Below are 57,671 nucleotides of genomic sequence, written 5' to 3'. Positions count from 1 at the left end.
GCCTTCTCTGATGAAATTGATGATGAGATAAGTAATTCCAACACAAAATGTGAGTCTGAGGGCAAATAAAATATTCTCTGTAAAAAGGTTTCCAACAATTGCAGAGGTGTTAAATTTGGAAAAACTATACCGGTACCACAACCACTCTGCGGTTACTCCCACTAAAAACAAGGCAAAGAACACTAATGTGAGTATTCCCCATTTTTTAAGACTAGACTGAAGAATAGCATACATTCTTTCTTTGAAAGGTAAATGCTGTGTGCTTTGATTGAAGCCCTGTCTTGTCATTTCGCCCCATCCGTGGGATTTTTTGAAATAATCTATAAATCCGCTTACTCCTGCTTTTACCACGATAGGATGGAAATAAAAAGGTTCGGAAAAAGCCGTTACAATAAGGGTGAGGAAGTCTTTTCTTTTGGTATAAACCTGGTGGCTTACTAGATCCACTAATATTGAATAGATAGAATAAAGAAATCCCATTGAGATCACCAGGGCAAACAGAACCGTAAAGAATGGCCAGTTAATAATTCCCAACAGTAAAAAAATAATAAAGATGATATATCCTGAAAATTCGATTAGCGGACCCAGAAATTCAAAAAAGAACCAATAAGGAAGACTGACCATTCCTAATTTTCCATATTTCGGATTGAACATCATTTTTCTGTGCTTCCACAGGGTTTCCATCGTTCCGCGCATCCATCTGTTGCGCTGTTTTCTCAAAATATCTTTAGATTCAGGGACTTCTGTCCAGCATAAAGGATCCGGAATGGTAAGTACTTCATAAGGTTCATTCTTTTCTTCCATGTACTTTCTCATTCTTACCACCAGCTCCATGTCCTCTCCCACCGTATTTTTATCATAACCGCCGCAGGCGAGTACAATATTTCTGTCAAAAACTCCGAAAGCACCGGAGATTAGGATCAGTCCTGATGCCCTGGACCACGCCATACGTCCGAGTACAAAAGCTCTGATGTATTCTAATGCCTGGGTTCTGCCCAAAAGAGTTTTCGGCATATTGACACTTACTATTTTACCATTTTCTATCACGCAGTTATTGGCCAGACGAATAACTCCACCGCAGGCGATAAACTTTTTATCGGTCTGCTCCAGCATTGGTTTTGCGAGTTTCAGAATCGCATCCTGCTCCAGAATGCAATCTACGTCAATGCAAACCAGGTATTCACCGGAAGAAATATTCACTCCCACATTCAGAGCATCTGCTTTTCCTCCGTTTTCTTTATCAACAACGATCAGCTTTTTAAAGGCAGGGTTTTTACTTTTATAAACTCCTCTTACGGTATTGGTTTCTATTTTTCCCTGAATGAAGTAAGCTATGGATTCCAATTCATAAGCCTCGATAAGCTTTTGGATGGAGTCGTCCTTACTTCCGTCATTTACAATAATAATTTCCAGGTTATGGTAATAAAGGGATAGCAGAGAGCGAACATTTTCTACAATGGTCATTCCCTCATTATAAGCCGGAGCGATAACGCTGAATACCGGAGCATTGGGGTTTGCCGCAATAAGGCTGTAATCTGTAAATGTATTTTCTTTTTTATAACGGAGTACAGCTCCAAGTGCATAAATTCCTATCCAGCCATAGATAAGGGTTATTGCTGTTCCGTAAATCAGAAACAACCAGATAACAACTTCATAGATGATGTGTGAGAATTCTAACATACTTTTTCCTGTACTGCGTATTTAATGATTTGAATTAATTCTTCTGATGAGGTCTCTTTTTCAGATATTTCTATCAGGTAGTCCTGCTTTTCCATTGAGCATAAGGCTTCTGCTGCATAAACCTTTATTCCTGAATCAGTGTCTTTTAACAATTGATCTTTCAGAAAATCTACAGAGCATTGGTCTTTTGACTTCCTCATTACTTTCAGGATCTCTTTCTGTACTTCAAAAGGTTGATGAGGATACATTTCCATTAGATAAGCAACAGTTGAAGGATTTTCAAGGGATAATAATGTCTGTACTGCCTGTATCCGCACTTCAACAGAGGGATGATCCAGTAAGTCAGCGACTGTAGGATAAAGAGATAATACCTGGAATTTTCTTAATAGTTTAAGGGTGAAAATGACCACTGAATCGTTTGAACTTTCAACCCAGCTTTTAATACTATCGTTGGAGTTCTCAGGAATACTGGTGACTGAAATAAGCAGACGAAGCTGCTGCCATTCTGATATTTTTGTTGAAAAGCTGGTAAGGAAATGAAGTCCTTCAAATCCTTTAAAATGAACCATGGCATATTGTGCTTCCTGATAAACCTGTGCTGAAGGATGTGTTAAAAATGTAGAAATCTTTGGCAGTGCTTCTTCCACATTCATCGCTGTAAGCTCCTGTATACCTCCTGCAATTAAATGTATCTTTTTCTGATTCAATTTTTTTAAAGCTTCCTTCTGAAGGCCATATTCCTGGAAAAGCTCTTTAAGTTTATGCTGTGCTGCACCGGAAAATTTCTTCTCGGATTCTGCCAGTTTCTGAAGGAATAAATTTCTGAATAAAGGATTTGCGGATGCTGATGAAAAGTTGCTGTCTGCATAGGTTTCTTCACCATATACAATCACTTCTGAGATTCTTTTATTGATCATTTCCGACCATTTGAAAATATGGACAGATTCTCTATACTGATAAAAGCTGTAAATGAGTACGGCTATGATCAGTAAGAGTACTAAGGACAACATTCCCAGAAATACGAGAAAAAGAAAATGCACGGAAGTGGTGAGAAACATGAATGTAATTTATTTTGAAAATCTTTTAATTCTTAATATCAATTCATTGGGACTGAATGGTTTTACTATAAAATCGGCAGCTCCGAGGTCAAAAGCATTGAGTACCACTTCCTCCTGCCCCATACTGGAAAGCATGATCACGGGGATCTGCTTGTCCATCGTTTTGATGGCTGAAAGTATTTCAATTCCGGAGGCAAACGGCATCATAATATCTGTGATAGCCAGATCTACCTCTTTGGTTTTAAGGGTTTCGATAGCATCTTTACCATTGCGGGTGAGGATCACTTCATGCCCTTCTTTTAATAATTTGTGCTCTATCGTTTTTAGAATCAGTTCATCGTCTTCCGCGATTAGAATCAACATAGTTTTATTTTTTTATTGTATTAAATGTTTAATTAATTGTAGTCCTGTAGTTATTTCCTGGATAATTTCCTGTTCCATGGAAGCAAAATCCATATCTGGATCTGTTTTTCTTTCCCAATTTGCAGTATATTCTGTAAGCTTTAGCAGTCCGGCAGTTCCGGCAGTTCCTTTGAGTTTGTGAAGGATCAATTTCAGATTGGTACTGTCTTTTTCAGCTGTGCTTTTTTTAATATCTTCTTCAGCCTGAGTAAGCTGCTGTATTACGAGGTCCAAAAATACTTTTCTGAAATCTTCATCATCATCACCTATTTGTTCATTCAAAAGATTGATATCCAGATGTTTTGAATGATCCAGAGCATCCTCAGAAACCATGTGATCTTTATTCATCAAGTATTTCTTCAGCATTTCCAGGAGATCGGCCTGTCTTAAAGGTTTAGGCAGAAAATCATTCATTCCGGAATTTATACATTTTTCCTTTTCACCCAACACATTTCCGGCTGTTACTCCAATAATAGGAACACTGGCATAGCCAGGCAGTAAACGGATTTGTTTTGTTGCCTCAATACCGTCCATTACCGGCATCTGAACATCCATTAAAATGATATTGAATGTTTTTTCTTTGCAGTGTTCCCAAGCCTGAAGACCATCTGTTGCTTCTGTGAGTTCTGCATCTGGAATCAATGAACGCATCATTTTGTGGTTCAGGACCATATTTACGGGGTTGTCATCTACCAGCAAAACCTGAGGTGCCTGCATCAGTGGTGAAGCTTCTGTTTCTGGCGGTGGAATTTGGCTGATTTCCTTTTCTGTGTACTTTACAGCCTGTTTCAATGTTTTATACAGCTCTTCAGATTTGATAGGCTTCAGCAGGAAGTAAGAATTGTTTTCCTGACGGAAAGAATTGATGACATCATGCTCTTCAGAAGAAGTGTGAAGGATAATCAGAGGTGAAAGTTCGTTTTGTTTGTTAAACAGTTCCTTGATTTTTTCTATCGTTTCCAGCCCCGAAATAATTGGCATGTGATAATCCATAAGAATGACATCGAAACGTTCCCCTGCAAGAAGTATCTGAAGGGCTTCCATACCATTGGCTGCCAGCTTTGAATCTATATTTTTATAGGCAAGCATATGCTGAAGAATCACTCTGTTGGCTTCATTATCATCAACAATAAGAACTCTGTTTATTTTCAGATCTTCATCTTCAGGGCGTTCTGTCATTTCACAAGGGATCTGAATGTCAAAATAGAAAACAGAACCTTTATCAACCTCACTCACCAGAGACAGACTGCTTCCCATATATTTCAGAATATTGTTCGAGATAGTAAGGCCAAGTCCTGTTCCGCCATAACGTTTGCTGATAGAGCCGTTTTCTTGTGTGAAGGCATCAAAAATAAAGTGTTGTTTCTCCTTGGGAATACCAATTCCCGTATCCCGGACTGAAAATCTTAATGTGATATCTTTATTGTCAGTTTTCAGCTTTTCCACTTTAAGTTCTATTTCTCCCTGTGCGGTAAATTTGACAGCATTTCCGAGGAGGTTGATCAGAATCTGTTTCAATCTGGATTCATCCACCCAGATGGTTTCAGGAAGTCCCTGCTCTATATTTAACAGTAATTCTATATTCTTTTTCTGCGACTGGTAAAGGATCACATTGATCACCTGGCTTACAATATCATATACATTGGATTTTTCAATGGAAAGATCCATTTTTCCGGATTCTATTTTAGAAAAATCAAGAATGTCATTGATGATGTTTAACAGATTTTCTCCGGATTCATTAATATAATTGAGGTATTGAGTCTGTATCTCATTCAACGGCGTTTTTAACAGAAGATCAGAGAAACCAATAACACCATTCAGCGGAGTCCTGATCTCATGGCTCATATTGGCTAAAAATTCAGATTTTGCTTTATTGGCAATATCGGCCATTTTCTTGGCATTTTTAAGCTCTTTATTGATTCTTACCGATGCTGTAATATTTTGTGCAGAAACAATAATTCCGCCTATTGTACGAGTAGAAAGATACCATGGAGTAACTTCAATATTATAATGCTGAATTATTTCTTTATCGGGAACTTCTATTGCCATATCTTCATTTTTATAGGCAATTCCTGCCAGGGCATCCTGGTAGATCTTTATCCTTTCATCCGGTACATTAGGAGAAATCTTGAACATATTTTCTCCGAGAAGCCTGATGTCATTCATTTGGAATTCATTTTTCCAGCTGCTGCTTACAGAAAGGTAATTAAGATCTTTGTCAAACATAGCCACAGTTGCAGGAACATATGTAACGAATGACTGCAGCATCGCCTCTTTTTTGGCCAGCTCAAGGTAGATTTTTTTGAAATTATCAATATCCTGAATGATTCCGTAGACTCTGATACAGACCCCTTCTTCAAATTCCGGTATTCCTTTTACCCTTACCCAGATCGTCACACCGTCATTCCGGACAAGCTGTAATTCTTCATCGTAAGGAACTCCTTCTTTTACAGCTCTTTCGAATAATAATTTCAGTTTTTCGCGGCTGTTTTCACTATAGAAGCCCAGCGCATTTTCCAGATCAGGCTGGAATATTTTGTCTATTTTATGTATTTCTCTGGTTGACTGTGACCAAAATACGGTATTCTTTTTAAGATTCACTTCCCATCCTCCCACCTGGGCTACAGCACTTGTCTGTTCCAGCATTTTTTTGGTATGAACAAGATCTTTTTCCAACGTCATTCTTTCGGTAACATTCAGCGCGGTACTTACTACATAAGGTTTTCCTTCTTTGTTGATTTCTACCAGATTATGGTACATCCAGATCACTTCTTCACCTCCTTTTGTTTTCAAAATCATGGTTCCGAAATCTTCCTGGTTTTTGTTGATTCTTTCCAGGTACTGCTCCAACAGAGGCCAGTTTTTTTCAGGAACAAGATCTCTCAGATTCAGTCCTTCCACTTCTTCTGCAGAATACTGCAGGGTTTCTCTGCCTTTTTCGTTTACAGCAGTAATATTCCCTTCCATATCATGCATACTCATCAGTCCTATTGCATTTTCGAAGAAGCTTCTGAAACGGCGTTCAGAACTTTCAAGTTTCAGTTTCTCTTCGATGCGCTGAGTAATATTGATTCCAAAACAGAAAATTTCAGAATGATCCTGATTCAGTTTCAGGTACCACTCTATAATAGTCTGTGTATCACCAATGTTTGTAGAAGTGGTAAATGTTACTTCTTCCTCTGTAGTGGGCAGATTTTTGGTAAGTAATTGCAGCTGGGAGTTATGACTGCCCAGAACACTAAGAAAATCCCGGTCAATGACCTGAGACTTCTCCAATTGAAATACACTTTCAAAAGTCGGATTGACATCTTTTAGAGAGAAATCTTTATCCAAAACACAGATCAGGTTATTGGAAATACTGAAGGTTTGTTGAAAATATTCAGCCTGAATGTTTTTTCTTTTCCCCATCAGAACTTTTGTAATCGCCTCACCTATTTTTTTCAGGGTTGAAATCTGATTGTCTGTAATGGTTTTTGGTTTATAATCGATGACACAGATGGTTCCTAATACGAATCCTTCATCATCAACCAAAGGAACTCCTGCATAAAACCGAATTCCTCCCGCTAGAATTATTGCGTTGTCAGAAGACCTTTCATCTAATAAAGTGTCATTAATAATTACAACATCCCCGCTTGCAATAGAATACTGGCATACCGTATTTTTCCGGTCTACAAAATCCAGGGCAAGCCCCACACAGCTTTGGATGGTTTGAGTTTCACTTTCCATCATTGCAATAAGCGCTGCAGGACAGTCGGTCACAAGGCATGCCGTTTCTGCAAAAATGTCTAACTGGGGATCTTTTTCCAGGTTTAAAAGATCATAAAACTCCAGTTTCTTCATTCGGGCTTCTTCATTCGCAGGAATTGGATACTTCTTCATATATTATTTCAACAATTAGAGATTTTTCTTTTTTGATTATTAAAAAATGATAATCAGATCCTTAAAGTTTATATTTTAAACATTTTTAAGTGCTTTAAATTATTATTTTAATAAGTAAACCAAAGTACGAAATAATTTTATATTCCATTATAGTAAATTTTATAATAAAGGTATATACCTGTTTATTTCAAATTAATTGAAGTGAATTCTGGATTTTTAAAGAAATAATAGGCATTATGGAAATAAAAAGTACCACATCTGATGATATGGTACTTATAGTTGAAACCGTTAGTAAATTAAACTAATTAATTATTATTGGTTTCTTTTAAATTGAACTGTATTTAATTGTATTTTAATGTTTTATGGAACAACTGTTATATTGTCCTTTGAAACGGCAAATGCTACAGCAGCATCTACATGAATTTGAATGGTATCAAATACCGGAACAGCAACATCTTCCTGCTTGATCAGAAGCGGAATTTCTGTGCAGCCTAGAATAATTCCCTCTGCTCCACGGTCTATAAGCTCCTGGATAATCTTCAGATATTTTTTTTTGGTTTCAGGATTAATAATTCCTCTGCTTAATTCATTTCTTAAAATATCCTCGATATAATCTCTGTCTTCACTTTTTTCAGGAATCAGGGGCTCCAGACCGCCTTCTATCAGTTTATCCCTATAAAAATCCAGCTCCATCGTATAGCTTGTTCCTATCAAACCGATTCTTTTTAATCCTTTTCGTTTAACGGCATTGGCTGTAGCAGTTGTAATATGAATGAGCGGTAATTCTATTTGTTCTTCAATCCTGTCGGCAACAATATGAGCAGTGTTGGCACAAAGTACAATAGCTTCCGCACCTGATTTTTTTAAATTTTCGGCAGCATTGTAGAGAAGTTCAAAAGTTGCATCCCAGTCATACTCTGCATTAAATTGCTGAAAATGGTTGAAGTTGACAGAATAAATAATACATTCCGCAAAATTCAATCCACCCAGTTGCTGATTTATTCCTTCATTTAAAAGACGGTAATAGTCTAAAGTAGAAGCCCAGCTGATGCCTCCTACCAATCCTAATTTTTTCATATTCTTCTTATTTTTTTGTTCAGTAAAAGTAGATATCTTTGCTGTGTTGTAACAGATACAAAAAATGAATATATTAGTATAACAGATGAAAGATTTTCAATATATTGCACTTGCGGATAAGTTTGAGCTTTCCATCAATAACGGAACATATCCTGTGGGAGCTAAACTTCCATCATTACGCAGTATCCGGCAGCAGTTTAAAATAAGTGTTGGTACTATTCTGAAAGCTTTCACTCTATTGGAAGATAAGGGGTTGGTAGCAGGAAAAGAAAGGTCAGGATTTGTTGTGCTCCGTACCTCAGTTTCTTCTGTAAGTCTGCCAAAACAGGCCGAAAACAATACTCTTGCTCAAAAAATAGCAATCGGAAAAGTGTTACAGGAAGTCTCATTTCCGGATTCTGAAAACAAATCTTATGTTTCATTTTTCAACGCTGTCTTACATCCGGATCTTCTGCCTTTTAATGCTTTACGGAGAAGCTTACAGCAGGCTTCCAGAGATTTAACAGGTCAGCATTTACAGTATGAGCCTGCTGCAGGAAATAGTCAGTTGAGAACCGAAATTGCCCGCAGGTCTTTCCTTTGGCAGGGTAATATTACAGCTGATGATGTGATTATCACGAATGGTACATTGGAAGCAGTAAGTCTTTGCCTGCGTGCTGCAGCAAAAACGGGTGATACGGTACTTGTGCAGTCTCCAATCTACCATGGTATATTGCAGACAATAGAAAGCCTTGATCTCAAAGTCATTGAATTCTCCGGCTGCCCTTTAACCGGAATCAATATTCAGGAATTGGCAGAAATCTGCAGCAGACAAAAGATTTCTGCCTGCCTGTTAATTTCAAATTTTAACAATCCGAATGGTATTACTTTAAATAATGAAAAGAAATCAGCAATAGCCGCTTTTGCTGAAAGAATGCAGGTTCCGGTTATAGAAGATGATATTTATGGAGATTTACATTTCCAGACACAGCGCCCAAACACTATAAAAAGCTATGACAATAATGGCTGGGTTATGCTTTGCTCCTCTTTTTCTAAATCGGCTGCACCTGGTTACAGAATCGGCTGGTGTGCTGCAGGACGGTTTTCAGAACAGGTTGCCAGATTAAAAGCTGTGACTAATGTTGCTACGGCAAGCATTGTACAATCCTCCTTGTTGCAGTTACTGAAAACAGGAGCCTATGACCGTCACCTGCGCAAACTTAGACCTGAACTGCACAGACTGATGCTATTGACTATTCAGGCGATAGAAAAATATTTCCCATCTGATATCCGGATGAGCCGGCCTGAAGGAGGTTTGGTAGTATGGATAGAGCTACCTGCCCATATTGATGCATTTGAGCTTCAGAAAAAAGCTATTGACCAGTTTGTAAATTTTGCTCCGGGACCGCTGTTTTCCAATAATGGAAATTACCGAAACTATATCCGGATCAGCTGCAATAACGTTTGGAATGATAAAGTAGAAAAAGCTTTGAAAAGATTAGGCGATATTATAAAGAGTATGTAAATAAATCAGAACTTATAAGATATGATGATAAATAAAAAAACAAGGCGGACACAATCAATCCGCCTCGTATCTCCCAAATAATTAAATATGAAAAAATATGAATGTCTATATCAAACAGGCTTTCAGCATCAGATCATGGAGGTCTGTATTTTTAATAAAAGGCTGTAAAAGTTCATTTCCGGGACCAAAAGCCGCTACTTCCACATAATCTCCGGAATGGTCCATGCTGATCCAGCCTACAGAATTTCTGCTTTTCTGAATTTCTGAGTAGAGTTTAAAGGGCAGTTTTTTATAATTATAAAGTCCTTCTTCCTCTTTTTCAAGTCCGTTGTAAAAGCTTAGCAGATGTTTGGCTTCATCATCATTCAGCACAATTTTGTTGCTCTCATAAACCCAGTTTTTAATATCTTTTACCGAATAGTCTTTCTGAATTTTGTTCAGAATATATTCATTGGTGTATTGATAGTCTGAAATGCTGTTAAAATTCTTGGTAGCATCAGTTCCGTAAATCGTTCCGGGATTGGCATTTCCATGGTCTGTAGTGATGATGACTAAGGTATTTCCATCTTTTTCGGCAAAATCTATTACTGTTTTTACAGCTTCATCAAATGCAAGCTGATCATGAATGAGTGCTGCAACATCGTTAGCATGGGCAGCCCAGTCTACTTTTCCGGCTTCTATCTGAAGAACAAAACCGCTGGGATGATCTTTCAGCTGATCAATGGCGGTCTTTGCCATTTCTGCAAGAGTCGGTGTATTTTTGAATTCCTGAACATGGGTTCTGTCAATGCTGTAAGGCAGGGCTCCTGTACTGAATATTCCTAATAATTTTTCTCCTTTTTTGATTTCTTTAAGGTCGGTTTGTTTTTTTAAAATTCTGTATCCTTTTTTGCTGTACACAGAATAGATATCTTTCTTGTCTTCTCTTTTGGCAGGATTAAAAAATTCGTCTCCACCTCCTAACAGCACATCCAGTTCCAGCTCGGCATACATTTCAGCGATTTGGGGTTCTGCATTTCTTTTTGAAGAATTTACACAGAATCCTGCAGGAGTGGCATGTGTAATGGTAACGGTTGTCACACAGCCTGCTTTTTTTCCTGCTTTTTTATATTGCTGCCATATGGGAAGATGTTTTTCACCGTTGGGTCCCATATTCAGGACTCCATTCTTGACTCTTATTCCTCCTCCGAAAGCGGAACTTGCTGCAGCGGAATCCGTTACAATAGAACTTGCAGAGGCAGTGTCCATCAAGGCTCGTGTCACTTTTTTCTCATGATACAGATTGAGCCAGTTACTCCCTTTTCCCAAAATATTCCGGGAATACAGATCTGCCATTGAAAGTGTTCCAAGACTCATCCCGTCACTTACCATAAAGATGATGTTCTTTGCTTTTCCTGTCCGCGGATTTTCTATAGCCCTCCCGAAGCTCCAGAGGTCAGTCGGTGATAAAGTAAATAACCCTGAAAGTAATGCTGAACCTTTTAGAAATTTTCTTCTGTCCATATTGTTTTGAAATAAGGTGGTAAGTTATTGTATTTAGTTTTTTATCGAAACAAAGTTGCATTAATTAAAGGTTAAATTTAAATATCCATTGGAAAAGGATCTTCAAAAGGTTGTTTCTGATCAAACAATTCTTTTTCCTGCTCATTAATAAGACAATGCTGCAGGTCTGACACCATTTGATCTTTATCCAGGTTCTGCCCGATAAATACAAGCTCATTGATTCTGTCGCCCCAGTTTTTATCCCATCTGCTTTCTATAAATTCCTGATTTTCTGCAAATGAAGAATACAGTGCGCGTTGGTTCGTAGGCATGCTGCCCCACCATACTCCAGCTTTTTCCAGACGGAAAGATCCTCCGGCCTGGGAAAAATTCAAAGCATCATCTGGCCTTGAGGCCAGCCAGAACAATCCTTTTGCCCTTATTGTTCCTTCAGGGTAATGATGATTCAAATAGTTCCAGAGCCTTACAGGATGAAACGGTTTTCTATCTCTGAAAACCAGAGAGCTGATTCCATATTCCTCAGTTTCAGGAGTATGATGCTCAGATTGTAATTCTTTTTGCCAGCCAGCTGAAGATTGTGCTTTATCAAAATCAAAAAGTTGAGTATTTAAAATCTGCTGAGGTTCAATTTTACCAAATTCGGAATGTAGAATGACAGCATCAGGATTTAATTTTTTAATGGCAGCTTTTAAAAATCCAAGTGTTTCGGAGTTGATAAGATCTGTTTTGTTTAAAATAATCACATTGGCAAACTCAATCTGGTCCGTAAGAAGATTGACAATGGTTCTATAATCTCCTTCCATATCGGTAAGGTCGCGATCCATCAACAGTTCATTGGAACCGAAATCTTTCATAAAATTGAAACAATCCACTACAGTTACCATCGTATCTACATAGCTGAAGCGGGAAAGGTCTATTCCACTCTCATCATCTATATAGGTAAAGGTTTGGGCAACCGGAATGGGCTCACTGATTCCCGTGCTCTCTATCAATAGGTAATCAAAACGATTTTCGTGAGCAAGACGTTCTACTTCTACCATCAGATCTTCGCGGAGTGTACAGCAGATACATCCGTTGCTCATTTCTACCAGCTTTTCTTCCGTTCTTGAAAGAGTATTTTGATTTTCAATAAGACGGGCATCAATATTCACTTCGCTCATATCATTCACAATGACTGCTACTTTCAAGCCTTGTCTATTATGCAGAATATGATTGAGTAATGTGGTTTTTCCAGCTCCCAAAAAACCACTGAGTACCGTTACAGGAAGTTTCTTCGTCATATATTTAATGTTTATGATTTTTAAAATTGATGATATGTCCAGTAATTAAACCCGCAGTTCCAAGATAGATCAGAGGAATATGAATTTCAAAGATCAGATCTGTGAGTACAGAAATAAAGATGAGAGAAACGGATATCCAGAATAAAAGTTTCAGCCAGCGGTTGGTTATCTTTTTGGTTACTCTGAACACGATAATGATACCAATACAAAGGAACCCCAAATCAATATAGGGATTATGCGATATTCCCAAAGGGACAATCAGTAATAATGGGAAGACAATACAATGAATCAGGCATAAAACAGCAGCGGAGAGTCCTACAGCATCAAGAATTTTTGACTTCATAATAGTATGGATTGATTTTCTTATTGTAACTTTGTTGCAAAAGTATAAATAAAAATCCAAATAAAGCAACTTTGTTGCATTAAAACATGAAACAAGTTAGAAACACGCATGCTAAAACTGAAATTTTAAGTCTTATCAATGCCTCAGATATAGCCCTTACCCATTCTGATATACAGAAAAAATTGGGTGATCTATGCAATAGAGTAACGATTTACAGGGTATTGGAAAGGCTTGAAAATGAAGGGGCTATTCACAAGATCGTTAATATTGACGGTGTGGTGAATTTTGCAAAGTGCAGCGGGAAATGTACTCACGAAAAACATTTTCATAATCATGTTCATTTCAACTGCAAAGAATGTCATTCTGTGACGTGTATTGAAAACGCGATTCCGGAATTCAGTTTACCGGAACATTTTATTGCACAGGAGTACAATTTTATCATCAGCGGGATATGTCCGAAATGTGCTGATGCTTAGGGTGATACATAATAAACAGGCAAATCTGCTAATTTGCAAATCTGCCTGTTTTTATCACAATGAAATTTCGACTATAAAGAAGAGATATAGACTTCTATTTTGGTACCATCATAATTGAATGTGCCGTCAGAATTTCTTTTACCTAATACCCATTTCATATCTACAGGTACAGACCATGCAGAACCTAATGAAAATCCGTTAACAGATCTTATTTCATTTCCTTTTCCTGTTGTAACCGCTGAATGAAAGAAGGTTTTATCAATAAGTCTGTAGAAACCAATAGCTTTTCCTGCAGGAATTGGTGAATATCCGTCCCACTTTTCTCCTGAAGGATAGTTAAATACAGTTAACCATTTTTGTCCGGCCGATTCTGCCAGCTGAGCAGGACTTATAGAGGCACCACGCATATATAAAGCATAGGCTACTACATCATGACATACTCCATTGTTGTATTTCGAAATATTCTCTGCTCCTGAGAGAATAGCATGAGCAACGGGTGCTCTTTCTGATAGGGATAGCTGAGCCTTCCTGGCTCCTTCCGGTGTAATAAATGACATATAATATTTTGTTTGGTAGCGTAAAGATACAGCTTTAAATTTAATCACTGTTGTTGGAGAATAGGACTAGATTTTTAGCACATTATTAGTCTTTTATAAATTCCAGTAAGCGTTGTCTTGTAATTACCTGGTTTGCTCTATAAAAATCATCATCATCCAGTCGGGCCAGTGATGCGGTGGATTGTTTAGAAAGCCATAAAACAAATAGTTCTCTGTTTTTAAAAACCATTGGAAATGAAAAATCAATCCCATCATAAAGCTCTCCATATAGAAATTGATTTTTTTCGTCCATTTTCATGGCCATTCCGCAAAAATCACGGTGCCGATATCCAAGAAAATAACCTTTCTGAAGTTTGTCTGCAACGAGTTCAGCCATCTTGAAACCAAATATAGAGGTGTCTGCAGCTAAGTAAATTGGATCATTGATCATGAGATGTAAATCTTAGAATTATATAATTTTAATGTAAATAATAATCAAATATATTCTAGCAATAGTACATACATTCATAGCTGAAAAGTTTTCCATCTTTAAAAGTAAAAATAAAGAGTCCTGCATCTCCATTCTGTATGTAATATTCGTGGGGAGAAGAAATCCAGCGTGCAGACAGCATATCCCCAAAACGGGTTACAAAATTTCTTTCATCATAATTGGAATCCATACGCTCATTTCCTAAGACTAAAGCTTCACCATTACTGAAAGACATTTTATAGATACTTCCAGAAACTTTTCCTTTATATTCTTCAAAAGCAATAATAATATTAGGTGTTCTATAAAAATATTGAGGTTCCCAGCCGCATTCCGGCATATTGGGGATCTCTTTAACCTTCTGCATCTCCAGTTGTCTAATCTGTGCATCTGTGATTTTTCCGTCAAAAAGAGAGGTTTCCTTCCATAGGAAATGCATATTTAATGCTTTCAATTTCTTTTCATAAGCCTGTGTACCTGGCTTTTTTGCAAATTGATCTGCCAGAAGAAGTTCAAAATCGATATCTATCTTTGGGTTTTCTATACCGGTATTGGATTCTTTCCAGTATTGTAAGGCTTGTTTAAGGTTTTTATCCCCAATCCATGCCATTTCACGTAATCTTCCAACCTGAGCCAGCTCTTTTTCCTTGTCTTTACCCTTCGCTGCCAGATAGTCTTTCAATACTTTTTCATAGGTAAGTTCAGTACCCAGATATTTCATTTGGATATATGCGGGATTTTCGTGGAAATGATCACCAATATAGATCCAGCCATCCTCATATAGGGGAACATAATCAATACAAACCATTTCATTTAAAGCAGCTCTTCGGATTGCTGCACTTTCTGTTGTAGGAGCTTTCCTTACACGCAATTCTGATACCTGTACATAATAATGTGGGCACTGATATCCTTGTGTTCCTCTATAAAAATACTGAGCGGGTTCACCCGCAGATTTCTTTCCACGCATGTTTTTTTGTAAAGGCTGACGATTTATAAAGCCAATATCACCGTTGCTTACCTGTACTTTGTATTGTGTGCGGGTAGAATCGAGAAGATAAACCGGAGCTTCGGTAGAAAATATCCCCAGAAGATCCTTATTATTTCCTTGATCTCGGTAAAGATGTCCCCATTCGGATGTATAAACCGGGTGTTGATCAGGGCTCTGAGCCATAGTATTGTAAAAGCAACAATGAATGATGCTGGCTCCTAAAAGTATTTTTTTCAACATATAATAATTTGTAAAGGGTAAAAAATCTCCAGTTTTTTCAAGTGGATGGGTTATTGCTATAAGGTTATTTCCTTCAAAAATACTAAAAATGGAGGGTTGTTCTATACTTATTGTTATTCAGAATCGGTATAAATTCCATCCTATTCACTTACTTCCATTGGGTAGAGTAAATAAAAATACTATTTTTATCGGCCAAAAAAAAGTAAAGACTAATTATGCCGACTGATGCTTCTCATAAGCTGATTCCGATGACCACTTTCGTGCTGGAATATTATTCACACGAAGGATATGCTGATCTTCAGATTTTAAATCTGATGAATAATTATGCCAATTTTTTAAAGAAGCGTTTAACTCTTGGAATGTTTGTTCCTTTAGATCGTGAAGGAAATATTCTGAAAGAACCTAAAAATTATGACTCATGGAAATCCCTTGACCATAATGACGGAAAAAGAACTGATATTGCAGGTTTTGAAGAATACGGCGAATATCAGAAGGCAGAACAAAACTGTATGTTTGAAGGTTTTAAAGTAGATTATAACGGATATTCAAAAGTGAGAATCATCGCTTCATATGATGCTTCTATCGAATTATCTTTTAATAAAAATGACCTGATTCCTTCAGGATTTAATGATGTAGAATCACTTACGGTGTTTGATGATATCTTTTTGACATCCAGTGCATTAAGGGCAATCGGAATAAAGAGATAAAACTTTAATATATAAAAGACGTTTATCAGATTGATAAACGTCTTTTTGTTTTGATTTTTTATCTTACACATTCTCCTGAATGGCAGTGATAGCCTGAAGGACACAGCCCGTTGATACAGGGACCCACTGCATCAGGATAGCATCTTTCATCTGCGCGGCAATGAGAATGAGGAGGACACAAGGAAAGTAGATTTCCAAGACAGATGCCAACAGGAAGAGGAAGGTTCAGCTCTATACCGATTTCTCCAACAATGTTTTTTAATGTTTTTCTGTTTAATTTTTTCATGGCTTTGTTTTAAGGTGTTATTTTTTTTACTATATTTTCGAGTTCTGTAATAAAATCTTTCTGTGCAATATTAATGCGTTGCTGTGCTTCTTCTGAAGTAAACCATTCCCATTGATCTACTTCGGGAATTTCTATTATTTTACCGGATTTGGGTGGCCATTCCATAGAGAAGGTATTGCTGTAAAGATCTGAAGTATCCATATGACCCTCCAATGCCCAGGCATAAACTATTTTCCCTCCTTTTTGCTTAATGGGTGACAATTCAACAAAGTTCCCTTCCACTGTTTTCCCTGTTTCTTCTTTAAATTCCGTTAATGCACGATCCAATGGATTTTCATCTGGAAGAAGCTCTCCTTTTGGAATAGACCATGCTCCCAGGTCTTTATTTTTCCAGAAAGGTCCGCCAGGATGAACCAGAAAGTAATACAGTCTGTCTTTTTCTTTTTTAAAGAGTAAAATCCCGGCACTCGCTTTCATAAGCTTAAAGGTTTGATTATTAAAGATATAAAAAATAGATTAATTGAGCTGGAAAGAAAATCATTAAGAAAGTTGAAATGAAACTTATCTTCATTATTTCACCATTGATCTCTTTTTAAACTCAGAAGGAGACACTTCCTTATACCCTTTGAATATTTTATTGAAGTGGCTGGCATCATTGAAGCCCAGTTTATCTGAAATCTCACTGATGTTGTAATGACTCTGAAGCAAAAGTTTTTCTGCAGTTTTCATTTTATGCTGCATCACATGTTGCTGTATTGAAAATCCTGTCTGTTTTTTGATGTAAATACTGATATAATTAGGAGAAAGCATAAACTCTCTGGCCAGATTTTCAATTTTCATTTTATCCCCATCTAAAGCATTAATATTGATATAATATAATATCCTTTCAATTCTGCTCAGGTTTTGAGTAATCCAGTTTTTAGCTGTGATATTGCTCATCGTGTTCCGGATCAGAATAGTAATAATAGCAGAGAAAAGATCTGAACTTATCTCTTTATTATAAGTGTTTTTATGGCTGAACTCGTACAGAAGAATTCGGGCCAGCTGCAGCAGATGTTCCCTATCCGTTTTACATTTGATCACTGATTCGTATACAAAAGAATGATCTTCCATCATGAGCTGAACAACTTTTTTCAGCTCATTCTTTTTATTGGAGAGCAAATTTTCCCATATGTACTGTTCTGTAAATTTTATATAAATAAATCGTGTTTTATTGGTAATAGAAAACTCATGGCCATCGCTGGGCCGCAGGAGAAAAACATCTCCCTTTTTGTAAGGAAAAGTAATATTGTTGAGATGATGAAGCCCTTTTCCACTTTCTATGATAATCAGTTCATAAAAGTTATGATTGTGATATTCAACATCCCAGATTTCTTTTTCAATGCTGAAAACATTAAAAGAATTGAAATTAACGATTCGTTTCATGAAAGAATGGATTTTTACAAATTTACCATTAATTTTTACAATATATCCTGATTCATTATTGATCAATTTTGTCCTATTAAATACATTCAAAATGAAATATATAAAACAATCAATACTGTTGGCTGCTTCAACAATCGTTCTGATGTCTTTTTCTGATCACGACAAGGATAAAAGAGTAAAAAAAGATCTATCTGAAACAAAGACTTTAACAAAAAAACACTGGCCTAATGGGGCTCAGCTGGTAATTTCAGTTTCTATGCAATTTGAAACAGGCGGACAGCCTGAGGGTGCTGAAAGTCCTTTCAGTGGCACTCCACTTCCTAAAGGCCAACCGGATCTTCCGGCAGAAAGCTGGTATCGTTATGGAGGAAATGAAGGAATTTACAGAATGCTGGATCTATGGAAAAAATATGACATTAAAGTAACCTCTCATGTAGTGGGAACAGCAGCAGAAAAGTATCCGGAAGTGGCAAAAGCTATCGCCAACGGAGGCCATGAAATTGCAGCTCATGGTTTTACCTGGGATAATCAGTGGAATAAGAATTATGCTGATGAGTTGAATTTTGTGAAACAGGGCGTAGATGTTGTTGAAAAAATTACAGGCCAGAAAGCTGTAGGTTATAACGCTAATTGGCTTCGAAGAGGTCCGAATACGCTTAAAGTTTTACAGGAACTCGGCTTTTTGTATCACATAGATGATGTAAGCCATGATGAACCCTTTATTACCAAAGTAAAAGGGAAAAATTTTGCTGTAATCCCTTACACATTGCGTAATAATGATATCGTGAATATTGAAGGCAAGCACTGGAGTCCTGATCAGTTTTTAAACCAATTAAAATTTGAATTTGACCGTCTTTATGAAGAAGGCGCATCAAAGAGAAGAATGATGAGCATCAGTTTTCACGACAGAATTGGTGGTACTCCCGCAATGGTACATGCAATGGAAGAGTTTATAAAATATACCAAAGAAAAACAAGGGGTCGTCTTTATGAGAAAAGATGATATAGCCAAAATGGTAATGAATGATCCTGAAACTCCTGTTGATAATAGCGAAGAAAAGTTTAATAAGTAAGGAAGTTATTAAAGTCTGCAAAAACAAATTACCGGTTAATTGAAACAGATAAAAAAGACAGTAAAGTGAATCATACCGGATATATAACTTCCATCTTCAGGCTTCGATCTTCTATCCAAAAAATATCTTTATGAATAATACAAAAACAGCCTATTTTTTCCTTCGTGTTTCGATGGGAATAAATCTTTTAGGACACGGATTGGTCCGATTGATAAAACTACAGGATTTTGCATCAGGAATGGTGAAGGGTTTTGAAACAAGCTGGCTTCCAGAGCCGTTGGTACATCTCTTTGGGATCACACTCCCCTTTTTAGAATTTATTATCGGATTACTGCTGATGATTGGTTTCAAAACCCGTATCTCTACTATTGCTGGAGCTTCCCTGATCATCTTGCTTCTTTTTGGAAGCAGTACGGTGGAAAACTGGGAAGCCATGGGTATTCAGATGATCTATGCAGGTTTGTTCTACATTCTGATCAGCAGAATTGATGACAATTATCTGGCTCTGGATAGAAAAAATTAAAAAAGCCAGCAGTTAAAGCTGGGAAAGAAAAGGAAACAATGAGGAATAAAAAATAAATTATTCAAGTGTTGTAATCTTTACTTTCTCAGCTTTTTTATGATCTCAGAGATTATGTTACAACTTTCATGGATTCAGCTACTCTGTTTTTATGATTATGCCCGAATTTTGCATTAGAAATAAAAGCAACTGAAAGTATTTATTTTCAATGCAATATATAACCCTCAAAATTAGAAATGATGCAAACGATATTAGGAGCCAATGGGCAGATTGGTGAGGAACTGGCAAGAGAATTAAAAAGAAATTATACTTCAGACATTCGTATTGTCAGCAGAAATGCTAAAAAAGTAAACGATACTGATACTGTTTTCTCTGCAGATTTATCAGACAGGGGAAAAGCAATAGAAGCCGTGAAAGGAACCGAAATTGCCTATTTCACACTTGGACTTCCTATGGATACAGATTTGTGGGAAAAACAATTTTTGACAATATTGAAAAATGTAATTGAAGCCTGTAAAATCAACGGGACGAAGCTTGTATTTTTTGATAATACTTATATGTACCCTCAAAATAATGAAGTTTTGACGGAACATACCCAATTTGCTCCTGTAGGCAGAAAAGGAAGAGTAAGAAAACAGATGGCAGACATGCTTTTAAAAGAAATGGAAGCCGGAACAATAGAAGCTGTGATCTGCAGAGCTCCTGAATTTTATGGCCCTGGGAAAACTCAAAGTATTACCAATAGTCTTATTTTTAATGCCATTAAAGAAGATAAAAAACTGAAAGTTCCGTTAAGAGATGATAAACTTCGAAGTCTGATCTGGACACCTGATGCAAGCCGCGCTACAGCTTTAATTGGAAATACTCCTGATGCTTATGGGCAAACCTGGCATTTGCCGGTAGACGATAATAAGTTAAGCTATAATAAGTTCATTGCATTGACGTCTCAGATCTATGGAAAAGAATTCGGGTATTCTGTAATTCCTAACCTGGCTTTTAAAATAGGATCTTTATTCAATAAAAATGTAAAAGAGTTACTGGAACTGCTTCCAAGATATAAATATGACAACCTTTTTGATGATTCAAAATTCAGGAAAAGGTTCCCGGAATTTCAGATAACTCCCTACAGGCAGGGAATTGAACAGATAAAAAAAGAACAGCTAACTTTAATAAAATAAGTGACTTAGAAAAACCAATACCACAACCGAAGGGCTGCATATTCCCCTTCTTCGGAGGGGTGGCGAAAATTCAAAGAATTTTTGACGGGGTGGTTAAAAATAAGCGAAAAAATGAAAGCTCCTGAAAAAGTAACCTCTATCACAGCATTACACAACTATCTGAAGCTGAAAAGGCCTTCCAACCCTCTGATCAGTGTGTTTGATTTTAATGAAGTGAATATTGATCCGGAAACTATTCTGAGTGCCGTGACTACAGATTTTTATGTGATTTCCATTAAAAAGGATTGCGCGGGAAGATGTAAATATGGACAGCATTATTATGACTTTGAGGATGGAATCATGTATTTTATTGCTCCCCATCAGGTATTGCAGTTTGAAGATATTCTGCTTTCTGAAGTTAGAGGAAATGTACTGGTTATACATCCTGATTTTCTGCAGGGATATCCATTAGCCTCTGTAATAAAAGATTATGGCTACTTCTCTTATATGGCCAATGAAGCACTGTATCTTTCCGATAAAGAAGAAAAATCTGTAACAGACATCATGGATAATATCAGCAGAGAAATAGAAGCCAATATGGATGGTTTTACCCAGGATTTATTGGTATCTAATATTGATCTGCTGTTAAAGTACTGTGACAGATTCTACAACCGCCAGTTTTTAACCCGGAAAAAAGTAAATCATGATCTTTTGACTCAGCTTGAAAATTTACTGGATGATTATTTCAAAAATGAAAAACTGCTTATCAATGGGGTTCCTACCGTACAATTTGTGGCAGGACAGATGAATATAAGCCCCAATTATCTAAGTGACATGCTGAGGGTTCATACAGGACAGACAACACAGCAGCATATTCAGAACAGATTGATTGAAAAGGCAAAAGAGCTGTTGTCTATCACTACCATGTCCGTATCTGAGATTGCTTATAGCCTGGGATTTGAGCATCCACAGTCTTTTCATCGTTTGTTTAAAAATCAGACCACTGTTTCCCCTTTAGAATTCAGAAAATCTTTTAATTAATACTACTATGATAAAAAATATTTTGTTAATCGTAACCAATGTAGACCAATACGCCAACAGTCAGCTTAAGACAGGATTGTGGCTGAGTGAACTTACCCATATTTATCATGCTGCAAAGGAAAAAGGATGGCAGATTACCATTGCTTCTCCGAATGGAGGGAATACTCCTATTGATCCGGAAAGTCTGAAACCGCTTATGCTTGACGGAATTTCAAAAAGCTATTATGAAAATCCTGTATTTATGGATATACTGGCTCATACAAAAAGTCTGAATGAAGTAGAAAACAACTGTTTCGATTGTGTTTATCTGACAGGCGGACATGCTACCATGTATGATTTTCCGGATAACTCCACATTACAGGCTGTTCTCAGGAAGCAGTATGAAAGCCATAAAATGGTTGCCGCAATTTGTCATGGAGTCGGAGGATTGCTGAATGTAAGATTATCTGATGGAGAATATATGATTAAAGGAAAATCTATAACCGGATTCGACTGGTTTGAAGAAACATTAGCCAGAAGAAAAAATGCAGTTCCTTTTAATCTTGAAGCAGCACTCAAAGAACGGGGTGTACATTACAGAAAAGCCTTTATCCCTATGACTTCCAATGTGGTGATTGACGACAATCTGATCACAGGACAAAATCCTTTCAGCTCCAAAGAAATGGCTAAAACAGTTGTTCGGGAACTTGAAAAATAATAATCGTTTAAAAGGCAGCTATAAATATTTTATTATATTTGTCTGAATTGTACGGGATTTATGACAGGAAAAAATGGAATATTACATTGTATACAGATAGTTAGTATATTTTTAATGCTAGTCCATTTTCTGATCCCAAAAACCGAAAACACGACCTTTTCTACCATAGAAATTATAAGTAATTCTAATCCGGAAGAGAAACCACAGAAAAAATGTAATAAGATCTTTCTTGAAGAAAATAACAAGACCCCGATAAAGTGTAATAATAATTATTGTTCTAATTCTTCCCTCCTTTTTACGGCATCTTTTCCTTCGTTTGGATTTGAGAAATTTATGATCCCGGAAATAAGCAATGGCTTTTTTTTATATGATGATCCTCCCTATTCATCTTTTTTTAATTCTATCTGGATTCCGCCCAAAATAAAAATGTAATTTTCAGTTATTGATAAAATAATATTTTCAGCTATGGAATAATCTTTTCCATACACTATCCTATTATCTAAACCAGAATTACATGACCAACTGCTGTTCATGGCTTTATCATGGTGATGTAATCAAAAACGAATTAAAAAAATAATGAAGATAATACTATCAAACCTCGAAAAAAATACGAATAACATCTATATAATATGCAGAATATTAATTGGATTGTTCTTTTTTGTAGCAGGGTTTAATAAACTTTTCCATCCTATTTTCCAGGGATATATGTTGAATACTATCACTACTATAGGGTTTCCTTTTCCTCAGTTTACTGCCAACTTCACTGCATTTTGTGAATGTATCTTTGGATTATTTTTAATGTTGGGTCTTTGGACGAGAATAAGCTCTGTATTTTTAATCATAATTATCCTTGTCGCGTTATTTACCCATGATCTGAGTACAATTCCTAAGGAACTTATTCCTGTCAAACCCGAAACCGGAGTTTATAAAATGGATCCTTTTACATGGCTTGGCTATTTTCTATACCTGCCTCAGATGTTATACCTCCTATTTTTGCTTCTGTTTTTGTTTCAGGGCTGTACAGGATTTGGAATTGATACTTTCAGAAAAACAAAATCTGGAAATAACTAACTATTATAGACAGCTCTCTTTTGGGAGCTGTTTTTTATTGGAAATCAGAGGTGTTCTAATTTTTCTCGCAGATTAAGACGATTGTGCAGATTTTATATATCTGCAAAATCAGCGTGAGATAAAAGAACTATATCTTGCCCTCTTATAATGTGAAAATGATACTATTAAGTTTTTGTTTCTTAAAAAAGCATTTAAAATAAAAAACGCAAAGATTTAATGGTTTCAGATTTTTACTAAAAATGAGTAATGATAGTTGTCAATAGACTGTATCATTGATTTTCCCCTTTTGTTACCTCAATAAAGTAAAACATTAAAATCTTTGCGCTAAAATAAATAGACTTCTTCTCTAAATTGTATGTCTGATTCTTTTGATTATTGATTTTATCATGAAAAGATTGATTTTGTTATTGTAACAAGGCTCATCAGGATGACTACGATTCCTACCACGACAAACATTTTCTTCGTTGGAAGTTTTGCGGTAAGCATTGCAGAAAACGGTGCCGTAAAAACACCACCCAGCAAAAGCCCCAAAACAATATTCCAATGATGAATACCGATTGTAAAGATGAAGGTAATTGCGCTCGTTACAGTCAGCAAAAACTTGGCTACAGTAGAGCTTCCTACTACATAACGGGGAATTCTTCCCTCTTTGATCAGGGTTCCGGTAACAAGCGGTCCCCAGCCTCCTCCAGCAAAGGAATCAATAAAGCCTCCTACCAAACCTAGTATTCTGAGATTTGTTCTTCGTTTGGTTTTGCCTTGCTGTGTTTTTTTATCTTTGAAAGCATTTTTTAAAATGTTGATTCCAAGATAAAGGGTATAGAAGGCAATAATGGGTTTTACAATATGAGCATACTGCTCGCCATAATGAGAAAGGGTTAATGCTCCAATAACTGAACCTACAATAGCCAGCGGGAACAATACCCACACCATTTTTTTATTGACATTTCCCAGTTTATAGTGACTGAAACTTCCAGCTGCCGTCGTAAAAGATTCTGCAGAGTGAATGCTTGCACTTACAACAGGTGGTGGAACATTAAGCAATAAAAGTATTGTGGTACATATTACTCCGTAGCCCATTCCCATGGATCCGGCCACAATTTCTGCCATAAAACCTGCAAATAACATCCAGTAAAAAATATGACCGTCCTTATTCAGAAAGTACTGAATATCATTAGAAAGATTGAACTGGTACACTACGAGTCCAAATAGACCGAAAAGAAGTAAAACCCCTATGACAGCCAGATAAATATTGGCTTTTCTCTGAGCTGTTTTGGTAATATTGATCAGCTTTTCAATTTCCAGATTGGCCTTTGAAGAAAGATTTCCGTCAGATAGATATTCTGTAGTGATCTTATTGAGTTCTTTAACTTTATAATTGAAATCTCCCGTCAGCTTATTGCGGATGTCCTGCATATTATCCAATACATGATCCATTTCATCAGGAATGACTTCAGTGAAGGTTTCTCTTAATCTTTTAGCGATTGTAGGAGATTTTCCGTTGGTTGAAATAGCAATTTTGAGGCTTCCCTTTTTAACAATAGAACCTAAATAAAAATCGCACAAATCCGGTTTATCTGCTATATTGACCAGTACATTTTTTTCCTGGGCTTTTTCTCTGATTTCCCCGGCCAATACAACATCATTCACTGCTATAATGGCAAGATCCATATCATTAAAATCATGATCATCATAGGCTCTTTCATGCAGTATTATATTGGAAAACTTATGTTGTAAGGTGTTGATTTCAGGAATAATTTCTTTCGCCACAAGTGTAATGGAAGTATCCGGAGAGTTTCCAAGTACAGACTCCAGTTTTTCAAGGGCAACCTTGCCACCACCAATGATCAGCAGTGAAAGGTTCTCAAGTTTTAAAAATATGGGATATAGTGAATTGCTCATTCTGATTACAGTTTTAAGTCATAAGTAAAAGCAAGATAATACAGTCCTCCGATTTCAGGACCTGCTGCATACTGGAAATAACGGCGGTTCAGCAAATTGGTAGCCCCGATTTTAATATTCGCACGAATTTCCGGAAGCTTCCATGTCGCCTGAGCATCAATGGTGTAATAAGCCGGAATTGCTCCTGATGCTAAAGGACTTTCCCACACAAAACCGCTCTGCCATCTTGCGACAAGAGTGAATCCTATATTTTTAACAATTTCTCTGTTTCCTACACTTACATTCACCATCCATTTCGGGGTGTTGAATGCGGTGATGAACAGATCCGAGGTATTGTTGGAAGCAAGATCATTATAAGAAACATTGGTGTTGATATTATAATTTCCGGTAATATTATAGCGAATCCCCAAAGATGTTCCATAGCTTTTGTAGGTACTGTTGCTGTTGGTATATACTCTGTATCGGTCCTGTTTGCTTCGGTCCAGCATCGCAAGTACGGCGGCATTACTTCCTACCTGGCTGTTTTTAGGAACTGCTACCTCTACCTGCCCCAGGAAGCCTTCGTAAATGTTGTAATAGAAATCCCAGTCCAGCACCAGCTTATTATTGAAAAAAGTAGACTTGTACCCTACTTCAAACGAATTGATCTTTTCCGGTTGTAATTTTTGCAGATTGGCTACCGTTAAAAGCTGTTTATTATCCTGAGCTGCCTGAGCCTGGGTTTTTCCTCCATCAACGTCTGCATTCACTGCTGAGGTAAATTTATCAATGGAAGTCAAGGTGTAAGAATTTTCCAGATAACCCAATCCGTCATTCACTTTTGAGAGACCTCCCACTCTTCTTACATTTCCGTTGTTCACGAAAGAAAGGGCTTCAAATAACGATGGAAAACGATATCCGTTCTGAAACGAAGCTCTGAAATTATGTTCTTTAACCGGAGAATAGACAATACTGATCCTTGGATTCAATTTAGCTTCAAATTCCGGGTTTCTGTCGATCCGTAAGGCTGCATTGATTTTTAATTTATCATCAAAGAAAAGCTTGGTAATCTGTGCAAAAGCCCCGTATTTCTGATAAATAACATCTTTCCCAAAGGTACCATTGGCCAAAGGGATATTTCTTTCATTCACAGGGCGATCAAAATCAACAAAGTTATTTCCATCCGGAGTAATACTGTACAAACGGTAATCTATACCCGCAAGAAGGTTGAATATCTTCACAAACCTGCTGAAATCATAAGTAAGTTCACCCTGATAAAAGCGTGATTTCTGTTCAAGTTTTGCCCCTCCCGTTGCCGGAGCTCCGATAATACCTGCATTCGCAGAATCCCAGTTATTGATACCGATAATGGTGTTTTTTAACTGCTCAAAAGCTGCGGTTCCGGGCACGGCTCTGTTTTTATCGGCTTCCTGACGGGCGAGAATAAAAGCATCATTAAGATTGGCTCCTGCATTTAAGTTGTTCTGAAGAGAAGTCTGAAATATATTTTTCCAGTTGGTATTGGAGAGATTGGTAAGATCCAGATTGTCTGCCAAAGGCTTCAGGTTATAAGAATCTCCTGTATTTTCTATAGATACATAAGCTCTGAAGGTCAGTTCTTTTCCTGTCAATTCTACTTTATGGTTCTGAACAGTAGCATTTTGTAAGCGGATTTTATTTCCTCTTTGGAAAGTTCCGTCCAGTAAGCCATAACGATATACATAAGATGTTCTCCACTGATCTCCGAAACGATAATACAATCCTGCATCAAACTTGATGTTTTTCACATCAGGGCTCACCAAATCTTTCTCCAGATATCCTGTTCTGGAAACATTGAATGTAGTAGGTTTTCCATTGTAATCTACTTTTACAGCTACACGGTTATTTCTTTCGTCACCGTATTTATTCCAAAGGTCTTCAGCCGGATTATTTGCCAAAGCAAAATTAGGATTGGCTGTAACCAAAGATCCTGGATTCTGATCTGTCAGATTATTGGAAATCCAGTCGGTTCCGCTGAAATAGGATGCATTCACCTTCACGGCAAAGTTTTTATTGAATACTTTTGCAAAGCGGATGGCACTCTCTCCAAGTGAGCTTATTTTGTGATTTACATTGTCTACATGATTAACTCCGCCACGGAAGTAAAGACTTATTCCTTCAGAAGTAAATGGATCTTTAGTCTGTAAACTAGCCAGTCCGTTGATTGCATTCATTCCGTACAGGGCTGAAGCCGCTCCGGGAGTAACTTCCATAGATTGAATATCCAGTTCTGTAGGGCCTATTGCATTTCCCAATGGTACTCCCAATGTTGCTGACTGTACATCTACGCCGTCTACCAATTGCATGAAACGGAAATTATTAGGTGAGTTGAAACCTCTTGAATTAGGAATCTTTAAGGTAAGACTGGATGTTAAGAGCTGTAACCCTTTTACATTTTCCAATGTTTCATAGAATGAAGCTGCTGGACTTTCCCTGATGGTTTTGATATCAATTTTCTCAATAGCTATCGGTGATTTTAATATTTTTTCCGGAACTCTGGAGGCTGAAATGACGACATCATCAATAATCGTATTTTGTGGATTAAGTCCTATCGTTATTTTGTTGGAGGGGGAAAGTATTTCAACGGTTTGACCTGTGAAACCATCTTTCTGAATCACCACCCGGAATGGAATGGTAACCCTTGTTCTGATTTTAAAGTTACCCAGTTGGTCCGTTAATGCGGTATCCTGTGTATTTTCGATCTGTACTTTTACAGAATCCAACGCTTTGCGTGTACCTGTATTTCTGATGCTTCCACTAAGCTCTATAAGCTGCTGTTGTGCTTCTGCCAGGTTAAAAAATAGAAATGTAAATGCAATAATGCCTGCTTTAGGTAGAAAGTTTCCCTGCTTTTTGTTTTTCATTTTTTCTTCATTTTTTAGGTTGAGAATGAAGCTGTCTGAACTTTTTTACTTTTAATGATGAAAATTTTCAATATTGTTTTGTATTACAATTGAAGGGCTTAGAATTCCCCTCTTTTGGAGGGGTGGCAAAAATTCTTTGAATTTTTGACGGGGTGGTTTAAGCCGTTAATATAATGCTGAGATTGCTTCACCTTTGGTTCGCAATAACAGGATGTAGTATTAACTTTTCATAGTGGTTCAAAAAAGTTGAAACAGCTTTGTATGTATTGTTATTTGAGAATCAACAACACGTACACATTCGTCTCCCTAAATGAAGAGGTTGAGTTTTTTTATTTTTTTTCAGATCATAATGAAAACTAGCCATATAATTAATTTAAGGTATGTAAGTAACGGTATGAAAAATCACCAAATGTTTCTTCTGCAAGTCTTTTCTGTACATAAATTCCGAAAAGCTCATCCAGAGTGGTAAGAATCTCTTCTTCACTAATATTTTCTTTAAATTTTGTATTCAGTCGCATTCCTAAACGGTCTCCTCCGATGTGAAGATTATATTTTCCATAGGCTGTACCCACAAATCCGATTTCAGCATTAGGAGATCTTCCACAGCCATTAGGACAGCCGGTCATACGGATCGTGATATCTTCTTCCAAAAGACCATATTTTTCTAGAATAGGTTCTATTTTAGTGACCAAGGATGGCAGATAACGCTGTGCTTCAGCCAAAGCCAATGAACAGGTATTCAAAGCAACACATGCAACAGAGTTTTTACGCAGAGCACTTGCTCCATTCGTATACTCTGAAATTCCGTGTTCTTTTAAAATATTTTCAATTTCAGGTTTATCTTTTTCATCAATATCAGCCAGAATAAGGTTCTGGTTACAGGTAAAACGGAAATTGGCTTTTCCTGTCTGTGCGATTTTTAATAATCCTGATTTTAAAGGATATTCTGCCGTATTAAGAATTCTTCCATGCTCTACAAATACGGTATAAAACCATTTTCCTTCATGATTCTGAATCCAGCCATAGCGGTCTTTTCTTTGTTCAAACTTAAATTCTCTGGCAGGTTCAAAACTGAATCCCGTTCTTTTTTCCACTTCAGTTCTGTACTGATCAATACCCAGTTTATCAATCGTATATTTTAACCTTGATAATTTTCGGTCGCTTCTGTTTCCGAAATCTCTTTGAACCGTGATGATTTCGTAGACAGCTTTTAATACTTTTTCTTCCGTATCCACAAACCCAAGAATGGATGCAAGACGGGCATAAGTCGCTTCATTTCCATGAGTGGCTCCCAATCCTCCTCCGGCAGCAATATTATAGCCAACAATTTTATTATTTTCAATAATAGCGATCAAGGCAATATCATTGATGAATACATCCACATCATTATTGGGGGGAACGGCAATTCCTATTTTCAGTTTTCTTGGAAGATATCTGTCCTGATATAATGGATCTTCTTCAGCTTTTCGGTCTACCAGAAGTTCATCATCAATCCAGATATCGTAATAAGATTTGGTCTTCGGAAGACACATTTCGCTTATTTTACCAGCCAGTTCGTAAGCTTCCTGCTGTAAGGGTGATTCTGAAGGGTTGGCTGTACAGGTTACATTTCTGTTGACATCTCCACAGGCTGCAATAGAATCCAGATGCTGCAGATTGAAGCTCTGAATAGTAGGTCTTAAATGAGATTTTAAAATCCCATGCAGCTGAATCGTTTGTCTTGTGGTTACTTTAATGGTTCCCGTAGAATGATCTTCAGCCGTTTCATTCAATCCTACCCATTGTTCCGGAGTTAAAAAGCCACCGGGAAGTCTTAATCTGATCATATAAGAATACAGCCATTCCAGTTTTTTAGAGACACGCTCTTCCCTTCGGTCTCTGTCGTCCTGCTGGTACATTCCATGAAATTTGATCAGAGTCTGGTCATCTTCCCTGATGGCTCCGGTAAAATTATCAGTAAGGCTCTCTTTTAAAGATCCTCTGAGCCCGTTACTGCTGGTTTTAATCCTTTCTACCGGTGAAAGATTTTCTTTATCGTTATTCATTATTATTTCCTTTAATTTTTTACGAGTATCGCTTAATTACATTTAATAAACATCTTTGGCATATCTGCCGCTAAGTTCCATTTCTTCCAGATAGATTACAGCATCTTCTTTGCTTCGTTTTCCTTCCTTCTGAATAATGTTCAGGAGTGTTTGTTCTACATCTCTTCCCATCGGCTCTTTAGCTCCGCATATATATACAGAAGCTCCGCCTTCCAGCCAGTAGAATACTTCCTGAGCTTTTTGCTCCAACCTGTGCTGAACATATACTTTCTCAGCTGTATCTCTGGAAAAAGCCAAATCTAAATGGGTCAGACTGCCTGTTTTAAGGAAATCCTGAAGCTCAGCCTGATAAAGGAAATCTGACACGAAATTTCTGTCCCCGAAAAACAGCCAGTTTCTTCCTTCTGCACCAGTTGCATCACGTTCCCAAAGGAAAGATCTGAAAGGAGCAATACCAGTTCCCGGACCAATCATGATGATGTCTTTATCGGCTTCCGGAAGTTTAAAATGTCCTGCTTCCTGGATATAAAACTCAATATCTTCTTCTTCTTTGAATTCACTCAGAAAACCACTGCATAATCCGTTATGTTTCTGATGGTCAATAAAGAATTCTGATCTGGCAACGGTAATGTGAATTTCCGTATCACCATGAGCTTCCAGAGAAGACGAAATAGAATACAGGCGCGGTGCCTGAGGGGTTAATATCTGTATGATTTCTTCAAATTCATCCGCAGTTTTTACCGGATAAATTCTAAGGAGATCAAGAAGACTTAATCTGACTTCCGGGATCGAATGTCCTGTTATTTTCGCATACTGAGCTACTACAGATTTAAGTAAATAACTGATGTTAAGACGTTTGTGAAGTAGTTCTTCAACAGCAGCTGTAACTTTCGACGTTTCTACCTGTTTTTGAGGATCTATTCCTGTGAGAGTAATGATTTCGTGTACTACTTCTTTTGAATTGAAAGGAATCACTCCCAATGCGGCACCGGGCCGATATGAAAGAGCTTCATCTGTTTCAATTTCAATATGATAGGTTTCTTTTTCAGACGTAATATCATTCAGATTGATGATGGCTGAAACTTTCCCCCGGTATTTCTTTCTGCCTGCAGAAACTTTTGGAGCTGATATATTTTCAGCACTTTGATCAGTATTTTTATTGACTGTTTCAAATACATGCTCTATCCAATGAGAGGCTTCCTGTTCGTAATCAATATCACATTTCTTTAATGGAATAATACGCTGTGCCCCTAATATTTCAAAACGTGAATCTACATCTTCTCCGGTTTGGCAGAACAGAGGATAACTGCTGTCTCCCAAAGCCAGTACTCCGAATTTAAGTCCACTGAGATTAATTTCATTTTCATAAATATAATCGTAGAATTTTTTGGCGAGAGCGGGCGGCTCACCTTCTCCCTGAGTGCTGATGATTACAAAAAAGAATTCTTCTTTCGCAAGATCTTTAGGTTTGTATTGGGAAAGGTCAGCCAGTTTTACCTGAAGTCCTTTTTTCTTGACTATACCTGCCAGAGCTGTAGCCAGTTTTTTGCTGTTTCCGGTTTCTGTACCGTAAGCCAGAGTTATTTTCTTTACGGCATTTTGAGTGTTATTATTGATTTGCTGTGGTGGCAGTACAGCGGTCAATGAAGATCCTCCGGCAATACCTGCAAGATATCCGCTTGCCCAGATGGCTTCATCCCTGGAGAGGTCTCCGGAGATTTGTTTTAATACATTTAATTTAGTTTCAGACAGCATATTCAAAGAAATTTTGAGTTGTAGGGATTAGACTTCCGTTTTCCACTGATTTAAAATAAAGACCTTCCTGCTCAGCATTTTCAAGCCATGAAAACTCTTCATGAAGATTGACAATCTTACCCACCACCACCAATGAAGGGGATGCAAAGGTTTTGTCTCCGAATTTTTCATTAAAATCATCAAACGATGAGGTGTACACCTTTTGATATGGAGTTGTAGCCTGCTCAATGACTGCAATTTTTTTATCATTTGAAATCCCCAGCTGTTTCAATTTTTCCACAAGAGAGGTAAGGTTTCCTTTTGACATGTAGAAAACAAGAGTATCATTAGTCAAAGCAAGCTCTTTCCAGTAGTCTTCACTCACAATCTCTGATTTATAATAGGTCAGAAAACGTACTGATGTGGAGTATCCTCTTGCTGTTAAAGGCATCCCTGCAAACGCTGCCGCTCCCAATGCCGCCGTAATTCCGGGAATGATTTCGTAAGGAATATGATTCTGTTTTAAAGCCTGCAATTCATCCAGGATATTGGAGAATATAGAAACATCCCCTCCTTTCAGTCTTACAATGGTCTTATTCTGAAGAGCATATTCTACCATCAAAGTATTGATATGTGACTGCGGTGTGGAAGCATTTTTACTGCATTCTTTCCCTACATAGATGATTTCTGTGTTTTTACTGACATAGGTTTCCAGAATCTCGGGGCTTACAAGGCGGTCACATAAAATGACGTCCGCTTCTGCGATAGCTTTTACTGCTTTTACAGTGATCAGTTCAGGGTTGCCGGGCCCTGCACCGATAAGGAAGACCTTTGGTGATTTTATATTTGTTTTCATTGAAGTAGGTGTTAATTAAGGATTTAGAAAAGTCCTTCTACGGATAGATATCTCTCTCCGGTATCGTAATTGATGGTAAGGATTTTAGCGGTAGATTGTATTTCCGGTAAATGTTTTGCAATTGCTGCTAAAGCGGCTCCTGTAGAAACTCCTACAAAAAGGCCTTCTTTTTTAGCGGCATTAAGGGCATACTCATAGGCTTCCTCCTTGCCTACTTTGATCACTCCGTCTAAAAGGGTAATATCCAGGATAGAAGGAACAAAACCGGCTCCAAGTCCCTGTAATGGGTGTGGGGCAGGACTTCCTCCGCTCAATACGGGAGATAATTCCGGTTCTACTGCAATCACTTTTACGTCAGGATATTTTTCCTTTACTGTTTTTGCAATTCCGGTGATGTGTCCTCCCGTTCCTACTCCTGTAATGATATAATCAAGCCCGTCCGGGAAGTCTTTTAAAATTTCCTGAGCAGTAGTTTCTACATGTACTTTTACATTGGCAGGATTATCAAACTGTCTTGGAATCCAAGAATTTGGAGTTTCTTCAGCAAGTTCATTAGCCTTTTCAATGGCGCCTTTCATTCCCTTTTCTCTTGGGGTAAGTACGAATTCAGCTCCGTAAGCTTCCATGATTTTACGGCGTTCTATACTCATGCTTTCCGGCATTACAAGGACTAGTTTGTATCCTTTTACGGCAGCAACCAAAGCGAGTCCTATTCCTGTATTTCCGCTGGTAGGTTCTATAATGGTGCTGTCTTTATTTAATAATCCTTTTGCTTCTGCATCTTCAATCATTGCTAATGCAATTCTGTCTTTAATGCTTCCGCCAGGGTTGCTTTTTTCAAGTTTAATCCAGATTTCATGGTCTGAATTGAATAGTGTATTGATTTTTACGACGGGAGTATTTCCAATCGTTTCTAATGCGTTCTGAAATCTCATATCAATTTACTTTTTTGTTTTTTTAAATCACAAAGGTTAATGATTCCGGTAATGAAGTATTATCCTTTATTTTTATTTCGCTTTTGTGATAGACCAGAGAATTGGCAGGAACATCCTGTGTAATCCAGACATTTCCTCCTATAATACTCTCTCTTCCTATCGTAGTTTCACCTCCCAGAATAGTGGCTCCCGAATAGATAATCACATCATCTTCAATATTGGGGTGTCTTTTCTGATGGGCTTTTTCTTTGGAAACATTTAAGGCTCCAAGGGTTACTCCCTGATAGATTTTGACATTATTTCCGATAACAGTTGTTTCTCCGATCACAATTCCTGTCCCATGATCAATAAAAAAGGACTTTCCAATGGCTGCTCCCGGGTGAATATCAATTCCTGTTTTGCTGTGAGCATACTCTGAAATGACACGTGGTAAAATTTTCACTTCCTGAGTCCAAAGCTGGTGGGAAATACGATAGACATATGTGGCGAAAAAGCCGGGATATGCCAGATATACTTCTTCAAGAGAATCGGCTGCAGGATCAAATTCCACGATAGATTTTGCATCCAAAACCAACTGATCATAAAGGCCAGGCAGAGATTCAAAAAAGTGATTAACCTGTTTTTCAGTACTGTCCTGATCTCCTGTTACGGTATTGATCTGTTCAGAAAGAGTTTCCCTCAGTGTTTCAAAATTTCTTTTAAGCTGGTCTTCACTATTGTCATTCTGAGGAAGGAAAAGTGTTTCATACAAATCCTTCACCCATCTTTTTGTCTTTATCTTATCAAAGAATCCATGAATACTATTTTGTTTAGTCTGATGAATTCGTTGTGTTAAATGATCGGAAATTGCCATTTTTTCTATTGAATTATACAGGCTGCTACCGTTGAATTGGACGTTTCATCCACCAAAATGGCAGAGCCCGTAGTTTTATTATGGGTAAAGCTGTCGTAAACCAGAGGCTGTGCTGTTCGCAGCGTAACTTTTACAATTTCATTCAGTTTAATTTCGCTGTCTACCTGTTCTTGAATCAGGGTATTGACATTGATTTTGTAATCTACCTCTTTTACAACTGCTTTTATAAGTCTGCTGTTTTGTTGCAGAAGGTATTTATTTCCTGGCTGCAACGGTTTCTGATCAAGCCAGCATAACAGAACTTCAAGATCTTTTTCAACTGCAGGAATATGTTCTTCTGTCACAAAAATATCTCCTCTGCTGACATCCACATCATGAGCAAGATGAATAACGGCTGGCTGACCTTCAAAGGCTTCTTCTTTTTCAATGCCATTGATCTCAATCTTAGTGATTTCAGTGATCAGATCTGCCGGAAGAATATGAATTTTGTCTCCTTTTGTGAATTTTCCACTTAATATTTGTCCGGCATACCCTCTGTAGTCATGCAGTTCTTCAGTCTGAGGACGAATCACATACTGAACCTGAAAACGGTTTCCATTATTCTTTTCTTCATTTAAAGTTACTTCTTCAAGATATTCCAGAAGGGAATTTCCTTCATACCATTCTGTTCTGGTGGATGTTGAAACAATATTATCTCCTTTCAGTGCAGAAATAGGAAAATAACTGACATCGTTTAATCCAAGATTTTCTGCAATTTTTGAATATTCAGATTTTATAGATTCAAAAACTTCTTCAGAATAATCCACCATATCCATTTTATTAATGGCTACCGCAACTTTCTTTAATTGTAGTAAAGAAGCGATGATAGAATGTCTTCTGGTTTGTTCAATCACTCCTTTTCGTGCATCGATTAGAATAACCATCAGGTCAGAGTTAGATGCTCCCGTAATCATATTACGGGTATATTGCACATGCCCGGGAGCATCAGCAATGATAAATTTCCTTTTTGCGGTCGAAAAATAGCGGTAGGCAACATCAATTGTGATTCCCTGTTCTCTTTCTGCACGCAAACCATCTGTTAGAAGAGCAAGGTCTACCCCATCTTCATTTTTGTTTTTAGAATGTTTTTCAAGGACTTCCAACTGATCCTGTAAAATACTTTTGCTATCGTAAAGCAGTCTGCCGATAAGGGTACTTTTTCCGTCATCTACGCTTCCTGCTGTTATAAATCTTAATATATCCATCCGATTTTTGTTATAAATGATAAGTGATATTCTGTGTGATTGTTGATCAATTATCTTTTATCATTGATTAAAAATAGCCTCCTTTTTTTCTGTCTTCCATAGCGGCTTCTGTCACTCTGTCATCAATTCTGGTTTCTCCACGTTCTGAAATTCTGGTTGCTACAATTTCTTCGATTACGGCATCTATTGTAACAGCATTAGATTCCACAGCTGCAGTACAGGTCATATCTCCTACAGTACGGTAGCGTATTTTTTTTGTGGTGATAATATCTTCAGGTTCTAAGAAAACGTGGGATGAATTGGCAAGCCACTGACCGTTAAAATCTACCACTTCCCTTTCATGCGAGAAATAAATGGAAGGAAGAGCCATTTTCTCTTTACGGATATAGTTCCAGATGTCAAGTTCAGTCCAGTTGCTGATGGGAAAAATTCTTACATTTTCTCCTTTGTGAATTTTTCCATTAAAAATATTCCACAACTCCGGGCGCTGAAGTTTGGGGTCCCACTGCCCGAATTCATCACGCACAGAAAATATTCTTTCTTTGGCGCGGGCTTTTTCCTCATCTCTGCGGGCTCCTCCGATGCAGGCATCAAATTCAAATTCCTCAATCGTATCAAGAAGTGTATAGGTCTGCAGCCAGTTTCTGCTTGGGAATTTACCTTTAGCCTCAGTTAATTTTTTACTTTTTATGGTGTCTTCAACTTTTCGGACTACAAGGTTAACATCTAACTGCTTTACCAGGTGATCACGAAAATCCAAAACTTCCGGAAAGTTGTGTCCCGTATCTACATGCACAAATGTAAACGGGATTTTCCCGTGAAAGAATGCTTTTCTTGCCAGATGAGCCAGTACAATACTGTCTTTTCCTCCACTGAATAATAAGGCCGGGCGTTCAAACTGGCCCGCCACTTCTCTTAATATATAAATAGATTCGGCCTCTAACTGATCTAAATAATTTAACTGATGTATTGACATTTTTTTCTTTTTTTATTGATGAATATGCAGACCACACTCTTTTTTGTTGGCATCTTCCCACCACCATCGGCCGGCTCTGAAATCTTCCCCTTCCTTGATCGCTCTGGTACAGGGTTCACATCCTATGCTTACAAATCCCTTTTTATGAAGATGATTATATGGTAAATGATGGTCTTTTACATAGTCTGTCACTTGTTCTGAAGTCCAGTGAAGAATAGGATGATATTTAATGATCTTATTATCCGGATCCCACTCCAGCTGCGGCATATTCTGTCTGTTGGCAGAATGTTCAGATCTAAGTCCTGTGATCCATACTTTATATCCTTCCAGTGCTTTTTTTAAAGGATGTACTTTACGGATCGTACAGCATGCTTTCCTCTTTTCTACAGATTGGTAAAATGAGTCCGGACCGTTTTCTGTAACAAATTCTCTGAGCTCTTCTGTATCCGGATAATATGCTTTGATGTTTTTTTTAAAGAAAGCCTTGGTAGATGTCCAGGTTTCGTAAGTCTGTTCAAAAAGTCTTCCCGTGTCTAACGTGAATATTTCAATATTTAAATCTTTTATCAGATGAGTGATAACCTGATCTTCATAGCTGAAACTGGTTGAAAAGATCACTTTACCAGGGAATCTTTCAGTCAGTAATTGCAGCCCATTAGTTTGAAAAGAAGCTTCAGAAGCCTCTTTTACAATATTTTCGAATTCATTTTTCAGACTGTATTCCATTTTGAATTGAGATTTAATTCTTGCAAATATATATAAAATTCTATAACTCCCATCAAAATAGTAGAATTTAAATAAAAAAAATTTAATCCTTGTTGATAAACTTAGTCAGAGTGGCCTCCATCATACTTGTTCTGGTCTTTTCACGAACGATGATGAGTTCTTTTCTCAGATAGCAGACTGCTTCATCTACACAATCGTCACATGCTTCATAAAAGTTTAAAGAGACACAAGGTGTAAGGGCAATAGGGCCATCGAAAATCCGGTAAATATCTGCTAATGAGACGTCATCAGGTGATTTTAACAAATAATACCCTCCTACTTTGCCTTGCTTACTATTGACAAGTTTGGCTCTTTTGAGTTCGAGGAGAATTTGTTCCAGAAACTTTTTGGGGATGTTCTCATCTTGTGCAATAATGGAGGTTGACAGAAAGCCCTGGTTATAATTCCTTGCTAATCTGACCATTGCTTTAAGCGCATATTTGCAACGTTTTGACATCATAATTTCTGCAAGTTATGATAAATATCTGATAAATGAAATGTTTTCTGTGTAAGGCTTTGATTATATCTTAACCACAAAAGTCACAAAAGATTAAAAAACACTTAAGTTGATTTTAAGTGACAGGTAAGCTGTTGAGAAGTTCACTTAAGCTTAAAAATCTTTGATTTAGTCTTAGGAAAAAGAATACGTGCAAACATCTGCGAGATAGGCATATTAATTAGAAACCTATGTATCAGATCGTTTTTTTTTCGGATTTATACTCTTTCTGTAATATAAAGTAAGCAAGTTCTCTATCCCGATCTTCCCGCATCAGATTTTCAATTCTCTTAAAGTTGTTGTTCAGAAGGACTTTCTGAGATCCGATATTATCAAGATCAGTTACAGCAACAATATCTTTCTTAAGATTTAATGAGAAACAATAATCAATAAGGGCTTTACAAACTTCAGTTCCGAGTCCCTTTCCCCAGTAATTTTCGCCTAAAGTATACCCTATTTCCAGCTGATCAGGATTATCAAGGAAGATTCTGGCCAGACACATTCCCACAAAATCATTATTCTGAGTGCTGAATATTCCCCATCTGCTGAATGGCCCTGCTTCATAATCTGCCAGTGCTTTATCAAACATTTCCTTATATTCTTCAGGAGTTTTGTAAGGCAGATAGCGGGTAACATTCTCATTTTCAAAAAGAGTGGAAAACAATAAAAATTCTTTGGGTGTAAATTCACGGATGATAATCCTTTCGTTTTTATAATGCATTGGAATTGTAATTACAGAATAAAAGTACATAAATAAATTATGAACTGAACCTATATAATAAAAAATTGGGCTTAACTTTTAAGCCCAATCAACTGCATATGAATACTAAACTATTATTCATATTTCTGAGAAAAGTGTTTTGTTATTTAAAAAGTTTTAAACCAGTCTGTAACTGCTTTGAGTTTGATTCTATTTTTTAATGAATTTTTGGGAAGATTTCCCTAAAGAAGTTTCAATATCAATTAAATAAGTTCCGCTTAGGAAGTGTTTAACATCAACCTTATCACCAATAACTTTAGCATTCATTTTTCTTCCAAACATGTCGTAAACAGAAATTGATTTAATTTTCCCTTTTGTTTTAATATTCAATACATCAGAAACTGGATTTGGATAGATGGATGTTTCTGAGTTTGTTGTATCAACGCCTGCAGAGGATAATGATAATGCACAAGGGGTTGTAATGCTGCCATATGGTTGTGTATTATATCCAAACTCTGTTACAGAATAATTTGAACCATTTGCCCCCACAATCAGTTTGAAATAGCCGTTAATGTTGTAGCCTTCGAATTGGTTTCTAAAACCAACATAAGCGGTTTGGCCAGACCAGTTAGTATATGTAGGAGTGTATACGTCAAGTTGTCCGGGAGTACCAGTTGGATAACCTATATTATTTGCATTAGTTATAGTGGTGCAAGCCGGAATTAAGCTAATATTTCGTGTTCCTGTTTCACATACTAATCCTTTCCAATAGGTTTCAAATTTTAATTGATTTGCTCCATAGTACCAAGCGCCATACCCTGCATCATCACTAAGCTCCGGATTAATGATAAAATATTTCCAAGTTGCCCCGGAATTGGTTGTTACTGTTGTTGCTGTTGGGTTGGCATAACTTTCCAGAGGAGTTCCTGTAACTATTTTATAAGGATCTTTGTAAGAAAAAGTTAATGCCAAAGCTGTAGTTGATCCTAATGAAGTTACGCCTCCTGTTATAGCCCCGTTTAGGAATGTAATTGATGAATTCAGGACCTGACTTTTAGGATGACTGGTTGCCGCACCATTTATGGTAAGTGTAGCAGTAGTAGGGCTTGTAACTGCTATAGTTGCTGTTAGTCCTGCTGGTAATGAAGAAGTGAAATGTGTTCCTGCAGTAAGAGTTGTTCCATTGGGTACGGCAAATGTTGCTCCGTTTAGCGTAATCGTTGATGTAGGGGCAGATGCTACTGTTCCATCTAATGACACGGCTCCATTATTGTTTAAGTTCTCTGTAAATGTACTGTTGCTAAGGGTTAATTTAGGTGGAGTATTGGCAACACCGGTTGCGGCTAAGTTTGCGGGCTGCCATAAATTTATTCTCGAAGGATGATTTAATGCGGCTAGCATTCTGTTGACTTGTCCATTGGTAAACATTTTATAACAACCGGAAGAACCATTGTATCCCATATAGTTTTCAACGTTCACTTTTTGTCCAAGACAATTGTTGCCAGCTGCACATCCTAATCCATTAGAATTATTTTCTACAGGGGTGTCAGCAACTCCATCACCATCATTACCAGGGTTCGCAGTTGAACAAAGAACATTAAACGTATGTTGAAGATTTAACCAATGCCCAAATTCGTGAGTGAATGTATCAGAAAACTCGTTTGAAGCTACTGTTCCTGCGGCATTGAATATATAACGCCCATTATAAACAACTCTGGATGTATTTACTGAAGTCATGTATGAATCCGGATACCAGGCAACTCCTGATTGATATAAATCTTTATTAGCATATAGGTCATTTTGTATATACACATTCATATACTTTGTATTATCCCATGCATCTGCGCCAATTTGTGCATCATATCCACCTCCGTTGCCATATCCACCTTTGAAAGGGTGAAATACCACTCCGCTTGTTGCTTTTCCGGTTGGATCAATTTTAGCTAATCGAAATTCAATACTTAATGCTCTTTTAATAGATTGGAAATCAGGATCTACGGTGTTTGAATCAGTGTTGATTCCATTGAAGTTTAAGTTGATTTGTTCCAGTAAGTCAACTACTTTTTGGTAATTTACTTTTACATTACTCTGAGATTCTCCATACACATGAAAAACCACAGGGATGATGTAGGTTGGATTGTTGATCGTATTATTCAATGGAGTTTTGTTTGATTCCATTTTTTTTACAAAATCTTTGGTGAATTTCTCAAAATTTTCATATTCAGCCTTAGATTCAGGGTGCAGTTCAAAATGTTTTTTCATCATTTCATCTGCTTTACACTCATGAGGTCTATTTTCCTGAGCAAAACCTATTATTGGAAATAGGGAAACAAGTAGTAGTAATTTAAATTTTTTCATAAATTTTGGATTTGTTTGTTAATAAATTATTTGAATAATCAAATTGTTTTGGGCTTAATTTTGTGTGTTATGTGATGTTTTTTTAACTAAATCTTTCAGGGTTGAATATATTGATGTCAACAGTTGGCTTTTGGCCATTGGCAAGTTCTGAAACTGTTTTTCCAAAAATGGGTCCTAAACTTAATCCCATCATACCGCCGCCGCCTGCAATAATCAGGTTTTTCAACTGGGAAGACTGTCCCAGATAAGGCAGCCCATCCGGTGCACAGGGTCTGTAGCCAAACCATATTTCAGATTCCTTTTTATAATGCATTTGAAAGTCAGGCAAATATTGAGGAATAGACCGGACGATACCTTCTACTCTTTTCATATTAATTTTATCATGATGGGAAGCCAGCTCCATCGTTCCACCGAAACGGATCTGCCCATTCATAGGGGTGACAGCCACTCTTGCTTCCAGTAGTAAGGCAGCATGGTTCAGGGTGTTGACCGGATTTTCTGGGGTATGCATGAATGAATATCCTTTGCCGGGCATTAATTGAATTTTGATTCCTGCCTTCTGAGCCAGTTCAGGGAGAAATGAACCTCCTGTCATGACGAAACAGTCTGCTGTAAACTTTTTATCATTGGCAATTACGGTTTTAATCATCCTTTCTGAAGTTTCAAATCCGGTTACTTTGTGATGGGTATAAAAAACGACACCATTATTTTTAAGATAAGAGATCATTTGTTTCATCAGTTTCATTGGATTCATATGACCATCACATTTGTAATTAATCCCTCCTATAACGTCCACCCGGATATTAGGCTCAAGTTCCTGAATTCCTTTTTGATCCAGAATGTCAACAGTTAATCCCAGATTGATTGCTTTATGGGCAAGTTCTGTTTCTTCTTCTCTTACTTTTTCGGTTTTGTAGAGCATCAGAATCCCATTCTGATTAAGTTCAAAATCAAATTCATCCTTTGCTGCAATCTCGTTATAGAGAGTGCTGCTCGCCAGATTAAGGTCTCTGATCGCTGATGCCGAACGGTCTACATGCTTCTGATTGGAGTGTTTTAAGAACTTGACTCCCCAGGAAAACAGATCAGCATTAAATGAAGGCTTTACATAAAACGGGCTTTTGCTATCAAACATCCATCGGATTCCTTGGGCAACAACACCCGGTGCTGCTAACGGAGTAAAGTGGCTGGGTACAATCATTCCTGCATTGCCATAAGAACAATTGTTGGAAAGATCATTCTGCTCCAGGATTTCTACACTCCAGCCTTTCTGTAAAAGATAATAGGCGGAGCTTAAACCTGCTATTCCTGCACCAATAATGAGTGCTTTTCCTTTATTTTGTGTCATATGTTTGTTTACATAACCTGAAATCCCTGCCAATAAGGATCTTCATCATCAATAATAATATGGTTATAGCCGGTAATTCTTGCCCAGCCTTCTACTGACGGAATAATTGCTGATTTTCCATCAACAGTATCCGTTCCTTCAATTCTGCCGATGAATTGGGATCCGATATAGCTTTCATGGATAAACTCTTCCCCCTCTTTTAATTTACCTTTAGCATACCATTGAGCCATTCTTGCAGAAGTACCTGTTCCGCATGGTGAACGGTCCAGGGCATTCTCTCCCACTAAAACAGCATTTCGTCCGCTTGCTTCAGGATCTTTGGGATTGCCTGTCCATTGAATATGGCTTAATCCTGTAATGTGTTCATTCTCAGGATGAATAAATGGGTATTTTTCATTGAGTAATTTTCTGATGATCTTTCCATAATGAATAAGCTGGCTGGCTGTAAAATCAGAAATATCTCTGAAATTTTCCTGTGGATCTATAATCGCATAGAAGTTTCCGCCATAAGCTACATCTGCTTTTATTACTCCAAGATCCGGACATTCAACTTCCAGATTTTCAGCATACAGAAAAGATTTTACGTTGGTCAGTTTTACAGACGTTACTTTTTTGCCTTCCTGTACATAATCAATGAGAATAAGTCCTGCAGGTGTTTCAAGGCGCAGTTTTCCGGGAATTTTAGGAAAAATCAGACCTTCTTCTATGGCAATGGTTACGGTCCCGATTGTTCCGTGCCCGCACATGGGAAGACATCCGCTGGTTTCAATATATAAAACTCCGATATCATTTTCTTCGTCAATAGGCGGATACAAAATACTCCCACTCATCATATCATGACCTCGAGGTTCAAACATGAGCCCTTTCCGGATCCAGTCGTACTCTTTCATAAAGTGAAGCCTGCGCTCCATCATGGAATTTCCTTTTAAAATGGGGCCACCTCCTGCAACAAGACGTACAGGGCAGCCGCAGGTGTGCGAATCTATACAAAAAAATGTTCTGTTCATGTTGTCTGTAATTTTAATGATCCTGAATTGACTTCTCCGTTTACTATTCTGTTGATCTGCAATGGATTTTCATTCTTCAGCTCTTCCGGCAAAAATTCATCCGGCCAGTTTTGGAAAGAAATAGGACGGATAAACCTCTTGACAGCATCCGGGCCTACAGAGGTAAAACGGGAATCAGTAGTGGAAGGAAAAGGACCTCCATGCTGCATGGCATAAACAACTTCTACTCCTGTAGGCATTCCGTTGAATAGTAATCTTCCGCATTTATCCTTCAGAAGATTGATCAGCGTAAGGTTATTCCGGGCATCTTCATCGGTAGCTGCTAGGGTAATTGTTAACTGTCCTTTCAGTTGTTGAGCAATTTCCATCATTTCTTCCCGGGTTTCACAAGTTACAATGATCCCAAAGGGTCCGAAAACCTCTTCACCCAGCACAGGATTTTTTATAAAGTTTTGGGCACTGGTTTCTATCATCATAGCACGTCCCTGCCATTCATCAATTTCTGTATCTGCTGTTGCAATAATATGTACTTCCGGCTGTTCTGCTGCAATGGTTTTATGTTTTTCAAAACTTTCATAGATCCCTTTGTGAAGCATATTTGCGGGAATCGTTTCCTGAATTCCGTTTTTCAGGGTATTGATAAAACGGTCCAGAGCTTCTCCTTTAAGAGCAATACATACTCCCGGGTTGGTGCAGAATTGTCCTGCTCCTAATGTTAAGGAGGAAAGATATTCTTTAGCGAAAGCTTCTGCTCTGTTTTCAAGCAAATCCGGCAGGGCAAATACAGGATTAATGCTTCCCATTTCTGCAAAAACCGGAATGGGATCTTTACGGTGGTTAGCTATGTCAAACAAAGCTTTTCCTCCGGTAAATGAGCCGGTAAACGCAACGGCTCTGATCTCCTGATGCTGGACCAAATAAGCCCCAATATCATAGGATGTTCCGGTAATATGGCTGAAGATTCCCTCAGGCCATCCAAATTCTTTTACAGCAGCTGTTATGGCATCAGCCATTAGTTGAGAGGTATTAGGGTGTGCCGGATGCGCTTTTACAATAACAGGACAGCCTGCTCCAATGGCACTCGCCGTATCACCGCCCGCTGTAGAAAAAGCAAACGGAAAATTACTTGCCCCGAAAACAACCACAGGTCCTATGCCTACATTGTATTTTCTGAGGTCTCCTTTTTGCTTGTCTGGCTGGGCAAGATCAATCCGTGGTTCTGTATATATTCCTGTGGCTACAGCTTTTGCATAGCTTCTCCATTGTCCTGCGGTTCTTGCCTTTTCTCCGGTAAGTCTTGCCAAAGGAAGTGAGGTTTCAGAATGGGCCATTGTCAAAAGTTCTTCTCCCAATGTTTCAATCTTATCGGCAACTGTGTTCATGAAGGCCGCCCGTTCTTTTACAGTGGTATTCTTCAGAAACTGATAGGCATCGGCAGCCATCTGAATTCTTCTATCAATATTCTCTTTTGATGCTTCTTCAATCATAGCTTTATTTCTGAAGTTAATCTAATACCGGGCGGTTGGCTATGCCCTCTTCAATGATCTTTTTTACTGTTTCAGCTTCTTCGCCATGAAGTTCCAGGCGTGGTGCTCTTACATAAGGACTGCTGATCCCTTCCGCTGTAGCAGCCAGTTTGATGTACTGAATAAGTTTAGGATGAATATCCAGTTCCAATAATGGCATAAACCATCTGTAGATTGCTATGGCTTTGTCATATTTACCTGTTTTAACGGAGTTATACATTGCCATAGTTTCATTAGGAAAAGCATCTACAAGACCTGCCACAAGGCCGTCTGCACCAAGCATGAGGGTTTCCAGACAAATGGTATCTACCCCACCAAGAATTTTTATTCTTTTTCCAAAACGGTTAATCATTCTGGTTACATTGGCAAGATCTCTTGTAGATTCTTTAACAGCTTGAATAGTTGGACATTCAATAAGCTCCTCAAACATTTCAAGGGTGACGTATATTCCGTAATCTACAGGATTGTTATAAATGAGGATAGGAAGATCTGTAGCAGTAGCTACTGCTTTAAAATATTCTACCACTTCACGGCTGTCTGCTTTATACCGCATAGGAGGAAGCAGCATAAGCCCGTCAGCACCTGATTCTTTAGCTTTTTGAGCAAAGTATATGGCATTTTTGGTCGTATTTTCAGAAAGGTTAAGAATAACGGGGATTCTTCCCTGAGTGATCTTTTTTGCGTATTTCAGCAGTTCGAATTTTTCTTCAGTTTCCAAAGCACTGGCTTCACCTAATGTTCCTGCAAGGATAATTCCATGAACGCCTGCTTTAATCTGGGCTTCTGTATTGAGAGTAAACATTTCAAAGTCGATCTCACCTTCTTTGGTAAAAGGAGTTAATACAGCAGGATAAATACCTTCCCAGTTTAGTTTTGTACTCATATCAAATAATATTTATCCAAAACTAGCGGAATTTCAAAACGGTAAATGTTAATATTTTAATAGATACTCACCGTATTTTAACAGGTTGTTTTTATTGCTCTATGGTAGCCTCTTTGTAATGCTTTAGGTATTCTTTAGGTGAATATTTCATAATGGACTTAAAAACGCGGTTAAAATTGGTAAGACTGTTGAATCCGCTATTAAAAGCAACCGAAGAAATACTGTACATATTGCTGGATGTCAATAGTCTGCATGCTCGCTGTACACGGAGCTCATTAAGGTATTCAATATAAGTGATTCGGGTTCGTTTTTTAAAGGATCTGCAGAATGCCTGCGGGGTCATACAGGCTTCCCGGGCAATACTGTCAAGGGTAAGTTTCGTTTGGGCAAAGTTCTTCTTAATAAAGGTCTGGGCATCTATAATTCTTTGATCATAGTCTGAAATGTGATTAGGAAGATTTTTTTCCGAAGATAAAGGAATATGCAGATGTCTGTTTTGCATAAGATGGTTCAAAATGCGGATGAAATCTATGATCTGTTCTACTCCTTCTGTTTTTTGTAATGCTGCAATGTTTTCCCCAATATTTATTTTTAGTTTAGGAGCAACCTGAAAACCGACTTCTGAATGGGCAATAAAACTTTTAAGTTCCCCAAATTCCGGCAAGTCGAAAAATGCGGCGATCTTTTTATAAGGATCAAAAAATATAGAGATAGAATGAACTTTTTGCTTTTCATCTTTATCAAAATTACCCCTGAAGACATGCGACTGATTGGCGCCCAGATAGAAAATGTCACCAGCCTCAAAATTGAAGAGGTTCTGTTCTATGGCCAATGTTCCGTGTCCTTTAAGAATCCACATGATCTGGGTTTCCGTATGGCGATGGAAATAAGGATAAAAATTGGGCATTATATCTTCCTGAATGCGGATACTTTTGTTGGTGTCGGCAGGGACTGAAAACTGAAGACTCTTCATAGAATCAATATTTTATGGGCTATCGGTTAAAATATGACCGAATTTAAGCAAAATATGAACACTGAATGTCAAATTAAAATCCAAACTTTACATTATTCTTTATTTTCATGAATAAAGAGCGGTCAATAGTACAAAATCGTAACTTTAAAACTTTAAATTAAAAAGTATTCATAATATGTTTTCAACACAAACCTATCAAGATAGAAGAAAAGTATTACAAAGTAATGTAGCCAACGGAATTTTATTGTTTTTGGGAAATATAGAGAACCCTGTGAATTTTGAACACAATCCTTATTATTTCCGCCAGGACAGTACCTATTTATATTATTTCGGAATCCAGGAACCCCGTATTGCGGCCATTATTGATATTGATGAGAATAAGACCATTGTTTTCGGAGATGAATTAAGTATAGATGACATCGTATGGATGGGCAGACAGGAAACACTGAAAGAGAAAAGTCTGAAATCCGGAGTACAGGAAACCATGCCATATACAGAGCTTGCTCAATATATTCTGAAAGCACAGACTTCCGGCAGAAAGGTACATTATCTTCCTCCATATCAGTCTTCCAATAAAATTTTGCTTGGCGATCTGCTTGGAATTAAAATAGCAGCATTACAGCCTTCTGCAGAGATGATTAAAGCCATTGTGAAGCAGCGTTCTATAAAAGAGCCTCAGGAAATAGTGCAGATAGAACAGGCAGTGAATGTATCCAATGAAATGCATTTGCTGGCAATGCAGATTGCAAAACCAGGCATTAAAGAATATGAAATTGCGAATGCCATTCAATATCTTGCTGCCAATAAAGAATGTCAGATGTCTTATCCTCCGATCGTAACCATCAACGGAGGAATTCTGCATAACCACTACCGTCTCAATACCTTGAAAGAGGGAGATCTTTTCCTTAATGATTCCGGAGCGGAAACTGCAATGGGATATGCGGGAGACCTTACCAGAACATTTCCTGCGGGCAAAACCTTTACCACTAAGCAAAAGGAAATGTATGAAGTGGTTCTGAATGCTTTTAACAATGCCCAGCAGCTTCTTAAACCGGGAGTAAGATTCAAAGATATTCATCTGAAAGCCTCACAATACCTGGTAGAAGGTCTTATAGATCTCGGACTGATGAAAGGAAACCCTGAAGAAGCGGTAAAAAACCATGCCCATACTCTGTTTTTTCAATGCGGATTGGGGCATATGATGGGACTTGATGTGCATGATATGGAAGATCTTGGAGAGCAGTATATCGGCTATACCGAAGAAGAACCCAAAGATACCAATACATTCGGTCTTAAATCTTTACGCTTAGGAAAAGCCCTTGAATCCGGATTTGTAGTAACAGTTGAACCCGGTATTTATATGATCCCGGAACTGATTGATATCTGGCAGGCTGAAAATAAAAATGCAGATTTTATTAATTATGATACAGTGAATGAATACCGAAACTTCGGAGGAATCCGTGTGGAAGATGATTTCCTGATCACGGATGACGGATACAGACTTCTTGGGAACGGGCTGATCAAAACAGTTGAAGAAATTGAAAATTACAGAGCTGAACATTGAGCTTAATCAAATACTATCTATGAAGAACATAAAAAAACTAACGGCTATTGCATTGTACTTCCTGTGTCTGTCACCATTGGCTGCACAAAAGACACAGTGGACTCCGGATGGCAATGCTTACTATTCATTTACTAAAAAAGGGGTTGAAATTGTTGATGTACTGCATCCCGGAAAAGACCAAACTCTTTTAGACAGCAATGCACTGATTCCTGCGGGAAGTTCTGAAGCGTTGCAGGTACAAAGTTTTCAGGTATCTCCGGACGACAAAAGTTTATTACTCTTTGCCAATACCCGGAAAGTATGGAGAGACAATACCCGTGGAGATTACTGGATTTTCGATAAAAACACTAAAAAACTTACCCAGCTTGGGAAAGGCCTGCCATCTTCATCACTGATGTTTGCAAAATATTCTCCGGATGGAAAAAAAGTAGCGTATGTGTCTAAGCATAATATTTATGTTGAAGATCTTTCAAACAATCAGATGACCAAGATCACTACCGATGGAACAGACGGAATGATCAACGGGACTTTCGACTGGGTCTATGAAGAGGAGTTTGGAACTCAGGATGGTTTCCGATGGTCACCGGACGGTAACAAAATTGCCTACTGGAAACTGGATGCAAGAGGTACAAAAAACTTCCTGATGATCAACAATACAGACAGTCTGTATTCATTTACAGTTCCTGTAGAGTATCCGAAAGTGGGCGAAAATCCTTCAGGATGCAGCATCTGGTTCTATGATCTTGCCTCTAAATCTTCAAAGAAAACAGATATTGCAGGGGATGAAATACAAAACTATATTCCGAGAATGGAATGGGTACTGGATTCTAAATCCATTATTCTCCAGCAATTGAACAGAAAGCAGAATCAAAGTAAAATTATTGTAGCAGATGCCAGTTCCGGCAGCAGTAAGGCTATTTATACGGAAACAGATGCTGCATGGATTGATATCAAATCCCGCTGGAATGATAATGACCCAAGTGGCTGGGACTGGATTGAAAATGGAAAAGAATTCCTTTGGCTTTCTGAAAAAGACGGATGGAGACATATTTATAAAATAGATATGAGCGGTAAGGAAACATTGATTACAAAAGATGCTTTCGATGTAATAAAACCTGAGTTTTTCGATGTTCAGAACAAACAAATCTACTTTTCAGCTTCACCCAATAATGCGACGCAGAAATACCTGTATAAAGTAAGTATGAAAGGAGGAAAAGCACAAAAAGTAACTCCTGAAGCTTATAAAGGTTCTAATAAATATACAATATCACCCAATGGGAAGATTGCTCTCTTTACGAATAACAGTGTCAATGCAATTTCAATGGGTTCAGTAATTTCACTTCCGGAACATAAAGAACTGGTTGCTGCCAAAAGAACAGCAAAAGCAGACCCTGCAAGGTCTAAAGCAGAATTTTTCCAGATTGCAACACAGGATGGAGTTACATTGGACGGATGGGTAGTAAAACCTAAAAATTTTGATCCTAATAAAAAATATCCGATTGTTTTTATGGTTTATGGAGAACCGGCAACACAAACGGTAACAGACAGTTTCTATACAGGATGGAATGATTTATATGTTGGTGATATGGCTGAAGATGGTTATCTGTATGTTTCTCTTGAAAACCGCGGAACACCTGCTCCAAGAGGCCGTGAATGGAGAAAATCGGTGTACCGTAAAATAGGACAGCTTAATATCCGTGATCAGGCAATGGGAGCCAAAGCTTTATTTGCAAAATGGCCTTATGCAGATACCTCAAGGGTTGCCGTATGGGGATGGAGCGGCGGAGGTTCTTCTACCCTGAACCTTTTGGGACAATATCCTGATATTTACCAGACAGGGATTGCTATTGCTCCGGTGGCTAATCAGCTGTTCTATGATAATATATACCAGGAAAGGTATATGGGGCTTCCAAAGGAGAACAGAGAAGATTTTGTCAATGGATCTCCACTGGCTTATGCTAAAAATCTAAAAGGAAATCTTTTACTGGTTCACGGAACAGGTGATGATAATGTACACTATCAGAATACAGAAGTATACATCAACGAACTGGTAAAATACAACAAACAGTTTCAGCTGATGTCTTACCCTAACCGAACACACTCTATTGATGAAGGAGAAGGGACATCACTGCACCTTGCTACAATGTTTACTAAATTTTTAAAAGAACATTGTCCTCCGGGAGGAAAATAGAAAAGAAAAAACCAGATATCAGATTATCTGGTTTTTCTTTTAAATAGGGGTAATGAATATTGATCCTGCTTATTATAAACTGTAAGCCAGCCCTATATTTCCTATTCCTTTATATCCAAAACCTACTTCAGCATTTACTCCCAGTCTGCCTCCTAATCTGATTCCGAGTCCTGTAAGCTGATAATTAAAATGTGAGACATTTTGTAAAGGATTCCTACTCTTTTCCAATGTTAATCCTAATCCTATTCCGGAATACATGCGAAACTTTGGCTTGGATATATAGTTGTAGTTACTTTTTACGGCAAAAGTATAATTGTGTGATTTTTCTGATGATTTATCGGAATATTCTCTCGTTACCTGTTGATATGCGAGGTCTGTCCCAATAATCCATTTATCCTTTATTGCATAGTTATATTCAACGACAAAAGCTCCGGAATTTTCTGTCTCATAGGGGCCATAACCAAATGTAAACACACTGCTGAAAGCATTAATAAAATCTGTGGTGGTTCCAAGTCCATAGGCAATTTTTATCTCTGAGCTTCCCTTACTTTGGGCTTTAATCACGTTACTGCCAACAATTAATAATAACAAGCAAGTAGTTTTACATAAAGCTGCAGATAATTTTTTCTTTTCCATTTTGCAAAATTAAAGCTAATAATGCAGCAGTAAAGCTTTAATGCATTAGAATACAATTAGAACTCACTTAAAATATGGTTAAAGATATCACCTCTTTTGAAAGGTTATAGATAATGTTGGATTTCCATTTTTATATAAGTTTTATTTTCTTTTAAATACAATAGTCCAGGTTATATAAAAGGGCTCTCCTTTGTACTTGTCTGTCTCTTTCATTACAATTTTCATGGTTGTTTTGTCTAATTGAATGATTTCAAATTTTCTTTCAGAGTTGCTTCCATCAAATAAAGATAACGTCTTATAATCAGGACCGAATGAATATGAAAAGTAAAGCTGTCCACTATCCATAATAGAACCGTCAGCATTAAACTGCATGATATCTTTGCTGCTAAATTTAGAATTATTTATTACAGTACGTTTTCCGTTAGTTTCAATCCCTTCAGCATAGGAAAGTACAGGATGCCATTTTCCGACAATCATTTTTTGATACGATTGCTGATAAGGAATATTGAATGCCAATGCTGTCAGACAAAAAGTAATCATAAACAGCGTCAAATTAAAAGATTTCATTATAATTTTGCTTTTGGATTGAATGAATATCAATAACTCATATTCAAATGTAGTGACAATCTGTTTATCTCTATGAAAATTGTTTTTATATCCTTACTTTTAACCTGTTAAATTCATAAAAACCATTCATTTGAAACTGCCACTCTCCTATTATTCCAACCAGGATGTCCTTTTTCTCGCTCAGGATCTTCTGGGAAAAGTTCTTTTTACAGATATAAATGGTGAAGTAACAGCCGGAATTATTGTAGAAACAGAAGCCTATTTCGGAGTACTGGATAAAGCTTCCCATGCTTATGGAGGCCGACGGACAGACCGCACTGAAACGTTGTACAGTCACGGTGGTGTTTCCTATGTTTATTTATGCTACGGAATTCATCATCTGTTCAATATTGTGACCTCTGTAAAAGACGAGCCTCATGCTGTACTAATCAGAGCTGTTGAGCCGCTGGTAGGAAAAGACATCATGGAACTCAGACGGAATATGCCTGCCGATAAAGCGGCTATTTCTTCCGGCCCCGGATCTGCAGCCAAAGCTTTAGGTATTGATAAATCTTTTAATAAAAAAGACCTGGATGGAAATGAAATATGGATTGAAAATCACGGAATTCAATATTCCTCTGATAATATTATAAAAGCTCCCCGTATAGGTGTTGCATATGCACAGGAAGATGCATTTTTACCCTGGCGGTTTTTTATAAAAGGCAATAAATATGTAAGCAAACCGAATAAAGCATAAGAGTTGATCTATTAAAACTTTAGTTATACCAGCAAAAGAAATCCCGACACAAAAAATGTCGGGATTTTTTATAAAATTGAATCTGAAAATCAAATTACTGTATAAAAGTTACATCACCTTTAAAGTTTTCGCTGCCGGAACAATTGGTCAGCTTAAGGCTCCATGAGTATACTCCCGGAATATTAACATATGGTCCCGGATTACCGTTCGCATCAGGAGTGTATCTTCCATCCCATCTGATCTGACCGTTATAAAAACCGAGACAGGTCGTTTCATATTTGTAGTAAACACGGGTTCCCCAGCGGTCATACACACTAAGTTCATACGAATAGGCATTATATGCAGGTATGGCATATTGGTTCATCATCGTGTTATAAATAACAAACGGATTGGTTACAGACATGCCGGTAGGTTTAAATAAGCCTGGAAAAGCGCCTGTAAAAACCGGAGGAGTGATTGTTGCCGTATTCGTTCCGCAAGCACTTGTGACAGTTACCGTTGAAGCTGTGTTTCCTGTTACAGCAGAGGTATCACTGGTACTGCCTGTGTTCCAGGAATACTTAATGCTGTTTGTAGCCTGCTGCATATGAAAACCGTAATCCGGACCTACTTCAGCTTCATTACCGCAGAGTTTGATCCACGGGTCAAATTTTACAGTGCCTGTTCCTGTACAGTTATTATAGCTTACACATCCGAAAGCACCTCGCACATTCTGAATAAGAGTAACATATACCCATTGTGAATTTTTACAGCCGTTATATTCAAATACAACCCTGTACTTGGTACATTTGGTAGGTGTTACAGTGATATCGTTAGCCGGAGTAAAGGGTCCGCCAATAGGTCCGCTATAGGATACGCTGCCGTTACCTATAAAATTACCCGCTTCATCATACCATTTGTAGCTTGTGGCTGAACCATTACCCGGAGCATTCACACTGGCTCTTAATTTAACGCTTGAGCCACAGCAGATCACTTTATTGCTTGTCTGAATGATAGGGAATTCTATTTTAACAATTTTTGAAATCACTACCCAGCCACTGGTACAGTTCCGGACCTGAAGAGTAACTTTATAATAATGCCCGCTTTGTAAATTAATCCCACTGGACCGCAAGCTGTAAGTTCCTACAGGCCCATTACGGATGACAGCAAAAGGCGGGCTTCCGATGAGGTTCCCCAAAGCATCACATTCCTGGGCAAACCATACATATTGAGACTCATTAGTTGTGCGGCTTCCGCTAAAAAGAATGGGATCATCAATATTACATACTGTAGAAGGTCCTACAAGTACAGGTTCAGGAGGTACCGGCTTGCAAAGGGCATCTATGTAAGCATAGCCAAAATGTCCGCTATCTCTGCAGTCTGCTGTTGCAAAATAAATGGTCAGCTGCTGGCCGACATCCTGAGAAGGAATAGGAAGACATAACGTCTGCCACTCCTTCCATGAGAGAGGTTCACCATTATAGCTTGTGGTCTGGAGGAATGGATCAGCCACGTTGCTGCCGTTAATTTTAACAGGGGAAATGACCAGATTACCAGGTGCGGTACTGTTGGCAAGGTCATTGGTTCTGCTGACCCAATAACTGAAAAATCCATTGATCATAGAATCGCTGTGGGCTCCCTGTAAAACCAAAGCATACATAAATGATATAGAGCTTCCTGCTGTGAAGGTATAAGACATGATTTCTGCACCGTTCATAGCTGTAGAATTTCCTAATCTGAAAGCACTGTTGCCTTCTCCCACCATCGGTAAAGAAGCGCCTAGTATCGGGTCATTACCTATTCCCGTCACGGTATGCTGGGTTGGTGATAGACTTGGAGTAAAGGTTGATAAATTCAGGGTTCCTGTTGTATTGCTTCCCACATAAGTCTGCCAGTTGCTGAAATTACCCATTTCCGCATCACCGTTTGGACATTGGGCATTAATGCATGTCATACTCCATAACATGCAGGTTAAAAGTATAATTAGTTTTTTCATAATTGACTGCATTTTATTGAACAATGATTTTTTGAGTAACAGGCGCCTGCCCCTGAGCATTAAACTGTACCAGATAGTTGCCGGCTGGAAGATTGATGTTGTGCTGTACTGTATGTCTTCCGCTCCTGATCTGCTTATCACTGAATACAGTATCTGCAGTACGGCCATTCATATCAATGATCTGAAGGCTGGCCTGGCTCTCTTTTTCCACCTGATAAGTAATATTGATCACATTTTTGGCAGGATTGGGAGCAACAAGCAGAGGAAATGTAACAAGAGATTTTCCTTTGCTTACAACTTTATACTCGGACTTTAAGAATCCTACAGTGCGGTCAATATAATATACAGTAGCAATTGTGTTTCCTGAAGCATCACGGAAGAGATAGTAGGCATTGTCATAAGAGTAATCAATATCTGCATTCTTTAAGGTGTATTGATCAATGATTTCATCAACCCGGATATTCTCATGCTTTTGACCGTCAAAAGTAACATTCTGATTGTCATAATGACGAACCTGGGGATTGTGGCCGGAAGGAACTTTTGCATCCTCATTAAAAAAAAGATCTGCAGGGAAATAGTCCTGCCCTACCAATACTTCTTTGATTTCTTTTGACCGGAGTTCAATCGGAACAGTGTTTGAAGATCTTCGCTGGATGTCACTGGAAAAGCTGTTCCTTTCTTTACCATACAAAGAAATGACCTGATCGGCCGGATAAGGCTTTTCATTCACAGGCTCACTGACTCTGGACTGTGCTCTTAGTTGAGATGAAAATGCGGTAATAAGGACCGAACAGAGTAAAAGCCGGTTCATTTTTTTGAAACATAGCTGTGGTATGCCTGAGCATACATTCCCTTTTGTTGAATCCAATAAGACAAAATGCCTTTTAATGAATTCGTACTCTTTTGTTTTCATAGTACTATTTAATGGTTTGAGTTTTAAATGTATCAAACAATCAAATATCAGGGGAGAATGAATAATTAACTGGGAGAATTAGATTAGCAAATGTGTTGTTTTTTCCCTTAAGTGTGATTTTGAAAAAGGTAGACGGAAAATAATCGGGTACAAAAATTGAGGAGCAATTTTGCCACTCCTTTTATACTGCTGATATTGTGTACGACTAGTTCTGGCTATTTTTTACAGCCTGATAAAAACTGCTGTAATAGAAAATAAGATCAGCAAGAGAAAATCCCCGGTTCAGACCGCTGGTATTGGGCAAGACCCATACTTTTGCCCCACAGAAATCTTCTGGCTGCAGTCCCCATAGAATTTCTTTCTTTTTAGAGAAAGCCTTATAAGCCGCTTTGCCGAGAAAAGCCACATATTGAGGTTGGTATTCTGTTATTTTTGCTTTAAAAGTATCCAGGGCATCGTCAAACTCTTCTTTTGAAAGTTCATCAGCACGGGAAGTTGCTCTTGCAACGGCAGTGGTGAGTCCCAGTCCGAAATCCAGAATAGAAGTATCATTCACTGCTTCCACTTCATAAGGAGTAAAACCTGATTGATGAAGAACCTTCCAAAAACGATTACTCTTTCCTGAAAAATGATGTCCGTCATCTGATGATTTTAAACCGGGATTGATTCCGCAAAAAATAACGTTTAGATGAGCTGTAATGATGTCTGTTAACATAATTGATATGAATGGTCTATAGAAAATAAGCGACTTCTGCTTTCTCTGTTTTCATAATATAAAGATATCAATATTAGAGAGATTTCCAAACTTACATCCTATTCCGGAATATTAAACGGTTCACGGTGTGTATCATACGTTCCATCGCTGTTTTTTGCGGTGTCACACAGTTTATTTTATTGAATATGAATGGATAATGATAATTTTGTAGTCGTAATTGAGATGGAGTATTTTATGGTAAAGAACTCATTTTTAATAACATTTTTTTCAATAACAGCACCATCATTAAAAATAAGAAGTATGAACTGGATTGCATTAATTATCGCAGGAATTTTTGAAATTGGATGGCCTTTGGGACTTAAATTATCTCAACAGCCGGAAAATAATAAATGGAGCTGGATCATATTTTCGATCATGTGTATGGCTGTTAGCGGAGGCTTTCTTTGGTACGCTCAGAAAAGCATCCCTATTGGAACTGCCTATGCCGTATGGACCGGAATTGGGGCTGTAGGAACTTTATTGGTAGGAATTCTGTTTTTTCAGGATTCAGCTAGTATTTTACGATTGCTTTCTGCATTACTGATTGTTGTAGGAATAGTTGGACTCAAAATATTTTAAAATAAATATAGCCGCAAAAAGAAATTGGCTTAAGATTATCACTAATCATTAAGCCAAATCATTATTCAACATTCGAATAATAAACTAATCCCACTCATTTTCCAGGCTTAATATTTTTTATGCATTCTGTTTTTCATAAAGTAAATTTGAATAAACAAACAGAATTTCGGAAAAAATATCTATCAACAGAGATGCAGAATCTACAAAACTTTTAATTTCGCAGTTTTTTTTAATGAAAAGGCTGAAAATCTGGTGGGTTTAAACAATTTTATTCTCAATATTAAAGCTCCAACAATGGTTTATACGTTCTTCCCACAGGAAGTTTTTTGCCATTAATCTGGATAATATTGGCAGATTTGATTTCAATTTTTGATTTGGATATAATGTACGATTTATGAATACGGGTAAACATTTTAGGATTTAAAGCCTCTTCTATTTTGCTGATGGGCATTTTAAAAGTGAAGCTTTCTGTTTTGGTGTGAATATTAATATACTCTCTCAAACTCTCAATGTAGAAAATATCATGTAAAATAATTTTAACCTGTTTTTTCCCGCTATTGATAAAGATAAAATCACGTTCCGACACTTCCAGTAAAGCGTCCTCCGCCTCCATTAAATGTTTGAACTTTCCAATCGCTGTCAGAAAACGTTCATATGGAATAGGTTTCATCAGATAATCCGCAATATCAAGTTCATAGCCTTCAACAGCATATTGATGATAAGCAGTGGTAACAATAACGAATGGAGGATTTTTTATTTTCCTCAGAAAGTCAAAGCCTTTTACCACGGGAAGATGGAGGTCCAAAAACATCAGATCCACCTCATGAATGCTTAAAAGACTGCT

General features: G+C 37.7%; 51 protein-coding genes (2 of these 51 cut by a window edge). 13 read left to right on the top strand and 38 right to left on the bottom strand.

Annotated features, from left to right (window positions below):
• The 5 genes from CHRYMOREF3P_RS02665 to CHRYMOREF3P_RS02645 form a co-directional block, all read right to left on the bottom strand.
• Positions 1-1,680, bottom strand: the 5' portion of a protein-coding gene (locus CHRYMOREF3P_RS02665) for a sulfatase-like hydrolase/transferase (protein ID WP_180563797.1). It extends 1,758 nt beyond the left edge of the window; the window shows 1,680 of its 3,438 coding nt (coding positions 1-1,680); its start codon is at positions 1,678-1,680; its stop codon lies beyond the left edge, outside the window.
• On the bottom strand, positions 1,674-2,597 hold the full coding sequence (locus CHRYMOREF3P_RS02660; protein WP_180563796.1) for a HEAT repeat domain-containing protein: 924 nt from the start codon (positions 2,595-2,597) through the stop codon (positions 1,674-1,676). Before CHRYMOREF3P_RS02660 ends, CHRYMOREF3P_RS02665 begins: the two co-directional genes overlap by 7 nt.
• A gap of 150 nt (positions 2,598-2,747) precedes the next feature.
• Positions 2,748-3,101 (bottom strand): response regulator transcription factor, encoded by a 354-nt coding sequence (locus CHRYMOREF3P_RS02655; protein WP_047423117.1) that lies wholly within the window; start codon positions 3,099-3,101, stop codon positions 2,748-2,750.
• Positions 3,102-3,113: 12 nt separating this feature from the next.
• The gene (locus tag CHRYMOREF3P_RS02650; protein WP_180563795.1) at positions 3,114-7,019 is read right to left on the bottom strand and encodes a response regulator; all 3,906 of its coding nucleotides are present in this window, start codon (positions 7,017-7,019) and stop codon (positions 3,114-3,116) included.
• Positions 7,020-7,379: 360 nt separating this feature from the next.
• A complete protein-coding gene (locus CHRYMOREF3P_RS02645) occupies positions 7,380-8,096 on the bottom strand; it encodes an aspartate/glutamate racemase family protein (protein ID WP_077417233.1) in 717 nt (238 codons plus the stop codon).
• A gap of 85 nt (positions 8,097-8,181) precedes the next feature.
• Between CHRYMOREF3P_RS02645 and CHRYMOREF3P_RS02640 the strand changes: the two genes are divergently transcribed.
• Positions 8,182-9,600 carry a PLP-dependent aminotransferase family protein gene (locus tag CHRYMOREF3P_RS02640; protein ID WP_180563794.1) on the top strand — a complete coding sequence of 473 codons (1,419 nt, stop codon included), beginning with the start codon at positions 8,182-8,184 and terminating at the stop codon, positions 9,598-9,600.
• Between the two features lie 105 nt (positions 9,601-9,705).
• Here CHRYMOREF3P_RS02640 and CHRYMOREF3P_RS02635 read toward each other — a convergent pair whose 3' ends face one another.
• The 3 genes from CHRYMOREF3P_RS02635 to CHRYMOREF3P_RS02625 form a co-directional block, all read right to left on the bottom strand.
• Entirely contained in the window at positions 9,706-11,103 is a 1,398-nt protein-coding gene (locus tag CHRYMOREF3P_RS02635; RefSeq protein ID WP_077417237.1) for an alkaline phosphatase, read from the bottom strand.
• 77 nt (positions 11,104-11,180) lie between these two features.
• Positions 11,181-12,383 (bottom strand): GTP-binding protein, encoded by a 1,203-nt coding sequence (locus CHRYMOREF3P_RS02630; protein ID WP_180563793.1) that lies wholly within the window; start codon positions 12,381-12,383, stop codon positions 11,181-11,183.
• 4 nt (positions 12,384-12,387) lie between these two features.
• Positions 12,388-12,726 (bottom strand): MerC domain-containing protein, encoded by a 339-nt coding sequence (locus CHRYMOREF3P_RS02625; protein WP_180563792.1) that lies wholly within the window; start codon positions 12,724-12,726, stop codon positions 12,388-12,390.
• A gap of 86 nt (positions 12,727-12,812) precedes the next feature.
• Here CHRYMOREF3P_RS02625 and CHRYMOREF3P_RS02620 point away from each other — a divergent pair, with 86 nt between their 5' ends.
• Positions 12,813-13,202, top strand: coding sequence for a Fur family transcriptional regulator (locus CHRYMOREF3P_RS02620; protein ID WP_077417243.1), 390 nt, complete (start codon positions 12,813-12,815; stop codon positions 13,200-13,202).
• A 71-nt stretch (positions 13,203-13,273) separates the two neighbouring features.
• Here the strand turns inward: CHRYMOREF3P_RS02620 and CHRYMOREF3P_RS02615 are convergent, their stop codons facing one another.
• From CHRYMOREF3P_RS02615 to CHRYMOREF3P_RS02605, 3 genes are all read right to left on the bottom strand, one after another.
• Positions 13,274-13,759, bottom strand: coding sequence for a hypothetical protein (locus CHRYMOREF3P_RS02615; protein WP_180563791.1), 486 nt, complete (start codon positions 13,757-13,759; stop codon positions 13,274-13,276).
• Between the two features lie 85 nt (positions 13,760-13,844).
• Positions 13,845-14,189, bottom strand: a complete 345-nt coding sequence (locus CHRYMOREF3P_RS02610) for a hypothetical protein (RefSeq protein ID WP_180563790.1) — start codon at positions 14,187-14,189, stop codon at positions 13,845-13,847.
• A gap of 55 nt (positions 14,190-14,244) precedes the next feature.
• Positions 14,245-15,453, bottom strand: a complete 1,209-nt coding sequence (locus tag CHRYMOREF3P_RS02605; protein WP_180563789.1) for a hypothetical protein — start codon at positions 15,451-15,453, stop codon at positions 14,245-14,247.
• Between the two features lie 215 nt (positions 15,454-15,668).
• Here CHRYMOREF3P_RS02605 and CHRYMOREF3P_RS02600 point away from each other — a divergent pair, with 215 nt between their 5' ends.
• Positions 15,669-16,160, top strand: coding sequence for a hypothetical protein (locus tag CHRYMOREF3P_RS02600; protein ID WP_077417253.1), 492 nt, complete (start codon positions 15,669-15,671; stop codon positions 16,158-16,160).
• Positions 16,161-16,218: 58 nt separating this feature from the next.
• Here the strand turns inward: CHRYMOREF3P_RS02600 and CHRYMOREF3P_RS02595 are convergent, their stop codons facing one another.
• The 3 genes from CHRYMOREF3P_RS02595 to CHRYMOREF3P_RS02585 all read right to left on the bottom strand — a co-directional run bounded on the left by CHRYMOREF3P_RS02595 (position 16,219) and on the right by CHRYMOREF3P_RS02585 (position 17,871).
• Positions 16,219-16,446, bottom strand: coding sequence for a hypothetical protein (locus CHRYMOREF3P_RS02595; RefSeq protein WP_077417256.1), 228 nt, complete (start codon positions 16,444-16,446; stop codon positions 16,219-16,221).
• A 9-nt stretch (positions 16,447-16,455) separates the two neighbouring features.
• Entirely contained in the window at positions 16,456-16,923 is a 468-nt protein-coding gene (locus CHRYMOREF3P_RS02590; protein ID WP_180563788.1) for an NUDIX hydrolase, read from the bottom strand.
• A gap of 93 nt (positions 16,924-17,016) precedes the next feature.
• Entirely contained in the window at positions 17,017-17,871 is an 855-nt protein-coding gene (locus CHRYMOREF3P_RS02585) for an AraC family transcriptional regulator (RefSeq protein WP_139348536.1), read from the bottom strand.
• 91 nt (positions 17,872-17,962) lie between these two features.
• Here CHRYMOREF3P_RS02585 and CHRYMOREF3P_RS02580 point away from each other — a divergent pair, with 91 nt between their 5' ends.
• From CHRYMOREF3P_RS02580 to CHRYMOREF3P_RS02555, 6 genes are all read left to right on the top strand, one after another.
• Positions 17,963-18,943: a polysaccharide deacetylase family protein gene (locus CHRYMOREF3P_RS02580; protein ID WP_077417262.1), complete on the top strand. Its 981-nt coding sequence runs from the start codon at positions 17,963-17,965 to the stop codon at positions 18,941-18,943.
• Positions 18,944-19,073: 130 nt separating this feature from the next.
• Positions 19,074-19,466: a DoxX family protein gene (locus CHRYMOREF3P_RS02575; protein WP_077417264.1), complete on the top strand. Its 393-nt coding sequence runs from the start codon at positions 19,074-19,076 to the stop codon at positions 19,464-19,466.
• Positions 19,467-19,702: 236 nt separating this feature from the next.
• Positions 19,703-20,641, top strand: a complete 939-nt coding sequence (locus CHRYMOREF3P_RS02570) for an NAD-dependent epimerase/dehydratase family protein (protein WP_180563787.1) — start codon at positions 19,703-19,705, stop codon at positions 20,639-20,641.
• 111 nt (positions 20,642-20,752) lie between these two features.
• On the top strand, positions 20,753-21,661 hold the full coding sequence (locus CHRYMOREF3P_RS02565; RefSeq protein ID WP_180563786.1) for a helix-turn-helix domain-containing protein: 909 nt from the start codon (positions 20,753-20,755) through the stop codon (positions 21,659-21,661).
• Between the two features lie 7 nt (positions 21,662-21,668).
• Positions 21,669-22,358 (top strand): type 1 glutamine amidotransferase domain-containing protein, encoded by a 690-nt coding sequence (locus CHRYMOREF3P_RS02560; RefSeq protein ID WP_180563785.1) that lies wholly within the window; start codon positions 21,669-21,671, stop codon positions 22,356-22,358.
• Between the two features lie 576 nt (positions 22,359-22,934).
• Positions 22,935-23,429 (top strand): DoxX family protein, encoded by a 495-nt coding sequence (locus CHRYMOREF3P_RS02555; protein WP_180563784.1) that lies wholly within the window; start codon positions 22,935-22,937, stop codon positions 23,427-23,429.
• Positions 23,430-23,813: 384 nt separating this feature from the next.
• On the opposite strand, the gene CHRYMOREF3P_RS02550 is transcribed toward CHRYMOREF3P_RS02555, so the two are convergent.
• The 18 genes from CHRYMOREF3P_RS02550 to CHRYMOREF3P_RS02465 all read right to left on the bottom strand — a co-directional run bounded on the left by CHRYMOREF3P_RS02550 (position 23,814) and on the right by CHRYMOREF3P_RS02465 (position 46,912).
• On the bottom strand, positions 23,814-25,331 hold the full coding sequence (locus CHRYMOREF3P_RS02550; protein WP_077417276.1) for a TSUP family transporter: 1,518 nt from the start codon (positions 25,329-25,331) through the stop codon (positions 23,814-23,816).
• 5 nt (positions 25,332-25,336) lie between these two features.
• On the bottom strand, positions 25,337-28,213 hold the full coding sequence (locus CHRYMOREF3P_RS02545; protein ID WP_180563783.1) for a TonB-dependent receptor: 2,877 nt from the start codon (positions 28,211-28,213) through the stop codon (positions 25,337-25,339).
• Between the two features lie 368 nt (positions 28,214-28,581).
• Positions 28,582-30,258: an NADPH-dependent assimilatory sulfite reductase hemoprotein subunit gene (locus CHRYMOREF3P_RS02540; protein WP_180563782.1), complete on the bottom strand. Its 1,677-nt coding sequence runs from the start codon at positions 30,256-30,258 to the stop codon at positions 28,582-28,584.
• 42 nt (positions 30,259-30,300) lie between these two features.
• Positions 30,301-32,013, bottom strand: coding sequence for a sulfite reductase flavoprotein subunit alpha (locus tag CHRYMOREF3P_RS02535; protein ID WP_180563781.1), 1,713 nt, complete (start codon positions 32,011-32,013; stop codon positions 30,301-30,303).
• The gene (cobA, locus tag CHRYMOREF3P_RS02530) at positions 32,003-32,848 is read right to left on the bottom strand and encodes a uroporphyrinogen-III C-methyltransferase (RefSeq protein ID WP_180563780.1); all 846 of its coding nucleotides are present in this window, start codon (positions 32,846-32,848) and stop codon (positions 32,003-32,005) included. Before cobA ends, CHRYMOREF3P_RS02535 begins: the two co-directional genes overlap by 11 nt.
• 23 nt (positions 32,849-32,871) lie before the next feature.
• Positions 32,872-33,783, bottom strand: a complete 912-nt coding sequence (gene cysK / locus CHRYMOREF3P_RS02525) for a cysteine synthase A (protein WP_180563779.1) — start codon at positions 33,781-33,783, stop codon at positions 32,872-32,874.
• 22 nt (positions 33,784-33,805) lie between these two features.
• The gene (gene epsC, locus CHRYMOREF3P_RS02520) at positions 33,806-34,636 is read right to left on the bottom strand and encodes a serine O-acetyltransferase EpsC (RefSeq protein ID WP_180563778.1); all 831 of its coding nucleotides are present in this window, start codon (positions 34,634-34,636) and stop codon (positions 33,806-33,808) included.
• A 5-nt stretch (positions 34,637-34,641) separates the two neighbouring features.
• Complete coding sequence (locus CHRYMOREF3P_RS02515; RefSeq protein ID WP_180563777.1) at positions 34,642-35,880, bottom strand: sulfate adenylyltransferase subunit 1; 1,239 nt, start codon at positions 35,878-35,880, stop codon at positions 34,642-34,644.
• Positions 35,881-35,947: 67 nt separating this feature from the next.
• A complete protein-coding gene (gene cysD / locus CHRYMOREF3P_RS02510) occupies positions 35,948-36,856 on the bottom strand; it encodes a sulfate adenylyltransferase subunit CysD (protein ID WP_180563776.1) in 909 nt (302 codons plus the stop codon).
• 12 nt (positions 36,857-36,868) lie between these two features.
• Positions 36,869-37,582: a phosphoadenylyl-sulfate reductase gene (locus CHRYMOREF3P_RS02505; protein ID WP_077417293.1), complete on the bottom strand. Its 714-nt coding sequence runs from the start codon at positions 37,580-37,582 to the stop codon at positions 36,869-36,871.
• Positions 37,583-37,664: 82 nt separating this feature from the next.
• A complete protein-coding gene (locus CHRYMOREF3P_RS02500) occupies positions 37,665-38,081 on the bottom strand; it encodes an RrF2 family transcriptional regulator (RefSeq protein ID WP_077417295.1) in 417 nt (138 codons plus the stop codon).
• A 232-nt stretch (positions 38,082-38,313) separates the two neighbouring features.
• Positions 38,314-38,838 carry a GNAT family N-acetyltransferase gene (locus CHRYMOREF3P_RS02495; RefSeq protein ID WP_077418072.1) on the bottom strand — a complete coding sequence of 175 codons (525 nt, stop codon included), beginning with the start codon at positions 38,836-38,838 and terminating at the stop codon, positions 38,314-38,316.
• 189 nt (positions 38,839-39,027) lie between these two features.
• Positions 39,028-41,175: a zinc-dependent metalloprotease gene (locus CHRYMOREF3P_RS02490; protein ID WP_180563775.1), complete on the bottom strand. Its 2,148-nt coding sequence runs from the start codon at positions 41,173-41,175 to the stop codon at positions 39,028-39,030.
• An 82-nt stretch (positions 41,176-41,257) separates the two neighbouring features.
• Complete coding sequence (locus CHRYMOREF3P_RS02485; protein WP_180563774.1) at positions 41,258-42,523, bottom strand: NAD(P)/FAD-dependent oxidoreductase; 1,266 nt, start codon at positions 42,521-42,523, stop codon at positions 41,258-41,260.
• An 8-nt stretch (positions 42,524-42,531) separates the two neighbouring features.
• A complete protein-coding gene (locus CHRYMOREF3P_RS02480) occupies positions 42,532-43,530 on the bottom strand; it encodes a 4-hydroxyproline epimerase (protein WP_077417301.1) in 999 nt (332 codons plus the stop codon).
• Positions 43,527-45,017, bottom strand: coding sequence for an aldehyde dehydrogenase (NADP(+)) (locus CHRYMOREF3P_RS02475; RefSeq protein WP_180563773.1), 1,491 nt, complete (start codon positions 45,015-45,017; stop codon positions 43,527-43,529). Before CHRYMOREF3P_RS02475 ends, CHRYMOREF3P_RS02480 begins: the two co-directional genes overlap by 4 nt.
• A 16-nt stretch (positions 45,018-45,033) precedes the next feature.
• A complete protein-coding gene (locus CHRYMOREF3P_RS02470) occupies positions 45,034-45,939 on the bottom strand; it encodes a dihydrodipicolinate synthase family protein (RefSeq protein ID WP_180563772.1) in 906 nt (301 codons plus the stop codon).
• A 91-nt stretch (positions 45,940-46,030) separates the two neighbouring features.
• Positions 46,031-46,912: a helix-turn-helix domain-containing protein gene (locus CHRYMOREF3P_RS02465; RefSeq protein ID WP_077417307.1), complete on the bottom strand. Its 882-nt coding sequence runs from the start codon at positions 46,910-46,912 to the stop codon at positions 46,031-46,033.
• 175 nt (positions 46,913-47,087) lie between these two features.
• Between CHRYMOREF3P_RS02465 and CHRYMOREF3P_RS02460 the strand changes: the two genes are divergently transcribed.
• Together CHRYMOREF3P_RS02460 and CHRYMOREF3P_RS02455 are read left to right on the top strand one after the other, a co-directional pair.
• Complete coding sequence (locus tag CHRYMOREF3P_RS02460; RefSeq protein ID WP_180563771.1) at positions 47,088-48,476, top strand: aminopeptidase P family protein; 1,389 nt, start codon at positions 47,088-47,090, stop codon at positions 48,474-48,476.
• 19 nt (positions 48,477-48,495) lie between these two features.
• Complete coding sequence (locus CHRYMOREF3P_RS02455) at positions 48,496-50,667, top strand: S9 family peptidase (protein WP_180563770.1); 2,172 nt, start codon at positions 48,496-48,498, stop codon at positions 50,665-50,667.
• A gap of 72 nt (positions 50,668-50,739) precedes the next feature.
• Here the strand turns inward: CHRYMOREF3P_RS02455 and CHRYMOREF3P_RS02450 are convergent, their stop codons facing one another.
• Both CHRYMOREF3P_RS02450 and CHRYMOREF3P_RS02445 read right to left on the bottom strand, forming a co-directional pair.
• Positions 50,740-51,303: an outer membrane beta-barrel protein gene (locus CHRYMOREF3P_RS02450; protein WP_077417313.1), complete on the bottom strand. Its 564-nt coding sequence runs from the start codon at positions 51,301-51,303 to the stop codon at positions 50,740-50,742.
• A gap of 141 nt (positions 51,304-51,444) precedes the next feature.
• Positions 51,445-51,870 (bottom strand): hypothetical protein, encoded by a 426-nt coding sequence (locus CHRYMOREF3P_RS02445; RefSeq protein ID WP_139348537.1) that lies wholly within the window; start codon positions 51,868-51,870, stop codon positions 51,445-51,447.
• 130 nt (positions 51,871-52,000) lie between these two features.
• Here CHRYMOREF3P_RS02445 and CHRYMOREF3P_RS02440 point away from each other — a divergent pair, with 130 nt between their 5' ends.
• Positions 52,001-52,606, top strand: a complete 606-nt coding sequence (locus tag CHRYMOREF3P_RS02440; protein ID WP_077417318.1) for a DNA-3-methyladenine glycosylase — start codon at positions 52,001-52,003, stop codon at positions 52,604-52,606.
• Positions 52,607-52,700: 94 nt separating this feature from the next.
• Here the strand turns inward: CHRYMOREF3P_RS02440 and CHRYMOREF3P_RS02435 are convergent, their stop codons facing one another.
• The 3 genes from CHRYMOREF3P_RS02435 to mug all read right to left on the bottom strand — a co-directional run bounded on the left by CHRYMOREF3P_RS02435 (position 52,701) and on the right by mug (position 56,209).
• Entirely contained in the window at positions 52,701-54,581 is a 1,881-nt protein-coding gene (locus CHRYMOREF3P_RS02435) for a hypothetical protein (RefSeq protein WP_139348538.1), read from the bottom strand.
• 13 nt (positions 54,582-54,594) lie between these two features.
• Positions 54,595-55,494: a T9SS type A sorting domain-containing protein gene (locus CHRYMOREF3P_RS02430; RefSeq protein ID WP_077417322.1), complete on the bottom strand. Its 900-nt coding sequence runs from the start codon at positions 55,492-55,494 to the stop codon at positions 54,595-54,597.
• Between the two features lie 205 nt (positions 55,495-55,699).
• Positions 55,700-56,209, bottom strand: coding sequence for a G/U mismatch-specific DNA glycosylase (gene mug, locus CHRYMOREF3P_RS02425; RefSeq protein WP_077417324.1), 510 nt, complete (start codon positions 56,207-56,209; stop codon positions 55,700-55,702).
• A 300-nt stretch (positions 56,210-56,509) separates the two neighbouring features.
• On the opposite strand from mug, the gene CHRYMOREF3P_RS02420 reads away from it, so the two are divergent.
• Positions 56,510-56,827: a DMT family transporter gene (locus CHRYMOREF3P_RS02420; RefSeq protein WP_047385066.1), complete on the top strand. Its 318-nt coding sequence runs from the start codon at positions 56,510-56,512 to the stop codon at positions 56,825-56,827.
• Positions 56,828-57,107: 280 nt separating this feature from the next.
• On the opposite strand, the gene CHRYMOREF3P_RS02415 is transcribed toward CHRYMOREF3P_RS02420, so the two are convergent.
• On the bottom strand, positions 57,108-57,671 hold the 3' portion of the coding sequence (locus tag CHRYMOREF3P_RS02415) for a LytR/AlgR family response regulator transcription factor (RefSeq protein WP_180563769.1). The gene runs 141 nt beyond the window's last position; only the last 564 of its 705 coding nucleotides appear in the window; the start codon falls outside the window, past its right edge — the gene reads right to left on this strand; it ends in the stop codon at positions 57,108-57,110.

The organism is Chryseobacterium sp. JV274 (assembly GCF_903969135.1).
GTDB lineage: Bacteria > Bacteroidota > Bacteroidia > Flavobacteriales > Weeksellaceae > Chryseobacterium.
This window is presented reverse-complemented; position numbering and strand designations above follow the sequence as displayed.

Excerpts from the sequence above, each read along its gene's own strand:
- CHRYMOREF3P_RS02660 (WP_180563796.1), bottom strand. The coding sequence starts at position 2,597 with ATGATCAATAAAAGAATCTCAGAAGTGATTGTATATGGTGAAGAAACC.
- CHRYMOREF3P_RS02655 (WP_047423117.1), bottom strand. The coding sequence starts at position 3,101 with ATGTTGATTCTAATCGCGGAAGACGATGAACTGATTCTAAAAACGATA.
- CHRYMOREF3P_RS02650 (WP_180563795.1), bottom strand. The coding sequence starts at position 7,019 with ATGAAGAAGTATCCAATTCCTGCGAATGAAGAAGCCCGAATGAAGAAA.
- CHRYMOREF3P_RS02645 (WP_077417233.1), bottom strand. The coding sequence starts at position 8,096 with ATGAAAAAATTAGGATTGGTAGGAGGCATCAGCTGGGCTTCTACTTTA.
- CHRYMOREF3P_RS02640 (WP_180563794.1), top strand. The coding sequence starts at position 8,182 with ATGAAAGATTTTCAATATATTGCACTTGCGGATAAGTTTGAGCTTTCC.
- CHRYMOREF3P_RS02635 (WP_077417237.1), bottom strand. The coding sequence starts at position 11,103 with ATGGACAGAAGAAAATTTCTAAAAGGTTCAGCATTACTTTCAGGGTTA.
- CHRYMOREF3P_RS02630 (WP_180563793.1), bottom strand. The coding sequence starts at position 12,383 with ATGACGAAGAAACTTCCTGTAACGGTACTCAGTGGTTTTTTGGGAGCT.
- CHRYMOREF3P_RS02625 (WP_180563792.1), bottom strand. The coding sequence starts at position 12,726 with ATGAAGTCAAAAATTCTTGATGCTGTAGGACTCTCCGCTGCTGTTTTA.
- CHRYMOREF3P_RS02620 (WP_077417243.1), top strand. The coding sequence starts at position 12,813 with ATGAAACAAGTTAGAAACACGCATGCTAAAACTGAAATTTTAAGTCTT.
- CHRYMOREF3P_RS02615 (WP_180563791.1), bottom strand. The coding sequence starts at position 13,759 with ATGTCATTTATTACACCGGAAGGAGCCAGGAAGGCTCAGCTATCCCTA.
- CHRYMOREF3P_RS02610 (WP_180563790.1), bottom strand. The coding sequence starts at position 14,189 with ATGATCAATGATCCAATTTACTTAGCTGCAGACACCTCTATATTTGGT.
- CHRYMOREF3P_RS02605 (WP_180563789.1), bottom strand. The coding sequence starts at position 15,453 with ATGTTGAAAAAAATACTTTTAGGAGCCAGCATCATTCATTGTTGCTTT.
- CHRYMOREF3P_RS02600 (WP_077417253.1), top strand. The coding sequence starts at position 15,669 with ATGCCGACTGATGCTTCTCATAAGCTGATTCCGATGACCACTTTCGTG.
- CHRYMOREF3P_RS02595 (WP_077417256.1), bottom strand. The coding sequence starts at position 16,446 with ATGAAAAAATTAAACAGAAAAACATTAAAAAACATTGTTGGAGAAATC.
- CHRYMOREF3P_RS02590 (WP_180563788.1), bottom strand. The coding sequence starts at position 16,923 with ATGAAAGCGAGTGCCGGGATTTTACTCTTTAAAAAAGAAAAAGACAGA.
- CHRYMOREF3P_RS02585 (WP_139348536.1), bottom strand. The coding sequence starts at position 17,871 with ATGAAACGAATCGTTAATTTCAATTCTTTTAATGTTTTCAGCATTGAA.
- CHRYMOREF3P_RS02580 (WP_077417262.1), top strand. The coding sequence starts at position 17,963 with ATGAAATATATAAAACAATCAATACTGTTGGCTGCTTCAACAATCGTT.
- CHRYMOREF3P_RS02575 (WP_077417264.1), top strand. The coding sequence starts at position 19,074 with ATGAATAATACAAAAACAGCCTATTTTTTCCTTCGTGTTTCGATGGGA.
- CHRYMOREF3P_RS02570 (WP_180563787.1), top strand. The coding sequence starts at position 19,703 with ATGCAAACGATATTAGGAGCCAATGGGCAGATTGGTGAGGAACTGGCA.
- CHRYMOREF3P_RS02565 (WP_180563786.1), top strand. The coding sequence starts at position 20,753 with ATGAAAGCTCCTGAAAAAGTAACCTCTATCACAGCATTACACAACTAT.
- CHRYMOREF3P_RS02560 (WP_180563785.1), top strand. The coding sequence starts at position 21,669 with ATGATAAAAAATATTTTGTTAATCGTAACCAATGTAGACCAATACGCC.
- CHRYMOREF3P_RS02555 (WP_180563784.1), top strand. The coding sequence starts at position 22,935 with ATGAAGATAATACTATCAAACCTCGAAAAAAATACGAATAACATCTAT.
- CHRYMOREF3P_RS02550 (WP_077417276.1), bottom strand. The coding sequence starts at position 25,331 with ATGAGCAATTCACTATATCCCATATTTTTAAAACTTGAGAACCTTTCA.
- CHRYMOREF3P_RS02545 (WP_180563783.1), bottom strand. The coding sequence starts at position 28,213 with ATGAAAAACAAAAAGCAGGGAAACTTTCTACCTAAAGCAGGCATTATT.
- CHRYMOREF3P_RS02540 (WP_180563782.1), bottom strand. The coding sequence starts at position 30,258 with ATGAATAACGATAAAGAAAATCTTTCACCGGTAGAAAGGATTAAAACC.
- CHRYMOREF3P_RS02535 (WP_180563781.1), bottom strand. The coding sequence starts at position 32,013 with ATGCTGTCTGAAACTAAATTAAATGTATTAAAACAAATCTCCGGAGAC.
- cobA (WP_180563780.1), bottom strand. The coding sequence starts at position 32,848 with ATGAAAACAAATATAAAATCACCAAAGGTCTTCCTTATCGGTGCAGGG.
- cysK (WP_180563779.1), bottom strand. The coding sequence starts at position 33,783 with ATGAGATTTCAGAACGCATTAGAAACGATTGGAAATACTCCCGTCGTA.
- epsC (WP_180563778.1), bottom strand. The coding sequence starts at position 34,636 with ATGGCAATTTCCGATCATTTAACACAACGAATTCATCAGACTAAACAA.
- CHRYMOREF3P_RS02515 (WP_180563777.1), bottom strand. The coding sequence starts at position 35,880 with ATGGATATATTAAGATTTATAACAGCAGGAAGCGTAGATGACGGAAAA.
- cysD (WP_180563776.1), bottom strand. The coding sequence starts at position 36,856 with ATGTCAATACATCAGTTAAATTATTTAGATCAGTTAGAGGCCGAATCT.
- CHRYMOREF3P_RS02505 (WP_077417293.1), bottom strand. The coding sequence starts at position 37,582 with ATGGAATACAGTCTGAAAAATGAATTCGAAAATATTGTAAAAGAGGCT.
- CHRYMOREF3P_RS02500 (WP_077417295.1), bottom strand. The coding sequence starts at position 38,081 with ATGATGTCAAAACGTTGCAAATATGCGCTTAAAGCAATGGTCAGATTA.
- CHRYMOREF3P_RS02495 (WP_077418072.1), bottom strand. The coding sequence starts at position 38,838 with ATGCATTATAAAAACGAAAGGATTATCATCCGTGAATTTACACCCAAA.
- CHRYMOREF3P_RS02490 (WP_180563775.1), bottom strand. The coding sequence starts at position 41,175 with ATGAAAAAATTTAAATTACTACTACTTGTTTCCCTATTTCCAATAATA.
- CHRYMOREF3P_RS02485 (WP_180563774.1), bottom strand. The coding sequence starts at position 42,523 with ATGACACAAAATAAAGGAAAAGCACTCATTATTGGTGCAGGAATAGCA.
- CHRYMOREF3P_RS02480 (WP_077417301.1), bottom strand. The coding sequence starts at position 43,530 with ATGAACAGAACATTTTTTTGTATAGATTCGCACACCTGCGGCTGCCCT.
- CHRYMOREF3P_RS02475 (WP_180563773.1), bottom strand. The coding sequence starts at position 45,017 with ATGATTGAAGAAGCATCAAAAGAGAATATTGATAGAAGAATTCAGATG.
- CHRYMOREF3P_RS02470 (WP_180563772.1), bottom strand. The coding sequence starts at position 45,939 with ATGAGTACAAAACTAAACTGGGAAGGTATTTATCCTGCTGTATTAACT.
- CHRYMOREF3P_RS02465 (WP_077417307.1), bottom strand. The coding sequence starts at position 46,912 with ATGAAGAGTCTTCAGTTTTCAGTCCCTGCCGACACCAACAAAAGTATC.
- CHRYMOREF3P_RS02460 (WP_180563771.1), top strand. The coding sequence starts at position 47,088 with ATGTTTTCAACACAAACCTATCAAGATAGAAGAAAAGTATTACAAAGT.
- CHRYMOREF3P_RS02455 (WP_180563770.1), top strand. The coding sequence starts at position 48,496 with ATGAAGAACATAAAAAAACTAACGGCTATTGCATTGTACTTCCTGTGT.
- CHRYMOREF3P_RS02450 (WP_077417313.1), bottom strand. The coding sequence starts at position 51,303 with ATGGAAAAGAAAAAATTATCTGCAGCTTTATGTAAAACTACTTGCTTG.
- CHRYMOREF3P_RS02445 (WP_139348537.1), bottom strand. The coding sequence starts at position 51,870 with ATGAAATCTTTTAATTTGACGCTGTTTATGATTACTTTTTGTCTGACA.
- CHRYMOREF3P_RS02435 (WP_139348538.1), bottom strand. The coding sequence starts at position 54,581 with ATGAAAAAACTAATTATACTTTTAACCTGCATGTTATGGAGTATGACA.
- CHRYMOREF3P_RS02430 (WP_077417322.1), bottom strand. The coding sequence starts at position 55,494 with ATGAAAACAAAAGAGTACGAATTCATTAAAAGGCATTTTGTCTTATTG.
- mug (WP_077417324.1), bottom strand. The coding sequence starts at position 56,209 with ATGTTAACAGACATCATTACAGCTCATCTAAACGTTATTTTTTGCGGA.
- CHRYMOREF3P_RS02420 (WP_047385066.1), top strand. The coding sequence starts at position 56,510 with ATGAACTGGATTGCATTAATTATCGCAGGAATTTTTGAAATTGGATGG.